At 71.0% G+C, this 57671-nt stretch carries 55 protein-coding genes, 2 tRNA genes and 1 pseudogene (1 of these 58 running past the window's edge); 37 read left to right on the top strand and 21 right to left on the bottom strand.

Annotated features, from left to right (window positions below; genetic code table 11):
* The 9 genes and pseudogenes from VHA73_00290 to VHA73_00250 all read left to right on the top strand — a co-directional run.
* A protein-coding gene (locus tag VHA73_00290) for a molybdopterin oxidoreductase family protein (protein ID HVX16443.1) crosses the window boundary here: on the top strand, nt 1-2155 show its 3' portion. 89 nt of this gene lie to the left of the window's left edge; only the last 2155 of its 2244 coding nucleotides appear in the window; its start codon lies beyond the left edge, outside the window; it ends in the stop codon at nt 2153-2155.
* Nucleotides 2152-2724, top strand: coding sequence for a 4Fe-4S dicluster domain-containing protein (locus VHA73_00285; GenBank protein HVX16442.1), 573 nt, complete (start codon nt 2152-2154; stop codon nt 2722-2724). The genes VHA73_00290 and VHA73_00285 overlap by 4 nt, the downstream gene beginning before the upstream one ends.
* Nucleotides 2721-3314, top strand: a complete 594-nt coding sequence (locus VHA73_00280; protein ID HVX16441.1) for a Rieske (2Fe-2S) protein — start codon at nt 2721-2723, stop codon at nt 3312-3314. The genes VHA73_00285 and VHA73_00280 overlap by 4 nt, the downstream gene beginning before the upstream one ends.
* Before the next feature lies 1 nt (nt 3315).
* Nucleotides 3316-3690 (top strand): hypothetical protein, encoded by a 375-nt coding sequence (locus VHA73_00275; protein HVX16440.1) that lies wholly within the window; start codon nt 3316-3318, stop codon nt 3688-3690.
* A gap of 24 nt (nt 3691-3714) precedes the next feature.
* Entirely contained in the window at nt 3715-4365 is a 651-nt protein-coding gene (locus tag VHA73_00270; GenBank protein HVX16439.1) for an HPP family protein, read from the top strand.
* Nucleotides 4335-5039, top strand: a complete 705-nt coding sequence (locus tag VHA73_00265; GenBank protein ID HVX16438.1) for an NTP transferase domain-containing protein — start codon at nt 4335-4337, stop codon at nt 5037-5039. The genes VHA73_00270 and VHA73_00265 overlap by 31 nt, the downstream gene beginning before the upstream one ends.
* Nucleotides 5040-5048: 9 nt before the next feature.
* Nucleotides 5049-5516: pseudogene (gene moaC, locus VHA73_00260) on the top strand (cyclic pyranopterin monophosphate synthase MoaC).
* A 456-nt stretch (nt 5517-5972) separates the two neighbouring features.
* Nucleotides 5973-6482, top strand: a complete 510-nt coding sequence (locus tag VHA73_00255; GenBank protein ID HVX16437.1) for a hypothetical protein — start codon at nt 5973-5975, stop codon at nt 6480-6482.
* Nucleotides 6483-6576: 94 nt separating this feature from the next.
* Nucleotides 6577-6650 (top strand) — tRNA-Ala (locus tag VHA73_00250).
* 181 nt (nt 6651-6831) lie between these two features.
* On the opposite strand, the gene VHA73_00245 is transcribed toward VHA73_00250, so the two are convergent.
* Genes VHA73_00245 through VHA73_00230 form a run of 4 tightly spaced genes read right to left on the bottom strand, consistent with a single transcriptional unit; the run spans nt 6832 to nt 9380 of the window.
* Entirely contained in the window at nt 6832-7758 is a 927-nt protein-coding gene (locus tag VHA73_00245) for a DUF5996 family protein (GenBank protein HVX16436.1), read from the bottom strand.
* 52 nt (nt 7759-7810) lie between these two features.
* Nucleotides 7811-8224, bottom strand: a complete 414-nt coding sequence (locus VHA73_00240; protein HVX16435.1) for an arsenate reductase ArsC — start codon at nt 8222-8224, stop codon at nt 7811-7813.
* Complete coding sequence (locus VHA73_00235; GenBank protein HVX16434.1) at nt 8221-8967, bottom strand: MIP/aquaporin family protein; 747 nt, start codon at nt 8965-8967, stop codon at nt 8221-8223. The genes VHA73_00240 and VHA73_00235 overlap by 4 nt, the downstream gene beginning before the upstream one ends.
* Nucleotides 8925-9380, bottom strand: coding sequence for an ArsI/CadI family heavy metal resistance metalloenzyme (locus VHA73_00230; GenBank protein HVX16433.1), 456 nt, complete (start codon nt 9378-9380; stop codon nt 8925-8927). Before VHA73_00230 ends, VHA73_00235 begins: the two co-directional genes overlap by 43 nt.
* A gap of 84 nt (nt 9381-9464) precedes the next feature.
* On the opposite strand from VHA73_00230, the gene VHA73_00225 reads away from it, so the two are divergent.
* The 6 genes from VHA73_00225 (at nt 9465) to VHA73_00200 (ending at nt 14954) form a co-directional block, all read left to right on the top strand.
* Nucleotides 9465-9803, top strand: a complete 339-nt coding sequence (locus VHA73_00225; protein HVX16432.1) for a metalloregulator ArsR/SmtB family transcription factor — start codon at nt 9465-9467, stop codon at nt 9801-9803.
* Nucleotides 9804-10011: 208 nt separating this feature from the next.
* The gene (locus VHA73_00220; GenBank protein HVX16431.1) at nt 10012-12030 is read left to right on the top strand and encodes a hypothetical protein; all 2019 of its coding nucleotides are present in this window, start codon (nt 10012-10014) and stop codon (nt 12028-12030) included.
* A 52-nt stretch (nt 12031-12082) separates the two neighbouring features.
* A complete protein-coding gene (locus VHA73_00215; GenBank protein ID HVX16430.1) occupies nt 12083-12274 on the top strand; it encodes a ferredoxin in 192 nt (63 codons plus the stop codon).
* A gap of 16 nt (nt 12275-12290) precedes the next feature.
* Entirely contained in the window at nt 12291-13499 is a 1209-nt protein-coding gene (locus VHA73_00210; GenBank protein HVX16429.1) for an FAD-dependent oxidoreductase, read from the top strand.
* 15 nt (nt 13500-13514) lie between these two features.
* A complete protein-coding gene (locus VHA73_00205) occupies nt 13515-14174 on the top strand; it encodes a lysoplasmalogenase (protein HVX16428.1) in 660 nt (219 codons plus the stop codon).
* A 96-nt stretch (nt 14175-14270) separates the two neighbouring features.
* On the top strand, nt 14271-14954 hold the full coding sequence (locus VHA73_00200) for a DUF4333 domain-containing protein (GenBank protein ID HVX16427.1): 684 nt from the start codon (nt 14271-14273) through the stop codon (nt 14952-14954).
* A gap of 43 nt (nt 14955-14997) precedes the next feature.
* On the opposite strand, the gene VHA73_00195 is transcribed toward VHA73_00200, so the two are convergent.
* Nucleotides 14998-17598 carry a M1 family metallopeptidase gene (locus VHA73_00195; GenBank protein ID HVX16426.1) on the bottom strand — a complete coding sequence of 867 codons (2601 nt, stop codon included), beginning with the start codon at nt 17596-17598 and terminating at the stop codon, nt 14998-15000.
* Between the two features lie 95 nt (nt 17599-17693).
* Between VHA73_00195 and VHA73_00190 the strand changes: the two genes are divergently transcribed.
* From VHA73_00190 to VHA73_00170, 5 genes are all read left to right on the top strand, one after another.
* Entirely contained in the window at nt 17694-18716 is a 1023-nt protein-coding gene (locus VHA73_00190) for an adenosine kinase (protein ID HVX16425.1), read from the top strand.
* Nucleotides 18717-18905: 189 nt separating this feature from the next.
* Nucleotides 18906-19757 (top strand): arginine deiminase-related protein, encoded by an 852-nt coding sequence (locus tag VHA73_00185; protein ID HVX16424.1) that lies wholly within the window; start codon nt 18906-18908, stop codon nt 19755-19757.
* 44 nt (nt 19758-19801) lie between these two features.
* Nucleotides 19802-20425, top strand: coding sequence for a helix-turn-helix domain-containing protein (locus VHA73_00180; protein ID HVX16423.1), 624 nt, complete (start codon nt 19802-19804; stop codon nt 20423-20425).
* Nucleotides 20422-21570, top strand: coding sequence for a ferritin-like domain-containing protein (locus tag VHA73_00175; GenBank protein ID HVX16422.1), 1149 nt, complete (start codon nt 20422-20424; stop codon nt 21568-21570). The genes VHA73_00180 and VHA73_00175 overlap by 4 nt, the downstream gene beginning before the upstream one ends.
* Nucleotides 21571-21630: 60 nt before the next feature.
* A complete protein-coding gene (locus tag VHA73_00170; protein ID HVX16421.1) occupies nt 21631-22923 on the top strand; it encodes a carotenoid oxygenase family protein in 1293 nt (430 codons plus the stop codon).
* Nucleotides 22924-22997: 74 nt separating this feature from the next.
* On the opposite strand, the gene VHA73_00165 is transcribed toward VHA73_00170, so the two are convergent.
* The 4 genes from VHA73_00165 to VHA73_00150 all read right to left on the bottom strand — a co-directional run bounded on the left by VHA73_00165 (nt 22998) and on the right by VHA73_00150 (nt 25996).
* A complete protein-coding gene (locus VHA73_00165) occupies nt 22998-23819 on the bottom strand; it encodes an enoyl-CoA hydratase (protein ID HVX16420.1) in 822 nt (273 codons plus the stop codon).
* A gap of 3 nt (nt 23820-23822) precedes the next feature.
* Nucleotides 23823-24422, bottom strand: a complete 600-nt coding sequence (locus VHA73_00160) for a hypothetical protein (GenBank protein HVX16419.1) — start codon at nt 24420-24422, stop codon at nt 23823-23825.
* A gap of 96 nt (nt 24423-24518) precedes the next feature.
* Nucleotides 24519-25289, bottom strand: coding sequence for a hypothetical protein (locus VHA73_00155; protein HVX16418.1), 771 nt, complete (start codon nt 25287-25289; stop codon nt 24519-24521).
* A 62-nt stretch (nt 25290-25351) separates the two neighbouring features.
* A complete protein-coding gene (locus tag VHA73_00150; GenBank protein HVX16417.1) occupies nt 25352-25996 on the bottom strand; it encodes a hypothetical protein in 645 nt (214 codons plus the stop codon).
* Between the two features lie 159 nt (nt 25997-26155).
* On the opposite strand from VHA73_00150, the gene VHA73_00145 reads away from it, so the two are divergent.
* Nucleotides 26156-28168, top strand: coding sequence for a CocE/NonD family hydrolase (locus tag VHA73_00145; protein ID HVX16416.1), 2013 nt, complete (start codon nt 26156-26158; stop codon nt 28166-28168).
* 154 nt (nt 28169-28322) lie between these two features.
* Nucleotides 28323-28397 (top strand) — tRNA-Pro (locus tag VHA73_00140).
* Here the strand turns inward: VHA73_00140 and VHA73_00135 are convergent.
* From VHA73_00135 to VHA73_00115, 5 genes are read right to left on the bottom strand one after another with little or no spacing between them, the layout of a single operon-like run.
* The gene (locus tag VHA73_00135; protein HVX16415.1) at nt 28398-29504 is read right to left on the bottom strand and encodes a PHB depolymerase family esterase; all 1107 of its coding nucleotides are present in this window, start codon (nt 29502-29504) and stop codon (nt 28398-28400) included.
* A 57-nt stretch (nt 29505-29561) separates the two neighbouring features.
* Nucleotides 29562-30824 (bottom strand): MFS transporter, encoded by a 1263-nt coding sequence (locus VHA73_00130; protein ID HVX16414.1) that lies wholly within the window; start codon nt 30822-30824, stop codon nt 29562-29564.
* A gap of 40 nt (nt 30825-30864) precedes the next feature.
* Entirely contained in the window at nt 30865-31554 is a 690-nt protein-coding gene (locus tag VHA73_00125) for a phosphotransferase (GenBank protein ID HVX16413.1), read from the bottom strand.
* Nucleotides 31551-32177 (bottom strand): PadR family transcriptional regulator, encoded by a 627-nt coding sequence (locus VHA73_00120; protein HVX16412.1) that lies wholly within the window; start codon nt 32175-32177, stop codon nt 31551-31553. The genes VHA73_00125 and VHA73_00120 overlap by 4 nt, the downstream gene beginning before the upstream one ends.
* Nucleotides 32178-32231: 54 nt before the next feature.
* Nucleotides 32232-32714 carry a GNAT family N-acetyltransferase gene (locus tag VHA73_00115; GenBank protein ID HVX16411.1) on the bottom strand — a complete coding sequence of 161 codons (483 nt, stop codon included), beginning with the start codon at nt 32712-32714 and terminating at the stop codon, nt 32232-32234.
* A gap of 83 nt (nt 32715-32797) precedes the next feature.
* On the opposite strand from VHA73_00115, the gene VHA73_00110 reads away from it, so the two are divergent.
* Nucleotides 32798-34246: a hypothetical protein gene (locus tag VHA73_00110; GenBank protein ID HVX16410.1), complete on the top strand. Its 1449-nt coding sequence runs from the start codon at nt 32798-32800 to the stop codon at nt 34244-34246.
* A gap of 194 nt (nt 34247-34440) precedes the next feature.
* Nucleotides 34441-36204, top strand: coding sequence for a serine/threonine-protein kinase (locus VHA73_00105; protein HVX16409.1), 1764 nt, complete (start codon nt 34441-34443; stop codon nt 36202-36204).
* A gap of 161 nt (nt 36205-36365) precedes the next feature.
* Here the strand turns inward: VHA73_00105 and VHA73_00100 are convergent, their stop codons facing one another.
* Genes VHA73_00100 through VHA73_00085 form a run of 4 tightly spaced genes read right to left on the bottom strand, consistent with a single transcriptional unit; the run spans nt 36366 to nt 42963 of the window.
* Nucleotides 36366-37469, bottom strand: a complete 1104-nt coding sequence (locus VHA73_00100) for a PHP domain-containing protein (protein HVX16408.1) — start codon at nt 37467-37469, stop codon at nt 36366-36368.
* Nucleotides 37470-37496: 27 nt separating this feature from the next.
* Nucleotides 37497-39284, bottom strand: a complete 1788-nt coding sequence (locus VHA73_00095) for an acyclic terpene utilization AtuA family protein (GenBank protein ID HVX16407.1) — start codon at nt 39282-39284, stop codon at nt 37497-37499.
* Nucleotides 39281-41392 carry a biotin carboxylase N-terminal domain-containing protein gene (locus VHA73_00090; GenBank protein HVX16406.1) on the bottom strand — a complete coding sequence of 704 codons (2112 nt, stop codon included), beginning with the start codon at nt 41390-41392 and terminating at the stop codon, nt 39281-39283. The genes VHA73_00095 and VHA73_00090 overlap by 4 nt, the downstream gene beginning before the upstream one ends.
* A 5-nt stretch (nt 41393-41397) precedes the next feature.
* Nucleotides 41398-42963, bottom strand: a complete 1566-nt coding sequence (locus tag VHA73_00085) for a carboxyl transferase domain-containing protein (GenBank protein HVX16405.1) — start codon at nt 42961-42963, stop codon at nt 41398-41400.
* 114 nt (nt 42964-43077) lie between these two features.
* Between VHA73_00085 and VHA73_00080 the strand changes: the two genes are divergently transcribed.
* From VHA73_00080 to VHA73_00070, 3 genes are all read left to right on the top strand, one after another.
* Nucleotides 43078-43881: a TIGR03084 family metal-binding protein gene (locus VHA73_00080; GenBank protein ID HVX16404.1), complete on the top strand. Its 804-nt coding sequence runs from the start codon at nt 43078-43080 to the stop codon at nt 43879-43881.
* A 76-nt stretch (nt 43882-43957) separates the two neighbouring features.
* A complete protein-coding gene (ychF, locus tag VHA73_00075; protein HVX16403.1) occupies nt 43958-45034 on the top strand; it encodes a redox-regulated ATPase YchF in 1077 nt (358 codons plus the stop codon).
* Between the two features lie 13 nt (nt 45035-45047).
* Complete coding sequence (locus tag VHA73_00070) at nt 45048-45392, top strand: DUF192 domain-containing protein (protein HVX16402.1); 345 nt, start codon at nt 45048-45050, stop codon at nt 45390-45392.
* Nucleotides 45393-45417: 25 nt separating this feature from the next.
* Here the strand turns inward: VHA73_00070 and VHA73_00065 are convergent, their stop codons facing one another.
* Entirely contained in the window at nt 45418-46854 is a 1437-nt protein-coding gene (locus VHA73_00065) for an amidase (protein HVX16401.1), read from the bottom strand.
* Between the two features lie 85 nt (nt 46855-46939).
* Between VHA73_00065 and rsmI the strand changes: the two genes are divergently transcribed.
* The 3 genes from rsmI to VHA73_00050 are packed head-to-tail and all read left to right on the top strand — an operon-like array spanning nt 46940 to nt 48819.
* Nucleotides 46940-47788: a 16S rRNA (cytidine(1402)-2'-O)-methyltransferase gene (gene rsmI, locus VHA73_00060; protein HVX16400.1), complete on the top strand. Its 849-nt coding sequence runs from the start codon at nt 46940-46942 to the stop codon at nt 47786-47788.
* A 50-nt stretch (nt 47789-47838) separates the two neighbouring features.
* Nucleotides 47839-48261: a hypothetical protein gene (locus VHA73_00055; GenBank protein ID HVX16399.1), complete on the top strand. Its 423-nt coding sequence runs from the start codon at nt 47839-47841 to the stop codon at nt 48259-48261.
* 51 nt (nt 48262-48312) lie between these two features.
* Complete coding sequence (locus VHA73_00050) at nt 48313-48819, top strand: hypothetical protein (GenBank protein HVX16398.1); 507 nt, start codon at nt 48313-48315, stop codon at nt 48817-48819.
* A gap of 25 nt (nt 48820-48844) precedes the next feature.
* On the opposite strand, the gene VHA73_00045 is transcribed toward VHA73_00050, so the two are convergent.
* Nucleotides 48845-51070: a heavy metal translocating P-type ATPase gene (locus VHA73_00045; GenBank protein HVX16397.1), complete on the bottom strand. Its 2226-nt coding sequence runs from the start codon at nt 51068-51070 to the stop codon at nt 48845-48847.
* Between the two features lie 56 nt (nt 51071-51126).
* A complete protein-coding gene (locus VHA73_00040) occupies nt 51127-51336 on the bottom strand; it encodes a heavy metal-associated domain-containing protein (GenBank protein HVX16396.1) in 210 nt (69 codons plus the stop codon).
* Nucleotides 51337-51388: 52 nt separating this feature from the next.
* Between VHA73_00040 and VHA73_00035 the strand changes: the two genes are divergently transcribed.
* The 7 genes from VHA73_00035 to VHA73_00005 all read left to right on the top strand — a co-directional run.
* Nucleotides 51389-51670 carry a metal-sensitive transcriptional regulator gene (locus tag VHA73_00035; GenBank protein ID HVX16395.1) on the top strand — a complete coding sequence of 94 codons (282 nt, stop codon included), beginning with the start codon at nt 51389-51391 and terminating at the stop codon, nt 51668-51670.
* A 77-nt stretch (nt 51671-51747) separates the two neighbouring features.
* Nucleotides 51748-52791 carry a DNA recombination protein RmuC gene (locus VHA73_00030; protein HVX16394.1) on the top strand — a complete coding sequence of 348 codons (1044 nt, stop codon included), beginning with the start codon at nt 51748-51750 and terminating at the stop codon, nt 52789-52791.
* Nucleotides 52792-52802: 11 nt separating this feature from the next.
* Complete coding sequence (gene metG, locus VHA73_00025) at nt 52803-54314, top strand: methionine--tRNA ligase (protein HVX16393.1); 1512 nt, start codon at nt 52803-52805, stop codon at nt 54312-54314.
* An 8-nt stretch (nt 54315-54322) separates the two neighbouring features.
* Nucleotides 54323-55129 (top strand): TatD family hydrolase, encoded by an 807-nt coding sequence (locus VHA73_00020; protein HVX16392.1) that lies wholly within the window; start codon nt 54323-54325, stop codon nt 55127-55129.
* 330 nt (nt 55130-55459) lie between these two features.
* Nucleotides 55460-56215 (top strand): RlpA-like double-psi beta-barrel domain-containing protein, encoded by a 756-nt coding sequence (locus VHA73_00015; protein ID HVX16391.1) that lies wholly within the window; start codon nt 55460-55462, stop codon nt 56213-56215.
* Between the two features lie 40 nt (nt 56216-56255).
* Nucleotides 56256-57113, top strand: a complete 858-nt coding sequence (rsmA, locus tag VHA73_00010) for a 16S rRNA (adenine(1518)-N(6)/adenine(1519)-N(6))-dimethyltransferase RsmA (protein ID HVX16390.1) — start codon at nt 56256-56258, stop codon at nt 57111-57113.
* Nucleotides 57114-57204: 91 nt separating this feature from the next.
* A partial coding sequence (locus VHA73_00005; GenBank protein ID HVX16389.1) for a hypothetical protein occupies nt 57205-57671 on the top strand: 467 nt, incomplete at its 3' end.

Genomic DNA, 57671 nt, shown 5'->3' with positions numbered 1-57671 from the left:
GGCCGGCGACTGGGAGACCGACCGTCCCGACCGGCTGGTGCCCACGCACTGCGCGTTCTGCGGGGTGCAGTGCGGCATGCACCTGCGCGTGTCGGGCGACCGGGTGGTGGGTGTCGAGCCCCGGATGGACACGCACAACAAGGGCAAGCTCTGCCCCAAGGGCGTCAGCGCCTACCAGCAGATCAGCCATCCCGAACGGCTGCGCCACCCGTTGGTGCGCGGCGCCGACGGCGAGCTGCACCGGGCCACCTGGGACGAAGCGCTCGACTTCACGGTCAGCCGGATCCAGGCCATCCAGGCCGAGCACGGCAAGGACGCCATGGGGATGTACGGCGGCGCCTCGATCACCACCGAGAAGTCGTACGTGATCGGGAAGTTCGCCCGGCTCGGAATGGGCACCAGGTACACGGATTACAACGGCCGCATGTGCATGGTGTCGGCGGGCGTGGCCAACTACGCCTCGTTCGACATCGACCGCACCGCCAATCCGCTCACGGACTGCGCCGAGTCCGATCTCGTGTTCGTGCTCGGCGCCAACATCGGCGAGACCTTCCCGATCTTCATCCGCTGGATGTGGGAGGTCATCGACCGGGGCGGCACGTTGATCGTGGCCGACCCCCGCGAGACCCAACTCGCCCGGGTGGCCCAGTTGCACCTCCCGGTCCGACCCGGCACGGACGCGGCGTTGCTGAACGCGATGCTCCACGTGCTGGTCGCTGACGACCTGGTCGACCGCGAGTTCGTGGCGACCCACACGCTCGGCTTCGATGACGCGGTCGACGCGGTGCGGGACTGGACCCCGGAGCGTGCGGAACAGGTGTGCGGGGTGCCCGCTGACGACATCCGCAAGGCCGCCCGCCTGTACGGGCGAGCCGGCAACGCCATGATCCACCACGCCCGCGGCCTCGAGCACCACATCATGGGGTCTCGCAACGCCATGGCGGCCATCAACTTGTGCCTGGCCACCGGCAACCTCGGGCGGCCCGGCGCCGGCTACGGCACGATCACCGGTCAGGGCAACGGCCAGGGTGGCCGCGAGCACGGCCAGAAGTGCGACCAGCTCCCCGGCCAGCGGCACTATCACGATCCCGGTGCCATCGAGCACACTGCTCGCGTGTGGGGCGTCGACCCCACCGAGATGCCCGAGGCGGGCGTACCGATCTTCGCGATGAGCGAGAAGATGGAAGCCGGCGAGATCCGGGGTCTGGTCAACCTCTGCTCGAACCCGATCGTGTCGTGGCCCGACGAAGCCCGCACCCGCCGGATCCTGACCGGCCTCGACTTGTACGTCGTGATCGACATCTTCTTGTCGGAGTCCGCGCTGTTGGCCGACGTCGTGTTGCCGGGGTCGGCCTGGGCTGAGAGCGAAGGCACGATTGCCAACTCCGACGCGTTGGTGTGCAAGATCAACAAGGCCGTCGACCCACCAGGCGAGGCACGCGACGACATCTGGATCCTGTGCGAGCTGGCCCGGCGGCTGGGCCGTGGGCAGTACTTCCCGTACCAAGGCGCGCGCGACGTGTTCGACGAGATCCGGGTCGCGTCAGCCGGGGGCCGGGCCGACTACGCCGGCATCACGTACGAGCGACTCGAGCAGGAAGGGCCGATCGCCTGGCCGTGCCCCACCGAGGACCACCCCGGCACGCCCCGCCTGTTCACCGACGGCCGCTACTCGCACTACGACGACGGCAGAGCGCGGTTCAACGCGGTGCCCGACGTGGAGCTGGCCGAGGCGCCCGACGACGAGTTCCCGATGCGGCTCACCACTGGTCGCAACGTGGCCCAGTACCTGTCGGGCAACCAGACGCGCCGGCTCGGGTACCTCACCGACCAGACGCCTCGGCCGTGGGTCGAAGTGCACCCTGAGACGGCCGCCGCGCTCGGCATCGTGCACGACGCGCCGGTGCGGGTCACCACCCGACGGGGCTCGATCGTGGTGCCCGCGCTCGTCACCCGCACGATCCGGCCCGACACCGTGTTCGTGCCGTACCACTGGACGGTGCCGGTGGAGGCGAACCAGCTCACGATCCCGCGGTTCGATCCCAAGAGCTGGATCCCCAACTACAAGAGCTGTGCCGTGCGGATCGAGGCCACCGACGAGCCCCTGTCGCCCGTCACCCCGCCGCCGGTGATCGCCGAAGGGAGCGAACCATGACGATGGAACGGTCGATCTTCGTCGACCCGTCGCGGTGCATCGGGTGCGGCGGGTGTGTCGCAGCCTGCCGCGAGTGCGACAGCCACCGTGGCAAGTCGCTGATGAACTTGGACTTCCTCGACCGCGGCGAATCCACCGCCTCGCTGCCGACCGTGTGCATGCACTGTTCGGACCCGGTGGCTCCGTGCGCGCAGGTCTGCCCCGTCGACGCGATCCTCGTGAGTGACGAGGGCGTGGTGCACACGCCCGACGTGTCGCGGTGCATCGGTTGCACGAACTGCGTGCACGCCTGCCCGTGGGGCGTGCCGAAGTTCGACGTCGAGGAGCAGCTCGCGTACAAGTGCAACCTCTGTTACGACCGCACGTCGGTGGGCCTCGGACCGATGTGCGCCACGGTGTGCCCGTCCGATGCCCTGTACTACGGCACCGAGGCGGAAGTGCGGGCTGCCCGCCCCGGTCGCACCGTCACCGACGTCTTCCAGTTCGGCAACCAGCAGGTGCAGACCGGGAACTGGTTCGTCGTCGACGAGCCCATCGCGCTGATCCCGTTGCCGGCGGTGGCGCCGTGAGCGTGCAGGGCCCTCCTGGCTCGGCCGGGCCGGGTGGTCGGTCCGACCCGCCGACGGCCGACACGCCGGTGTCGGTCCGCACGCCGCAGTCCGAGCTCGTGGCCGAGCGCATCGAACGGCTGACCACTGACGCGCTCGTCACGCGGCGCGACTACCTCAAGATCCTGGCCGTGCTGTCGGGCGGGCTGGCCGGCGGCAGCCTCGCCGTCGCGGCGGGGGTGTTCGAGCGTCGAACGCAAGGCGCCACCAAGGAAGTGGTCATCACCGATCACGCGTCGCAAGTGCCGGTCGGTGGCCAGGTCCGCTTTGGCTATCCCACCGGCAAGGACCCCGCGATGCTGTTGCACCTCGATGCCGACACGTGGGTGGCGTACTCCGCGGTGTGCACCCACCTGTCGTGTGAAGTCCTCTGGAAGCCGTTGCGCCACGAGCTGTTCTGTCCCTGCCACGACGGACACTTCAACCCCGTCACCGGGGACCCGACCAAAGGTCCACCCGATCGGCCGCTGCCCGCCATCCGTCTCGAACGCCGCGGCGACGCGATCGTGGCGATCGGTGAAGGCGCGATCCGAGGCACGGGGAAGGGCTGACGTGCCGACCCACCGGATCATCCCGCCGATCGAGGAGCCACCGCCGCCGCCGCTGCCGGTCCGCACGTTGCCGGGTCGCCCGGCGCTCGACCGGGAAGAGGGCGTCAAGACCGGTCTCGTGACCCGCATCGTGCTCACCGCGTCGGTGGTGTTCGGCCAGTTGTGGGCGCTGGTGGTTGGGCTCGACCGCTACTTGCTCGGTTACACGGGACAGGCCTGGGCGTTGTTCGCGTTCTCGGCCGCGTCGTTCGTCGTGGTGCTGGCGCTGGTCTTCGTGCACCCGGCACCACGCCAGGAGGGCAGCGGGCCTCACGCCACCACCCAGACCAGCGGGTTGTACGAGCCGACGGCCAACCGGCGCCCAGGGCCGGGCTGACCGGCCGTCGGGCCCCGCGGAGCGATGACTTCAGAGCAAACGCCGCCGGGCCGGTCGCCGAGCCCCCGCCGAGTCGGGCCCATCGGCGGCGACATGGCGTCGGTGGTCGCCGGGCTTGCCCAGCGGGCCCGGCTGCCCGCCCTGCAGCAGCGCCACTCGTCGACGGCGGTGCTCGGCCTGTTCTCGTTCGTCAACGGGGTCGTCTCGATCGCGCTGATGTCGGCGGCGGCGTGGGCCACCGGCCAGCCACTGATCTTCCCGTCGCTCGGGCCGACGGCGTTCCTGCTCTTTTACACACCGACCCAGCCTTCGGCGTCGCCTCGCAACACCTTGTGCGGTCATCTGATCGGCGCGGCGGCGGGCTACGGGTCGCTCGTGGCGTTCGGCCTCACCGACGCGGGCCCCGCCCTCGCCCATGGGGTGACCCCGGCGCGCGTCGGCGCGGCAGCTCTCTCGCTGGGTCTCACGAGCGGGCTCATGGCGTGGCTCAAAGTGCCGCATCCGCCCGCGGGCGCCACCACGTTGATCGTGTCGCTCGGCATCTTGCACACCCCGACGCAGTTGGGCGTCCTGATGGTGGCGGTGGCCCTGCTCGCCGGACAAGGCCTGGTGATCAACCGGCTGGCGGGCGTCGACTACCCCTGGTGGTCGCCCCGTCCGGCCCCGCCCTCGTGAGCACCGAGGCGTCCGGCACGGAAGCGGCCGGCGCGGCTGCGGTGGTGCTGGCCGGGGGCGCGGCACGACGGTTCAAGGACCGGGACAAGCTCGTCCACGACCTCGACGGTCGCGCGGTGCTGTCCCGCGTCCTCGACGCGCTGGCCGGTGCCGGTGCCGGCCCGGTCGTCGTGGTCGGCCCCGAGCGCGCCGGGATCACCGACGGCTGGACGACCGTCCGCGAGTCGCCTGCAGGCGGGGGACCGGTGGCAGGGCTGGCTGCGGGCATCGCCCACCTCCGAGCGTCGGGCTCGGGCTTCGACGACGAGGCGCGGCCGGTGTTGGTGCTCGCCGGCGACCTGCCGTACCTGACCGTCGGCGCGCTGGGCTCGCTCGTCGCCGCCATCCGGTCGAGGCCCGGACCCGCGCCCGTCGACGTGGCGCTCGCCGTCGACGACGCGGGTCGCCACCAGTACCTGCTCGGCGCCTGGCGGGCTGCGGCCCTCGTCGATGCGCTGGCCGAGCATGCCCCGCCAGCCGGCCGTTCGATGCGGGACCTGGTGTCCGGGCGCCGGGTCGCTCCGGTGCGCCTGGTGGAGCCCGCGGCGGGGCCGGCGCCGTGGGTCGACCTCGATGAAGCGCCGCCCGAGCCCCCACCGCGGACCGGACCTGCCTTGACGCACCCCGATCCGTAGACTTGGTCCATGGCTGAACGGGGGCTCACCCATCTGGATCCGTTGGGCCGGGCACGCATGGTCGACGTCACACCCAAGGAGCCCAGCCATCGCCGGGCGGTGGCCCGCGGTCGCGTGCACATGGCGCCGGAGACCACCGCGCTGATCGCCCGTGGTGCCGTCACCAAGGGTGATGTGTTGGCGGTTGCTCGCGTGGCCGGGATCCAGGCGGCCAAGCGCGCGCCCGATCTCATCCCGCTGTGCCACCCGGTGTTGCTCGGCTCGGTGTTCATCAACTTCCGGATCGAGGATCACTTCGTCGAAGTCGAAGCCCAAGTCGACACCGTCGACCGGACGGGCGTGGAGATGGAAGCCCTGACCGCCTGCTCGGTCGCGTGCCTCACGATCTACGACATGTGCAAGTCGGCGGACCGTTCGATGGTCATCGGCGACATCGCGCTGTGGGAGAAGACCGGGGGCCGATCTGGCATCTACCGGAGGGTGGCGGCCCCTGGCGACGCGCCGGACGTCGGGTCGACGGACGGCGAGGCGTCGAACGGGTCGCGCGATGCGGCGCTCGACGCATCGATCGACGCCGCCCTCGACGGCGGCGCCTACGACCTGCCCGACCCGTCCTGACCTGCACAACCGTTCTGGACCCGCCAAAAAACCTCCCGTTCTGGGCTGGTTTCTACGCGTTGGAGCGCGTAATTCTCAGCCCAGAACGGTGGTGGGGGTGGGCGCGGGGTTGCCGTTTCGTGACAAAACCGGGCTCGTGGGGGTGGCGGGTGTTCGCCGTTTCGTAGTAGAAACGTAACGTTCGGGCTGCCAGGAATCCCCTCTGGGGTGGGGAGGAGGGCGAGCGCGAAATCGTTGTCCATCAATGGGATCCACCCTCTCACGGGCGGTGTCCGGTACCTTCCGATCCGGAATGAGGCGCAGAACGTGACCGTCGTGCTCGTAATCGTCGCCCTTGGCTGGGTGGTCTTCCTGGGCTCCGTCGTCAAGGAGCGGATGGGCACCAGGGTCGGCGACTCCGTGCACTCGTTCCACAGCCAGCTGAGCACGCTGGAGCGGCGGGTCGGCCCTCGCCGGTCCCGCTCGACGGGCTTCTCGGCCGCCCCGATGGCTTTCGGGGGTTCGAGCCGACCGATGTCGCCGCAGGCTCGGCGTCGCGCCGCTCGCCAGGCCGAGTTCCGCCGCCGGCGTCGCGACGTCCTGTTCGGCCTGGTTGGCGTCTTCGCGTTCAGCTTGTTGCTGGTCGCGATCTCACCGGGGCCGATCACCGCGCTGGCCTGCCTCGCTACCGCCGGGCTGCTCGCCGGCTACGTCTACTTGTTGGTGCAAGTCGAGCGGAACGCCACCGAGCGCCGCACCAAGGTGTCGTACCTCAACGACCGCCGCACCACCGCACCCGTCGCTCCGGCTCCCGAGCTGATGCTGCGACGCTCCGCCTCCAACTAGCCCCGCTTCCAACCGGGGCACTTCGCGGCCCGGGTCCCGGGGTGCTGCGGGTGAACAGCCGCCCCGCGCCAACCGGTATGCTGTGACGTCCCTCGGGGGTGTAGCTCAGCTGGCTAGAGCGCTTCGGTCGCATCGAAGAAGTCGTGGGTTCGAATCCCATCACCTCCACTGACGGGCCCGGGTCGTCCCTATTGCGTCTGCCAAGTGGCGGGGCGGTCCTGGCGGCCCTCGGCACCGTTGGGCGGCGTCCTCGGGCTCACCGCAGCCACGGCTGCGCCTCCGTCGTGCGTCCTGGCCAGCGGCGCCGAATGACTCGCCGTGACCACCTCCTCACCCGCCAGACACGCCACTAGCGCACGGGTGGGGGGTCGCCGTCCACGCTGGCCGCCAGGGCCGGGTCCCAGCCGCAGGTGGTGCACGACTCCCGGACTGCGGAACGCGCGAACCGCAGCGCGGCACCGTGCGGGTCGGGGTCAGCCACCACGTCGTCCCAGTCGAGGACGTATTCGCCGAGGTCGCCGTCCCACCGCGCGGCCTGCGGTTCCACGGCGGTCCGCCCGTAGTCGGGGGGTGCTGGATGGGCGTACGCGTAGAAGGCCGCGCGTGGGTGCTTCGTGTCGCCGGGCCACCAGCCGATCGCGATCTCCTCGGCGTCCATGGCGTTGCGCGTGATGAAGTCGGTCGAGCTGGGCTCGGCGGGGGCCCCGGAGAACAGGCTGACGGCGAGGTCGAACGACCCCCACCAGGCGTTGACGGGCGTGGACCGGCCCCGGAACGGCGCCCGCAGGTCGCCCAGCACCGCCGCCGCACTGGTGGCTGCCGCGAAGTACGCCGCGACGTGGTCGACATCGTACGTGGCGTGCTCGTGGTCCTCGTCGAGTGGCACCGTCCACGACACCTCCTGGGGCGTCGGGTCGAACGCCACTGGGCCCACCATGTCGGTAACCGCGCGCACGACCTCGGTCGTCACGTCACCGACCGGGCGGTTCGGGGTGAGCGGGACGCGGCGCACACGTCCACTGCTGTGCTCCACCAACGTCTCGTGTGCGTGCAGGTCGATTGCGATGACGACGGCGGCCGAGCGGTCAATGGCCGGCAGCGGATTGGTCTCCCAGCCCCTGGCCGTGAGGCGGAGCGCGGCGTGCTGGAGCTGCGGCTCGGGCGGGGCGAGGCGGGCGGCGAGCTTGCCGAGCGTCTGGGTGTGGGCATGCAGCGTGTCGCAGGTCTCCTGCCAATCCGCAAAGGGGAGCGGTGCCCATCCGTTGCGATCGACCACCTCGTTGCCCCCTGCTCGATGCCGCGACGGCCGCCACCGTATCCCTCCTCGGTCACGGCGCGGCCGGGATCCCGAGCTCCTCCAGCAACGCTCGGACGCGGTGCTCGATCTGGTCGCGGATCGCGCGCACGGCCTCGATCGGCCTGCCGGCGGGGTCGTCGAGCGGCCAGTCCTGGTAGCGCGTCGCCGGGTGGTACGGGCAGGCGTCGCCGCAACCCATGGTGACGACGACGGCAGCAGCGCGGATGTCGGCTTCCGTCCACGGCTTCGGGTACTCGCGCGCGATGTCGATCCCGACCTCGGCCATGGCCTGCACGGCGACCGGGTTCACCTGGTCAGCGGGCTCTGAGCCCCCCGACAGCGCGCGGGCCCGACCCGCGGCCAAGTGATCGAACCACCCCAACGCCATCTGCGAACGGCCGGCGTTGTGGACGCAGAGGAACAACACGACAGGTCGATCGCTCATGCGGTCAGCTCGTCGTGGGGCACGAGCAACTCCGTCGCTGCGGTGGTCGGGAACACGAAGCCGACGAGCGCCACGGCAGCGAGGCCGCCAAGCACCTCGAAGGCGATGAACGCGGGGGCGGAGGACGGTTTGATGCCGGCGAAGGTGTCGGTGAGCGTCCGGCCCACGGTGACGGCAGGGTTCGCGAAGCTGGTCGAGGAAGTGAACCAGTACGCGGCGGTGATGTAGCCGCCGACGGCGTACGCGGCGCTGTCGGTTCGGCCTCCCCGTGCGATCCCCGAGATCACGAGCACCAGACCGAACGTGGCCACCGCCTCACCGAGCCACAACCCACCCGACGAACGGGCGTGGGTCGAGGCGGTGACCGCGGGAAGCCCGAACATCAGGTTCGCCACGACGGCCCCGCCGCAGGCGCCGGCGGTCTGGGCTGGCACGTACCACGCCAGCTCACGGGTCGTCAGCCCACCGCCCCAGCGGTCGGCGAGGCTGACCACCGGGTTGAAGTGCGCGCCGGACACCGACCCGAAGCACAAGATCAGCGCAGTGAGGCCGGCGCCCGTGGCGATCGAGTTCTCCAGCAGTTGGAGGCCGGGCTCGCCCGGCGACAGGCGTTGGGCGAAGGTGCCCGAGCCGACGACGATCGCGACCAGCAGGGCACTGCCGACGCCCTCGGCGGTGGCTCGGCGCCCCAGGCTCGCCCTCAACCGCAGCGCGCCGCGGACTCCGCGGCAGCGGTACAGCACCGGGTGACCTCGCCCGTCGACGCGTTGCAGAACTCGCCAGCGGGATGCTCGGCGTCGGCCAGCACGGTGTAGATCTCCCATGGCTCACCATCGGGACCGTCGACCCACACCTTGTCCTGTACGGCGAAGCAGCAGGACACCTCGTCTTCTGTGGCGGTCGCGAGTCCCTCGGCTGCCAACCGCGAGCCGGCCTGGCGAACCTGCTCGGTGTCCGCGACTTCGACGCCGAGGTGGTTCACGGTGCCGGGCTCGCCCGAACCTTCGATGAGCACCAGCTTCAGCGGCGGCTCCGCGATGGCGAAGTTGGCGTAGCCGGGGCGGATCTTCGCCGGTTCACTGGCAAACAGCTTGGAGTAGAAGGCCACGGCCTCGTCGAGGTCGGACACGTTGATGGCGAGCTGCACACGGGACACGGTGCGCCTCCTGATACATTGGCTCATGTCGATGGATCGATCATCGCGAATGTATCGACAGTTGTCAATGCATTGGAGGCGTCCATGCCCACTCGAGCCGCACAACGAGCGACGGTCGTGGGATGTTGCGGCAACGTCGTGGCGGCGCCGCTCTCGGAGGCGGATGCGGCCGGGCTCGCGCAGGGCTTCGCGGCGCTGGCCGATCCGGTGCGGTTGCGGCTGTTCAGCATGATCGCCAGCGCGGACGAGATCTGCTCCTGCGATCTGCTCGAGCCCCTCGGCAAGTCGCAACCGACCATCAGTCACCACACCAAGGCGCTGGCCGACGCCGGCCTCATCGTCGGCGAACGTCGCGGCCGGTGGGTGCACTGGCGTGCCGTGCCCGAACGCCTCGAGGCGTTGAGCTCGTCGCTGCACCCTTGACCAGGACCGCGGTGCCGTTGGCGTTCGGGGCGCCGTCAGCTCTGGTCACGGCCGGGTCGCCGCGAAGCGTGCGTAGGGGCACACCGGGATGTTCGCGGCGAGCATCATTGGTTGCCACCCCCCGCACGTGATAGCAATTGCCCGGAAAAGTCTCGGTCATCGTCGACGCTGGGCTGGAGCAGGAACGGGCATGTTCAAGAGAACTGGGATGACTCACGTGCGCCGCGCGATGGTGGCGCTGACGCTGCTCGCGGGCACGGCCGCGACCGCCTTCGGCGGCGCGACTGCGGCACCCGCGGCACCCGCGAGCACCGCCGCGTCCTCGGCCGCGTCGGCCAACTCGGCCGCCGCCCCGCCGGCGCAGCCGATCGGCAACTTCCAGGGTGACTCCTTGGGCAACCTGCTGCGCTTGCAGGTGCTCGGCTCGCTACCGATCCCGAACGTACCGACTGCGGTCGACGTCAAGGCCGTTCCGGCCGAGTCGAAGGTCGACTCCACCGCCACGCCTCGCTCATCGTCGACCGGTGCCAACGTCGATGCGAATGTGCTCGGCGCCACCATCCCGATCCAGCAAAAGAGCCAGACCGCCCCGCCCGACAACGCGACGGGTCTCCAGAACACGCTCCTGCCGATCAACGTGGCCCCGCTGCTGAACGTGCAGGGCCTCACCACCAACAACCACGCCCGCTGGCCCGGCGACACCGCCTGCCTCGCGTCGGGTGTGCCCCTGTCGGAGACCCTCACCCAGGTCGCGTCCGCCAGCGTGCTCGACCTCGGCACCGGCGCCTCCTTGCTGTCGCTCGACACGTCGGGCGGCGGCACGGTGTCCACCCGGGAAGCGGTCTCGCTGATCGACCAGGCGGGTCAGAGCACCCGTGCGGTCCAGTCCACTTCCGACATCCAGGCTGTGCCGATCGACATCGGTGGGCAGATCAAGATCAACGTGCTGTCCACCCCGGCGCTGAAGGCCACGGCGGGCGGTGTGGCCGGTTCGGCCAAGATCGACTGGACCGCTCCGGTCCTGCAGATCACCGTCGGGAGCAACGCGCCGATCACGCTCGACGCCGCCAACTCGTCGTTCTCGGTCGCGCTGCCCGACAACCCGTTGCTCAACCTCACGCTCTCGCTCGGCGCGCTGAGCAACCAGACCACCTCGGCCGACGGCACGCATGCCGCTGCCGAGGGGTCGCTCCTCTCGCTCACGCTCACGCTGGCCAGCCTGAAGGTGGCCCAGGTCGACCTGTTCCCGATGACCGTCTCGGCCACGGCTCCGGTCGGCGGCGTGAAGTGCCCGCCGCCGTTCAACCCGCTCAACGAGGTCCACAAGGACGCGTCGGCGGCTTCGGTGGCACCCGGCGGCACCTTCCAGTACACGGTCACCGTCCCCAACCGGGGCACGGCGCCCATCTCGAACCTGAAGGTCGTCGACCAGATCACCGGTCCGGCGGGCTTCACCGTCGTGTCCACCTCGCCGCAAGGGCAAGTGTCGGGCGGCACCATCACCTGGAACGATCCGACACCGTTGCAACCCAACGAGACACGGAACTACACGATCACGGTGAAAGTGCCGGCGAGCGCGGCTGAAGGCTCGACCTTCACCGACCGCGCCACCGCGAGCGGTACGTACAACGGCACCGATGTGACCCAGACCGTCACGTTGCCCGACATCCCGAAGGTCACCACGCCGCCGTTCGACACGTGCCGGCTGAACGACTCCAACAAGGCTGCCGACCACCTCGAGGTCCAGCCGGGTGAGACGTTCAACTACTACATCCACGTGCTGAACGACGGGAAGACCGCCTGCTCGGGTGTCAGCGTCACCGACGTGTTGAACTCGAAGGTGTCGTTCGTTTCCTGCACGGCCAACTGCACCCACTCGGGGCAGAACGTGACCTGGAACGTGGGCACGGTCGACCCTGGCTCGTCGCTCACGCTGACGGTCACGGTCAAGGTGGCGGCGTCCGCCACGGGCTCCATCCCGAACACGGCGCTCGTCCACCAGCCGGGCGTGCCCGACATCACGCTGCATACGGCAGGCCCGGCCATCACCAACAACTCGGTCCTCGCGCCCGCCAGTCCGCCGGGGTTCGGTACCGCCGGCAACGGTGGGGCCGGTGCCAAGAAGCTTGCGTTCACCGGTTGGAACCAGCCACTGTGGCTCGTGACGCTGTTGTTGGCCGCGGCGGCGGGTGGGACACTGCTCCTGCGCACGCGCCGTCAGGACTGACGGCCCGAGCGGCTCAGCCCACACGAACCGACATCGAGGAGATCCTCTGATCATGCGCGTCGTCGTCGACTACGACCTGTGCGAGAGCAACGCCATCTGCATGGGCATCCTCCCCGAGGTGTTCGAGGTCCGCGACGACGACTTCCTGTACGTGTTGCAGGAGGAACCGCCGGAGGAGTTCCGCCCGAAGATCGAAGAGGCGGTTCGCCGCTGCCCCAAGCAGGCGATCTCCATCGAAGACTGATCGTCTGGGGTAACCGCTGCGTCACATCACGATCGCCGGTGCCTCCCTCGCCGGATTCCGGGCTGCGGAAGCGCTCCGCGGCGCGGGGTACGACGGCGTCATCACGCTGATCGGCGACGAGATCCGCAAGCCCTACGACCGGCCGCCGCTCTCCAAGCAGGTGCTCTCGGGCGCGTGGGACCCGTCGCGGACCGCGTTGGCCGTGCCCGAGTCCGCCGAGGAGCTCGACCTGCTGTGGGAACTGGGCCACGCCGCGGTGTCGCTCGACGTCGACGGCGGCTCGGTCACCCTCGACGACGGTCGGCAGCTCGCACACGACGGCCTGATCATCGCCACCGGTGCCCGTGCGAGGACCTTGCCGGGCGTAGCCGACCGCCCCGGGGTGTACGTGCTGCGCACGCTCGAGGACTCGCTGGCGATCCGCGGGGCGATCGAGGCCGGCGCCCACCACGTGGTGGTGGTCGGTGCAGGGTTCATCGGCGCGGAAGTGGCCGCCACCTGTCGCGGGCTCGACTTGGACGTGACGCTCGTCGAGCCACTGCCGACCCCGCTGGCGCGTGCACTCCCGCCGGTCATCGGCGAGGTGGTGGCCGACCTGCACCGGGAGCATGGTGTCGATCTCCGTCTCGGTGTCGGTGTCGAAGCCGTGGAATCCGGTGAGGGCGGCGCAAGCGAGGTGCGACTCAGCGACGGCTCGGTGCTGGTCGCCGACGTCGTGGTGCTCGGGCTCGGGGTCGTGCCCAACACCGAGTGGCTCGAAGGATCGGGTCTCGAGCTCGACAACGGTGTCGTCTGCGACGCGACCTGCCTCGCCGCGCCGGGCGTCGTCGCAGCAGGCGACGTCGCCCGTTGGGACAGCCGGCGCTACGGCGGACCACTGCGGATCGAGCACTGGGACCACGCGGCCGACCAGGCCGAGCACGCCGCCCGGACGCTGCTCGCGTGGGGGGCCGGCGAGCAGGGCGAAGCGTACGACCCCGTGCCCTGGTTCTGGTCTGATCAGTACGACCGCAAGATCCAGTTCGCGGGACGGGCGGCCGCCACCGACGAGGTCCGCCTGATCGACGGTTCGTTCGAGGAACGCCGGTTCGTGGTGCTGTTCGGCCGCGACGGCCTCGTGAGCGGCGTGCTCGGGATGAACCGGCCCGCGCCGGTGATCCGATGGCGCAACCAGATGCTGGCGGGTATCTCCTGGGCCGACGCGCTGGCGTCGCTCGAGAGCTGACGGGGCCGCCCAGACATGACCGCCACCGCATGGACCCTCTTTGCCCTGGCCGGATGCGCGGCGCTCGGGAACTGGTGGGGCGCCGCACGCGGTGAGCGCGAGTTCGTCTACGTGTGCAAGCCGGCCACGCTCGCGCTGCTGGTTGCGACGGCGGTCGTGTTGCATCCTGCGCACAGCGGGGTGCGGGCGTGGTTCGTGGCCGGCCTGGTGTTGTCGCTGGCCGGCGACGTGTTCTTGATGCTGCCGGGCAACCAGTTCGTGGCGGGTCTGGCGTCGTTCCTGCTGGCCCACGTGGCCTACGTGGTCGGCTTCGCGCTCGAACAGCACGATCCTGCGTGGCTGGTGCTGGTCGGGCTGGCGGCGGTGATCGTGTCCGTCGCGTTGGTCGGCCGGCGGATCGTCGGTCAGGTTCGCGGGGGTGACGACCCGTCCTTGGTGCGCCCAGTCGTCGCCTACCTGGTGGTGATCTCCGCCATGGTGGTCACTTCATGGGGCACGGCCATCGCGTTCGCGGTCGTTGGCGCGACGCTGTTCTACGTGTCCGACGCGACGTTGGCGTGGAACCGTTTCGTCCGGCCGATCCGCTACGGCGACCTCTACGTCATGGTGACGTACCACCTCGGCCAAGCCGGCCTTGTGCTGGCGTTGGCCGCGAACCTGCCCGGGGTGCGGTGACGACCGACCACGGCGGGTGGCCGCGGCCATATAGGCTCGCAACCCGACGCTGGGGGCCAGGTCGTGCCCGCGGCGCGACCACGCGATGACCAGCCGATGACCGCCGTCCTCACTCCCCGCCGCCGTCCACCCCGGCCCACGCCTGCTCGTTCCGCATACCGGCGCGAGGCGCGGTGGGCCGCCACGATCGGCACGCTGTTGGTGCTCTGCGTGGTGGTCGTCGGGTGCGGCAGCGCGGCCGGGCTTTCCACGTCGAAGGCCGAGACGAAGATCCCGAGTCAGCTGCGGCAGCGCTATCCCGGCATCGAGGTCGGTGCCACCACGTGCAGTCCCAAGCACGTCAAACGCCAGGCTGGCGTCACGTTCACGTGCAAGCTCACCGTGCAGGGCCAGAAGGTCGATGCGTCCGTGGTCCAAGAGGACGACCACGGCAACGTGAGCTTCCTGCTCGACAAAGTCGTGCTCTCGGTCCCGAAGATCCAGGCCGACCTCGTCACCAAGTTCGCCAAAGTCGCGGCCGGCAGCGGCGCCACGGGGCCGCCCACCGCGTCGTGCCCGGGCGACTCGGTGCGCGTCCTCGATGTCTACGGGTCGTTCCGCTGCTCGCTCACCATCGCGGGCGAGGCCACGCAGTACGCCGTGCTGGTGTGCGACTCCACGCCGCGGCTGCTGTACGTGGCGGCCGCATCGGTGACCGATGTGGGGACCGCTTGCCAGCAAGGCAGCGGCACCAGCGGCGGCACGTCGGCGGGCTCGCCCAGCACGTTGCCGGCCAGCTGAGCGCACGCGCCGACGCGCGCCGCGCCCACGCCGATCCTCACGGTCAGCCGAGGGCTCGGGTGAGCGCCTCGCCCCCGCGCTCCGCGAAGGCGACGCTGACCCGCATCCGCTCGATGTGCTGCGCGGTCGCTTTGGCGGCGTTCGCGATCGGGTGCGAGTCGAGGAACGCCTCGACCTCGTCGGCGAGCGCGCGGTCGGTGAACGTGCGGGTTCCGGTCGCGAGGCGGCCCGCCATGTTGCCGGGCATGCGGCCGAGCAGCTCGTCCCAGTGCGCCGCCACGAACCGCCACCCCCGTGGGCCGTTGGCGCGATTCGACAACGCCCGGACCACCAAGAGCCCCACGTCCTGTGTGCGCACGGCTGGGGTGAGGTTCAGAGCCAGCGCCTCGTCGTACAGGTCTTCCCCTTCGAAATCCGTCAGCGCGCCGAGGTAGCGGAGCGTGTCCTGGGGGACCGTGGCCGATTCCGCGCGGGCCCGGTAGCTGTCGAAGCGTGCGCGGTCGCCCTGCGGTGCCAGCGTGCGGACCGCGGCGTCGATGAGCGCCGCGTCGGCGAGGTGGCCGGTGGGCTGGTCGTCGGCCACGAGCGCGTCGAGCTCGCGGGCGCGGGCGTGCACGTCGGGATCGCGGCCCAGCACGCCGAGCGTCTCGAACAGCACGGCCCGGCGAGTGGCGTCCTGGTCGGGTTCACCCTCCCGAGGGGTGGGGCCCAGCCGGTCGAACGCGGGTCTTGCCAGTTCCCGCACGAGCGAGGCGAAGGCGGCGCGGGAGGCATCAGGGCAGATCCGGTTGAGGCCGCCGAGGATGCCGACGATCCGCCGCCAGACGTTGACGTCGTCCTCGCTCACGAAGCCATGCAGGAGCCCGACGAGGTCCCCGACGCCGGTGGATCCGGCCAGCGACGCCGCCCAGGCATCGTCGAGGAGGTTGTAGCGCTCCAAGGGCGACAGGCCCGTGAGCGCCTCGCCGGTGAGCCGTGCGAGCAGGTCGCCGCCGTAGCGCACCCGGTAGAAGCCGTGGCCGCCTGCGTTGGCCACGACCCAGGCAGCGGGCTGGTCGAGGCGCACGTCGAGGTGGTCGCCGTCGAGCAGGTCGCGGCGATCGGTGGTGGTTCCGTCGGCCTGGCCGATCCGCGTCAGCACGGGAACGGCCCACCGCTCACCGTCGTCGCCGCCGAGGTACCGAAAGCGGCGCTGCCCCAGGGCGATGGTGGTCCCGTCTCGGCTCAAGCCGACGCTCACTTCCGGGTGGCCACCCTGGAAGATCCACGAATCGGCGACGCGGCGGACGGGCTCGCCGGTGGCGGCTTCGAGCGCGTCCCAGAGGTCGCCCGTCTCGGTGTTGGCGTACGCGTGGGTCGAGATGTAGTCGCGGATCCCGGCACGGAACTCCGCTGCCCCCAGGTACTGCTCGAGCATGCGCACCACCGAGCAGCCCTTCTCGTACGTGAGCACGTCGAACATGCCCTCCGCGTCGTCGGGGCTGTGGACTGGGTACTCGATGGCACGGGTGGCCCCGAGTGAATCGGTGTCGTATGCCGCCGTTCGACTGAGGCCGAACGTGGTCCAGCGATCCCACTCGGGACGGAACTCGTCGACCGCCACCGTCTCCATGAACGTGGCGAAGGCCTCGTTGAGCCAGATGCCGTTCCACCACTTCATGGTCACGAGGTCGCCGAACCACATGTGCGCCAGTTCGTGTGCCACCACGTCGGCCACCCGCTCGAGCTCCGGCTGCGTCGCCCGGGCCGGGTCGATCAACAGGGCCGTCTCGCGGAACGTGATGCAGCCGAGGTTCTCCATGGCGCCGAACGCGAAGTCGGGAATCGCCACCAGGTCGACCTTGTCGCCGGGGTACGGCACGCCGAAGTACTCGGTGAAGTGCCGCAACGCGAACTCGCCGATCTCCAGCGCGAACGGCGCGAGGTGGCCTTGTCCGATCGGCGTGACCACACGCAGGGGCACCCCGCCCGCGTCGACCGGCTCGGTGGCCTCGAACGGGCCGACCACGAATGCCACCAGATACGTGGACATCACCATGGTCTCGGCGAACGTCACACGGACCTTGCCGTCGCCGGCCGGTTCGCGCCCGATCTCCGCGGCGTTGGAGATGGCGAACTGATCGTCGGGGACCACGAGGGTGATCGCGTAGCTCGCCTTGAAGTCGGGCTCGTCCCAGCACGGGAACGCGCGACGGGCGTCCGTGGACTCGAACTGTGTGGTGGCGATGGTCCGCTCGGCCCCGGCCTTGTCGGTGAACGTCGACCGGTAAAAGCCGCGGAGCTTGTCGTTCAACATGCCCCGGAAGACCACGTGGAGGCGCGCGGGACCAGCCGCCAGCTCCTGTTGGAAGACGAGCGACGCTCGTTCCGTGACGGCCTCGAGCGTGACGGTCGCGTCGCGGCGCTCGCCGTCGACGTCGATCCACGCTTCGTCGATCTCGAGCTCGATCGCGTTGAGCACGACGGTGGACGTAGGAGTGGCAACGTCGACGTCGACCACGACGGATCCCCGGAAGGTCGCAGTGCCGAGGTCGGGCTCGAGCTCGAGCTCGTAGCGCGAGGGGAGGACCGACCTGGGGAGGCGCACGTCGTCGCTTCGGTCGTCGCTTCGGTCGTCGCGGGCATCAGCATCGGTGGGTGGCACGGTTGCTCCTGCGGTTGTCCGGGACCACGGAGGCTACCGGCGCGCACCGCCCGGTGAAGGAGGGCGCGGACCCGCGCACTAAGTTCCGTCCCGCTATGAGCGACCAATCCCCAGACCTCGCCGTCGTCACGGTCGGCAACGCCATCGTCGACGTGTTGATCCAGGCCACTGACGACTTCCTCGCCGAGCACGAGCTGGTCAAGGGCTCCATGGACCTGGTCGATCTCGAACGGTCGGCCGCGCTGTACGCCGCGTCGGGCCCAGGCATCGAGATCTCTGGCGGGTCGGCGGGCAACACCGCGGCGGGCATCGCGTCGCTGGGCGGCACCGTCGGTTTCATCGGCAAGGTGCGCGACGACCAGCTCGGCGCGGTGTACTCGCACGACATGGCAGCAGCCGGCGTGACGACCTCGGTCGCGACGGCGCCCGACGCGGCGCACGGCGGCACCGACGATCCCTCGACCGGCCGCTGCCTGGTCCTCATCACGCCCGACGCGCAGCGCACGATGAACACGTATCTCGGGATCGCCGGCCAGCTCACCCCCGACGACGTCGACCCGGCCTTCGTCGCCCGCGGTGCGGTCACGTACGTCGAGGGCTACTTGTGGGACGCACCGCACGCCAAGGACGCGGTGGTGAAAGCCATGGACGCGGCACGTGGCGCCGGTCGAGAGGTGGCGTTCACGCTGTCCGACGGGTTCTGTGTCGACCGCCACCGCGCGGAGTTCCTCGACTTGATCGGACAGCGCATCGACATCGTGTTCGCGAACGAGGACGAGATCTGCTCGCTGTTCGAGGTCGACGACTTCGACACGGCGCGCAAGGCTGCGGCGGCGCTCGACGGCAAGACCTGGGTGTTGACCCGCAGCGAGAAGGGATCGGTCGTGGCCAGCGGCGATTCGACGGTGGCCGTGCCCGCGGCCCCGGTCGACCGGGTCGTCGACACCACCGGCGCCGGCGACTTGTTCGCGGCTGGCTACCTCCACGGCCACGTGCTCGGCCTCAGCCCGGAGCGCTGCGCGCGGATCGGCTCGGTGGCCGCGGCTGAAGTGATCTCCCACGTCGGCGCCCGCCCGCAGACGCCGCTCGCCACGCTCGCCGCCGACCTCTTGGCCTGACGGGATGCGGCCCCGGGCCGCCCTCCGGCACCTGCCGCAGGATGGCTGCGCGTGGCCGACGGACCTGTGAGGCTGGGGACGATGCCCGTCACGGAGAGGTTCGCGGTCGAGGGACACCTCGTCGACTCGTCGATCTTGGCGAGGACCGTCGAGCTGGTGCTCGGCGTCGACCGCGGGGACGGCTGAACCGTGACGGGTCTCGGCTGGGGGCGCCACTTGTTGATGTGCCCACCTGAGCACTTCGGCGTGCGGTACGAGATCAACCCCTGGATGCACCGCGACGTGGCGATCGACCGTGACCGGGCGATGGAGCAGTGGGCGGAGCTGGCCCGCGCGCTGGAGGCCGCCGGCGCGACCGTCGACGTGCTGCCAGCCGATCCGGCTGTCCCGGATCTGGTGTTCACGGCCAATGCGGGCATCGTCGACGGCCATCGTTTCGTGCCGGCTCGTTTCAAGTTCCCCGAGCGTCAAGGTGAGACGCAGATCGACGCCGCCTGGTTCGAGTCGGCTGGCTGGGAGATCTGTTGGCTGCCGGCCGGCATCGACCAGGAGGGAGCCGGAGACGCCTTGCCGTTCGCCGCACCGGGCGGGCGCGGTCACGTGTTGGTGGCGGCCCATCCGTTCCGCTCCGACGTGGGAGCCGCACAGGAGCTGACAGGTCTGTTGGGTGTGGCGGTCCGGTCCGTGGAGTTGGTGGACCCTCGGCTGTACCACCTCGACCTCACGTTCTGCCCGCTCGACGGACGCCGCGCCATCTGCGCGCCGAGCGGTTGGGACCGCGACGGCGTGCGGGCGGTCGAGGAGCTCGTGCCCGAGCCGCTGTGGCTCGAGAGCGCGGAAGCTCTCAGCTTCTGCGCCAACTCGGTGGTGGTCGGGTCCACCGTCGTCATGCCCTCGACGCCGGTGCGGGTCGGGCGCCAACTCGAGTCGTGGGGGTTCGACGTGGTGACGGTCGACGTGGGGGAGTTCCTCAAGGCCGGTGGCGGCTGCCGGTGCCTGACTCTGGCCCTCGACGTCGATCTGGCAGCGGACGTCACCTGAACGTCGCCGTTTACAAATTCGATAATAGTCGTTATTGTCGAGGTGTGAGCAGTGCGCCCGCGGACACGGAGCTGACCGACCGGTTGTTGGCTGCCGCCGCCGAAGTCTTCGCTGAGCGGGGTTACGACAAGGCCGGGGTGGCCGAGATCGCCCGGCGCGCCGGCGTCACCACGGGAGCGATCTACAGCCGCTTCTCGGGCAAGGCCGACCTCCTCGTCGAAGCGCTCGACCCGCACGCGAGCGACGAGCTCGACAAGCTCTTCGCCGACCACCATTTCCAGGGCCGGATGGAGGACATCCTGCTCGCCGCCGGCTCCAGCCTGGTGAAGGACCCGAGCCTCGGCACCAGCACGTTGTTGTTGGAGGCCATGGTCGCCGGTCGCCGCAACCCCGAGATGGCGGAGGTGCTCCGCAACCGGGTGCTCGAGCGCCAAGACCGCCTCCAGGCCATCGTCGAGGCGGCCAAAGGCGACGGCGGTATCGACGACGGCTTCGACACCGACGCGCTGGTCACGTTCTGCCACGCCGTCGGGTTCGGTTTCTTGCTGCTCGACGTACTCGACCTCCCGCTGCCCACGCCGGGCCCCTGGGAGGACCTCATCGCCCATCTGGTCGCGAGCCTGCGACCGCAATCTGAGACACAGAACACCAAGGGGGACCCCCAATGACCACCGACGCCGAGATCCTCGGACGCGACGACGTCAACGACCTCGAAGCGATCCTCGCGATCACGAACACCGACGTGACCGAGGCCATCCACACCGTCGAGGACAACGCCGACGCGATCTTCACGTGGGACTACGAGAAGGGCGCTCGCCCGGCCCTCAACAAGCTGTACGAGAAGGCCAAGCACTCACAGTGGAACGGCGAGACCGACCTTCCCTGGGACACCGATGTCGACATCGAGCAGGTGCTCAACGACAACGGCCGCGTCGACGGCGACATCCTCGCCCAACTCGGCGTCGACCTGACCGGCACCGACTTCGCCAAGTGGGGCAAGAAGGAGTGGGACCAGCTCGGCATCGAGACCGTGCGCTGGACCAACAGCCAGTTCATGCACGGCGAGCAAGGCGCGCTGATCTGCACCGCCAAGATCGTCGAGACGGTGCCGTGGATCGACGCCAAGTACTACGCCGCCACGCAGGTGATGGACGAAGCCCGCCACGTGGAGGTCTTCGCCAAGTACCTCGACACCAAGCTGGGTGGGCACTACCCGATCAACGCCCACTTGCGGATGCTGCTCGACGACATCATCAACGACAGCCGTTGGGACATGACGTACCTCGGCATGCAGATCATGGTGGAGGGCCTCGCCCTCGCCGCGTTCGGCATGGCGCACCAGACCACCCAGGAACCGCTGTTCAAGCAGCTCTTGCGCTACGTGATGAGCGACGAAGCCCGTCACGTGGCGTTCGGCGTGCTGAGCCTGCGGGAGTACTACGAGGGCTTGACCGACGCTGAGATGCAGGACCGCCAGGAGTTCGCGTACGAAGCCGCCGTCCGCATGCGCGACCGGTTCTTGCAGCAAGAGGTGTGGGAGCGGATGGGCGTCGACGTGAAGAAGGCCGTCCACCTGTTCAACCAGACCGACGAGCAGAAGGCGCAGGACCCGTTCCAGCAGCTGCTGTTCTCGAAGATCGTGCCGAACTGCAAGAAGCTCGGCCTGCTCGACGCCAACGGCGGCTGGTTGCGCAAGAAGTTCGACGCGCTGGGCGTGACCCAGTTCGAGGACTGGGTCGACACCGGCGAGGAGTACGAGCTGCTCGACGAGGTGTCCAAGGACCGCGACGCAGCTGCCGAAGCGTCGGCCTGACCGCCGGCGATGGCCCTTCCGCCGCGAACGAGTCCGTACCTCGACGGCAACTTCGCCCCGGTGACCGACGAGGTCGACGTTGTCGACCTCGCGGTCACCGGCACCATCCCGCACCACCTCGACGGCCGCTACCTCCGCAACGGGCCGAACCCGGCGCGCGCCGTCGAGCCGGCCACGTACCACTGGTTCACCGGCGACGGCATGGTGCACGGCCTGCGCCTCCGCGACGGCAAGGCCGAGTGGTATCGGAACCGTTGGGTCCGGTCTGCGGGGGTCGCCGAGGCGCTGGGGGAGCCGCCGCGCCCCACGCTCGAGTTCGACTTCGCTGCCAACACCAATGTGATCGGCCATGCGGGGCGCACGTTCGCGATCGTCGAAGGCGGGTCGTCGCCGTACGAGCTCACCGACGAGCTCGACACCGTGGGTCCGTGCGACTTCGCCGGCACCTTGCCGCAGGGCTACACCGCCCATCCCAAGCGCGACCCCGAAAGCGGTGAGCTCCACGCGCTGTCGTACTACTTCGGGTGGGGCAACAACGTGCAGTACACCGTGATCGGCAACGACGCGCGGGTGCGTCGGACCGTCGAGATCCCCGTGTACGGCAGCCCGATGATGCACGACTTCTCGCTGACCGAGCGGCACGTGGTGGTGTACGACCTGCCGGTGGCGTTCGACCTCGACATGGTGACCGCCGGTGCCACTTTCCCGTACTGCTGGCAGGCCGACTACCCGGCGCGGCTCGGGGTGTTGCCCCGCGACGCCGACGCTTCGGCGATCCGCTGGTTCGACATCGAGCCCTGCTACGTGTTCCACCCGATGAACGCGTACGACGACGGTGACCGGATCGTGCTCGACGTGGTGCGCTACGACCGCATGTTCGACCGGGAGCGCCTGGCCCCGAGCGAGGCCGCCCCCGCGCTCGAGCGGTGGACGATGGACTCGAGGGGCGGCAGCGTCGCCACTGAACGGCGTGACGACCGCGCCCAGGAGTTCCCCCGCGTCGACGAGCGGCTCGTCGGTCGACGTCACCGCTACGGCTACGCCTCGAGCTTCGACCTCGAGCACGCTCGGGAAGCCGAAGGCACCGTGTACCGCCATGACTTGCAGACCGCCACGTCCGTCGTGCGCACGTTCGGCAAGGGATGCGGGGCGGGTGAGTTCGTGTTCGTGCCGAATGCCGCCGACGCCACCGAAGATGACGGCGTGCTGATGGGTCTGGTCTACGACCTGGCGTCAGACCGCAGCAGCTTGTTCCTCCTCGACGCGGCGACGCTCGAGACTCAGGCGCAAGTGCACCTTCCGGTGCGCGTCCCGTACGGCTTCCACGGCAACTGGGTGCCAACCCCCGTCTGACCCGCCCCGGTCCGCCCCCGCACGCCCCGCCCCGGTCTGCCCCGGTTTGCCTGGCGTGGGTGGTGGTGGGGGAGTCAGACCTGCGTCCGGCCGCGGGCAACCACGGCTTGACGGCGGCGCTCCACCTCGGCGGGGTCGATACCGCCGCCCTGCCACTCTTTGGCGACGGCGGCCTCCAAGTCCCACGCGCCCGTCCCGTCGGTGATGGCGCCATCGCGGTACGTCGCGAAGATGCGGCGCACCCCCGCTTGGTCGTTGCTGGCGATGTCGGCGCCGAGTTGACGGCAGAACGGCAGCAGCTCGTCGTGCGGCACCACGTGGTTCACCAGCCCCCACTGCAGCGCGGTGGTGGCATCGACGAAGTTGCCGGTGGCGCTCATCTCCCGGGCGCGTCGCAGGCCGACCGCTTCGGGCAACAGCACGGTGAGGCCCCAGCCGGGCTGGATGCCGACCCTTGAATGCGTGTCGGCGAAACGGGCCTGCTCGGACGCCACCAGGAAGTCGCACGCCAGGGCCAGCTCGAGGCCGCCGGTGATGGCCACGCCGTTGATCGCCCCGATCAGCGGTTTGGTGAGGTCGGGGATTGGGCCGCGCCGCGGCCGTTGGGGCAACAGGTGCCGTTCGAGGGGCGCGTCGTCGAGCGACCCTTCGCCGCTGCCGAGCTCCTTCAAGTCGATGCCGGCGCAGAACGCGGGGTCGGCACCGGTGAGGATGAGCACATCGACGTCGTCGCGCCCGTCGGCTTCGGCGGCCAGCTCGGGGATGCGACGCCGCACCGCCGACGAGAGGGCGTTGCGGGCGCGGGGCCGGTTGAGGGTGATGGTGGCGACGCGGTCAGCGACGTCGAGCAGGACGATGTCGTCGCCGGACGCACCGGTGGCCGTGGTGTCGGGCATGGGTCAGACCTCCGAATCGGGCGGGACGAACTCGAACTTCAGGTCGCCGAGACGCACCAGCGTCGATGCGATCCAGCCGCCCATCGCGTTGAAGTGCTCGTCGAGCACTGACCCGTCGGACAGCTCCGCCTCGCCGAGCTCGTACGTGCCTTCGTAGGACACCTCGATGGCGAACTCGGACTCGGTGAGGTCGTGGCTGTAGCTGGTCTCGACCGTCGTGCCGGTGCGCTCCAGGCGGGCGTCGCCGATCATGCTGGACTCCTGCGGCAACACCGCGAGCACGTCGGCGGGATCGACGGCCGCCCGCAGACGCTGGATGCGGAACACGATCTCGACTTCGATGCGCGGCCGCTCGTCGGACTCCTCGGTGAGATACCAGTTGCGGTACGCGGTCTGCGACCACGTGGGCCAGTCGAGGCTGATGTCGGCCCGGGCCCGTGGCGGGAGACCCTCGCCGGGCAGGGAGTACGACGTCTCCCACGTGAGGTCGCCGAGCAGCACGTCGGACTGGAAGCGTTCCTCGAACGCCTGGCGTTCCAGGAAGGCGCTCTCGACGGCGTCGCGCAGCGCGCCGATCGCGTCGGTGAAGACGTGGTCGAGCATCGTGCGGACCTTAGGTCCCGCGTTGCCAGGCCGGGTGACGATCCGGCCCGCTGCTCGGCCGGCGGGGCGCTCGGCGGATGGGTCCGTTCGCGAGCTTCACGGCAGGTCGATGGGGACGACGGTGGCCGCGGTGGCCGTGCCTTGGCCGCTGGCGTCGGCGGCGTACAGGACCAGCACTGCCGAGCCCGACGGCATGCCGGCCGGCAGGTCGATCGATCCGGTGATGGGCGCGAACGCGCCGTTGGAACCACCGCGCAGGATCCCTTTGGCGAGCACGTGGGGCGACGCGTGGCTCCAGTCCAGCGCCCGGATCTCGACGTTGATGATGGCCTCGAACGCCGTGCTCTCACCCGTGACGGTCAGGTTGCCGCCGGTCACCGTGTGGCCCGTGACCTTGATGTCGGGGCTGTCGGCCGACGCGACTTTCCAGTTGCCGTCGCTGCCGATCACCCCGACATTGGTGGCGGCACCCCGGCCCCGGGCCTTCACGGTGGCGGTGCACTGCTCGGGCGCGCTGGTGAGCACCTCGTCGCAGCCCGTCACGGCCGGGTCGGCGATGTCGAGGTAGTCGGTGGCGAACGACTTCGCGGCGTCGAGCGGCTTCGCCGTGCCGGTGGCGCCGGTGGGCCAAAAGCCAGTGGCGAGCTTCCCGCCGAGGGTCGACGAGCCCGAGCTCGCCGTGGTCGACGCGGTGGCCGACGTCGTGCTGCTCGGCGCCGACACCGACAGCCCGGTGGTGGTGTTCGACGCCTTCTTCGACGAGCCGCAGCCGGCGACGATGCTGGCCAGCAGCGCCACGCTCAGCGCGGCGACCGCGAGGGGCCGGGTTGGCCGGACCGATGTGGTGGGGTGCGCTCGGTGTGACACAGATCCTCCCGCTGGGTTCAGTGGTCGACGCTTCGGGGCCGTGACCGTCAAAGGTCGTGGCCTCAGGGGGTCATGAAGATGATCGGCACGGACAGGTCGAGGTCGCGCGTGCGCAGTGTGGCCAATTGGCGGCCGGGCTGCACCGCGTCCTTGATCGGGTTGCACAGGCCGCCGAGTGCTCTTGCGGTGGCTTCCAGGTCCGCGACGACCATGGCCAGGCCGTACAGGCGGGTGGGCCGGTCGTGGGTGGGTGTGGTGGGGGCCACGAGCTCGAGGATGACTTCGCCGGCGCGGAAGAAGCGCTGTTGCATCGGGATCGAGAAGTTGTCGGCGTCGCGCACTCGCCGCAGTGGCCATCCGCCGGCTTCGAAGGCCGCGGCCGTGGTGGCGCCGTCGGCCGACGTGATCACCAAGTGGTCGAGTCGCTGCGACCCGTTCGGGTGCTGCGCGGGCTCGGGCGGCAGCCGCTTCGACGTGGTGGTGCGGATGCCGTCGAGGTCGGTGATCAACGCGCCGCCCGTGACCCGGGGCGCGTCGCGCAGCGACCAACGCCGGATGCCGCGCTTGCCGTTGGACCCATCGCGACCCACCAACTCGAGGCGCACCGTGCCGATGCGGCACGTCCCGTCGTCGTCGACCGTGAAGCCGGCCGTGCGCCAGTCCTCGGCGTCATCGGCGATGGTCAGCGCGTCGATGGTCGGCGTCACGGCGCCAGCCTACGGACTCCGGCCTGCCGCCACGGCACAGTGGGGGCGCGACGGTGCCGTGGCGCTACGGTGACGTCGCCGGTCGGTCGAGCCGCCGGCCACGGGCCGTGCTGCACCCAAACCAACGGGCCCGCGTCGGGCGCTGGTGATCTGGGGGGCGTGCAGGTGGGGCTGAAGAAGGTCGTGGTCGCCGTCGTCCTCCTCGGGTGCTTGGCCCCGATGCTGTTCGGCGGCGCCCCAGCGGGCGCGGCGGCCACTGCGGACAGCGGGAGCTCGGCCAGGTCGGCGTCGTCGGCTGCGACGGCGCCCACCACCGTCTTTGGGCACCACACGATGACCGGCCAGCCGGTGGTGTGCGCACCCGCGCACGGTGGCATCCGCGTCTGCGACGGTCACGAGCGCGGCTCGGCCGCATCGGACCTTCGCCTGGAGAGCTTCGACGGCACACCGCTGGCCTTCTACGTCACGCTTCCGGCTCAGCCCGCCCGCGGCGGCCACGGCGGCCCGTACCCGCTGGTGGTGCAGAGCCACGGTTGGGGTGCGCCGCCGAGCGGCCCGAACGACGCGCAGTACGGCGGGCCGACGGCCCGTCAGTGGGCGGCGAAGGGCTATGCCGTCCTGCAACTCGCCGCCCGTGGCTGGGGTGACTCGTGTGGCAGCGTGGCGTCGCGGCTCGTGAACGTCACGGCCTGCTTGCACGGCTACGTCCACCTCGACGACTTCCGCTACGAGGCCCGCGACGTGCAGTACGCGGTTGGTCTGCTCGTCGACGGACGCATCGCTGACCCCAACCGCATCGGCGTCACCGGGGAGTCCTACGGCGGCGGCGTGTCGCTCGACCTGGCGACGCTCGAGAACCGGGTCATGGCCGCCGACGGGTCGCTCCATCCCTGGAAGAGCCCCCGCGGCGTGCCGTTGCACGTGGCCGCCGCAGTGCCGTTCGCCGCCTACAGCGACTTGATGTACTCGCTGCGGCCGAACGGGCGGACGCGGTCGTCGCAGGTCACCCCGCTCGCCGCGGACCTCTGGCCCGCCGGGGTGGAGAAGGCGTCGATCGTCAGCGGTCTGTTCCTCGTTGGTGGTCTCGGCGCGTATTACGCCCCCCCGCTGCTCGACTCGCAGGCCGACCTGTTGACGTGGTTCGCCACCATGGCCGCCGGCGAGCCGTACTCGACGCCGGAGAACCGGTCGATGATCCGCCAGGCCGCCCAGTTCCACTCCTCGTACTTCCTGCTCGCCGGCGCCTTCGGGGCGAAGCGGCAAGCGCCGGCGCCGCTCCTGCTCGCCAACGGGTTCACCGACGATGTGTTCCCCGCCGACGAGGTGCTGCGGTACTACAACCTGGCTCGGGCCTCGTTCCCGACGAACCCGATCGAGGTGTTCCTCGCCGACATCGGCCACCAGCGCGCCAACAACAAGGCCCGCGACACGGGGTTGCTCCATCGCCGTGTCGAGGCGTTCTTCGACCACTACTTGAAGGGCGCCGCATCCGGCTCCGCTGTGGGCGTGACCGCGCTCACCCAGACGTGCCCGGTCTCGTCGCCATCGGGTGGGCCGTATCGCGCCGCGACCTGGGACGCGCTGCATCCCGGCGAGGTCGCGTACACCTCGCGGGCGGCGCAGACCGTGCTGTCGACGGGCGGCAACCCGCTCGTCGCGAAGGCGTTCGACCCCATCCTCGGCGGTCTGGCCTGTACGACCGCGCCCGCCGGCGGTGCCTTCCCGGGCGTCGCGAGCTATTCCCTCCCGGCGGCCACCGGGTCGGGTTACACGCTGCTCGGCGCGCCGCAAGTGACCGCGGACTACCGGGTCATCGGCGCCTTCCCGTACCTGGCAGCCCGGTTGGTCGACGTGGATCCCGCCACGAACACGGAGACCCTTGTGGCACGGGGCATCTACCGGATGAACCCGAGGCGTCCCGACGGCCGCCAGACGTTCGAGCTCCACGCGGGGGCATGGCACTTCGCGGCCGGCCACGTCCCGAAGTTGGAACTGCTCGGCACCGACCTCCCGTTCTCCCGACCCTCGAACGGCGTGTTCTCGGTCACGGTGTCGAACCTCCAGCTGCGCTTGCCGGTCCACGAGGTTCCGGGCGCCCGCGGGGTGCCGAAGGTGGTGACCCGACCAGCGACCACGCGTCTGGCGCCTCGCCCTCACGACCCGCGCGGGTAGGTCGCTGCGCACGCCTATCCGCGCCTCGCCCTCAGGACCTGCGCGGGTAGGTCGCTGCGCACGCCTGTCCGCGCAGGTCCTCAGGACCTGCGCGTCCCGCTCGAGGCATTCGTGCCAGGCCAGGTCGCGCGGGCCGTACGATGTCGGTCCGTCACGGGCTGTAGCGCAGCTTGGTTAGCGCGCCTGCTTTGGGAGCAGGAGGTCGGGAGTTCGAATCTCCCCAGCCCGACTACGAGCAGGCCGCCGGGAGACGCGTGGTCGGCATCGTGAACTGCCGGACGAAGTCCCACGCGCCTTGCGCGCCGTTCGGCGCCTTCCGGTCGGCGTAGCCAGCCCACTTGGTGTCGTCCGTCGGTCCGCCGGGCCACTTGTGCGGCATGCCGTGGATCAGCCATTTCTCGGCCACCAGGCAACCGCCGGGGCCGCGGTACGTGCTGACGTCGTAGCGGTAGCCGCCCGGCTCCCTTTGGTGGCTGATGCTGGCTGGGGTCAGGGCGAGCGGCGCGTTCTGATGGCCGCTCAGCGCCAAGTCGCCGGTCCGCAACGCTTGCTCCAACGCCTTCTCTCCGCACTGGTGCGGAAACGCCAGGTCGGCGTCTGACGTGATCACCATGGTGGGGACGACTCGGGCACGCGGCCCCATCTCGGCAAAGGCGAGCTGCGCGCTGAGCTCGACGGGGAGGCCAGTACCTGTCGTGAAGCAGAACGCGTCCATGTAACCGGCGGACTCGACGTTGACCGCGGCGGTGTACAAGTCGGGGTACGACGCGGTCAGCGCGGATTGCATCAGCCCGCCGGCCGACACCCCCACCACGTACACGCGGCGGGGGTCGATCGGCGCCCGCGTCATGGTGTCGCGGGTCAGGGACGCGATCGCTGCTGCGTCCCCGTAGCCACGGAAGTACGTCAGGGGGTCGTAGAACAACCAGGACTGGTTGATCGGTCCGGGGGCGATTCGGCCGACGTCGTCGACGTCGGGGTACAACACCACGAAGCCCTCACGCTCGGCGATCCGGTTGAACCCGGTCGCGTGGATCTCCTGCTCCGCCGTCGTCTGGGCGCCGTGGACCATCACGACGAGCGGCACGCGCCGGCCGGGCCGCAGCGAGCGCGGTACGTACTCGATGAACCGGTAGGTGCGGTGGTGGAACTTGTACCGGCCCGCGATGGTCCGACCCGGGTCTGCTGCGGCACCGGAGGTGTGCGCGCTCGCGCCCGCGTGCGCCGCGGGTGCAGCTCCGGCGCTGGCCGGTCCCACCGCCATGCACGCCACCGCCAGCATCGCTGCTGCCGCCAGCCCGATGATCCGCCCTGCATGTCGCTTGTCTCCCAGCACGCCGCCATCTTCGCCCCCCGCCGCGCCGCGTCCTGCCCGCGTGGCGGAGTCGGCTGCCTAGATCGCTTCGAGCTCCATGCCGGCCGTCTCGGGAAATGACACGGCGATCATGGCCGCGGCCAACACGGGACCCAGCGAGAGCAGGAGCACCACGGTCGGGAGGCTTCCTGCGCCAGCCAGCAGGCCGCCGGCCAGCACGAAGCTGAGCGACTGGCCGACATAGCGGGCACCGTTCGCGAACGAGTTGCCGAAAGACCGCATCTCGGTGGCGAACAACTCGGCGCCGAACCCGGTACCAGTGGGCCACGCGCCGAACGACCCGGCGTAGACCAGCGCCAATGACGCGAACAGCTCCAATTCCCCCCGGGCCACATGGAAGAAGCAGTACAACCCGATGACACCGATCGCCACGAAGGCGCACAGCACCGGCTTGCGCCCCAGCACGTCGCTCGCGGCACCGGCGAGCAGGAGGATCGGCAGGGCGAGCGCCCCGGACGCCACCAAGGTCAGGCTCGCCTGCGAGCCGCTGAGGTGCCGTTGGGACTGCATGAAGTCGACGACGTAGACGGTCGCCTGCGCGGTCAGGTTCATCAGCAGTGCGACGGCGCAGACGAGGAGGAGGCGTTGGCGATGAGGTGGGCGGAGTAGCCGGCGCCAGGCGGTGACGTGGAGGCCGCTGCTCACGACCGAGCGGTACCGCTCGGTCTCGACGAGGGACCGCCTCAGGCGCGTGACCACGAGCACCATCGGTAGCGCGCCGAGGTACAGCCAGCGCCAGGAGAGGTCCAACGGGCTGAGCAGGGTGCCGTTGACGATGGCAGCAGCACCAGTGCCGAGCGCAGAGGACATCGCGAGCCACCCGAACCCGAAGCCGCGCGCACCAGCGGGCAGGGCTTCGGCGACGACCGTCCAGACCAGTGCGACTTGGAGGACCAGGAAGAAGCGAGCCGCGCACTGCAGCGCGACAAACGTCCCGAGATCGGGTGCGGCAGCAGTGGCGGTGGTCATCACCGTGTAGCCGACCATCGCGACGAGCAACGTGCGCCGGCGTCCGTGACGGTCGGCCCAGCGGGCACCGATTACCGCGGGTAGCGCGCCGAGGTAGATGACGGCGATCCAGAGGGCCGCCGTCGACTGGCTGATGCCGAACGTGTCGCGCAGAGGCTTCAGCGCCACGGTGATGATGGTGAAGTCGTAGCCCTCGAAGAACATGGCCACACCGAGCACGAGCAGCAGGCGCCAGTGGGTGGGATCGAGCAGGTGCCGCGAGCCGATCAGCCCCGCGCCCGGCGGTTCGGCGGTGGGAGGGACATCGCTCACCTCCGTGCCCAAGGGATCTGGGTGACGGGCCAACGTGGACCTAACCCTGCCGCTCGGGGACTCGTCGGCGGAGACGGCGCGCCTCGTTGGGCAGCAGGCTGGGATCGTCGAGGCGATGCGCCAAGGCTCGCCCGATCCAGACGCCGTCGATCCCTCCCAGCGCGCGTCGGTACTGGCCCGCGACCAGCCGCTGGCCGAGCCGGCCAACCACGCGATCGAGTGCTCCGCCGGGTACCTGCGAGAACGTGATCAGCACCCAGGTGAGCGCTTCGTCGAGACCTGGCGGACCACGGCGGGCACCTTGCCAGTCGATCAGCACCGGCCCGGACGGGCCGAGGATGACGTTGCCGGGGTGCAGATCGGTGTGCAGCAACGTGTCGCCCTCGCCCGATGGGCACGTGAGCCATTCGGGTCCGGGTACGGCGTGGACCAGATGGTGCAGCTCTGCGAGCACGGCGGCGTGGCGGCGCAGTGTCCAGGGCTTGGTGATGAGCGCGTCGAGCATGGTGGGTCCCGTCACGTGCTCCATCACGATGTCGGGGCCGCTCGCCTCGAACACTTGCGGCACCGGGACGCCGTTTGACTTCGCGAGCCTCATCACTCGCACTTCGGTGTCGACCTCGATCCGGGCGTCGCGGTAACGCCGAAGCACCCGGCCGCCCCCGATGTCGAAGGTGTCGCTCCATCGCCCGCTCCCGATGAGCCGCCCTGGCGCGGACGATGTCGTCACCGCTCCCGCCCAAGGCGCGGCGCTGCTTTGAACATTGCGTCTGCGTTGCGAGGGTGTTCGCGACGGGGATCGATCCTGAACTGCTGCTCCGGCACGAGCGCACGCGCTTCTGTCGCCCAGCCAGCGATGGCCTCGGCGAGGCGGAGCCCGAAGAGCGCCGCCATCCGGGCGTAGCTCGCGTCGGGGATTGAGGCGAGCAGCTCGTAGAAGGCGCGGTAGCGGTCTGCATCCTCGGCCGCTTGCTCGGCGACTTCGTCGAGCAGCCCAGCGGTGGCCGCAGGAGCCCGGCGATGACCGAGGAAGGTCTTGAGCAGGAACGGGATCTTGAGCTGCACCTCGTCGGCCGGTGCGCGCTCGAGCCAGGCGTCGAGCGCTTGCTCACCCTCATTGGTCAACCGGAAGACCCGCTTGTCGGGGAGCCGCTCCTGGCTCACCGTCTGACCGTCGATCAACCCGAGCGGCTCGAGTCGGGACATCTCGGCGTACACCTGGCTCTTCGAGATCGGCCAGAACAGTCCCACGGACCGTTCGACGGCTTGGAACACGTCGTAGCCCGACATGGGTGCGATCGACAGCAGACCCATCACCACATACGACGGCGTCGACAGCCGCGGGCCGACCATCACGTCACTATATAGTCCAGACTGGACTAGGTCAACGGCGTCGGACGGTGCCCTTCAGGTGGGAGGGCCGAGGTCCTTCTCGCCATGGAACGTGGCGATGGGGTTGTCGTTGAAGTTGTGGATGCGGCGGTAGCCGGCGGCCTCGTACAGGGCGATGGCGTGCGGTTGCCGGGGCCCGGTGTCGAGACGGGTGGCCCGGAACCCGAGTTCGCGAGCGAGTGCTTCGAGCGCGGCGAGGAGCTGGGCTGCGACGCCTTGGCGACGGGCCGCAGGCACCACGAACATGCGTTTGATCTCACACGTGCCGTCCCCGAGGTCCTTCAGGCCGTCGACGCAGATGGCAACGCCGCCGCGCCGACCGACGAGCAGGGTGCCGCGCGGTGGCGTGAAGTCGGCGGGTCCAGCGCTCGGCATCGATGCGTCGTCGATGTCGAGGCCGTCGTACAGCTCGGCCATCTCGCCCCGCATCGCGTCGAGCAGGTCGGTGGCAGGCGACTGGTCGGCGGGGGCCGGTTCGAACACCACGGCGGTGGGCACGCCCTGACGCTACGTCGCCGGCGCGGTCCTCCAACGGGTGGGTCCGCGTCTCGGGTGCGCCGAGCGACGAATCTGGTGTGACCATGCACAAGGTCCGTGACTTCTGCGCACGGGTGGTCGGCGGGGCAGCGCTCATCGGTGTCGTCGCGTGGACGCTCGTGGTCTCCGCTCTCGCCGCGCCCGTCGCGGCCGCGCGCGCGGTGCCGGGGCAGACCCCGCCGTCGAGCAGGTCGACCACGACCACCCCGACCACCGCAGCGACGACCACCACCGGAGCAGCTGCGTCGACCACGGCGCCGGGCACCCCGAAGAAGCTGCTGATCGTCGGCGACTCGGTCATCAAGGGCGTCGAGGTCTACGGGCAGTTGCCCACGCTGCAGGCTGCGCTGCCTGGCTACGCGGTCACGTTCGACGCCGAGGAGAGCCGCAGCACCGTGGGCGGCGCCGGCGTGATCTTGTCGCGCAACCCCGCCCAGTTCGACACCGTGATCGTGTCGCTCGGCACGAACGATGCCGGCTCACCCGAAGTGTTCAAAGGCCGGGTCAAGACGGTCCTCGACGAGCTGAAGGCCGTGCCGCACGTGTTTTGGACCACGGTCCACGAGCGGGGTCGGTACGCCAAGGAGTACACGGCGTCGAACCTCGCACTCGACGAGGTCGCGGGCCAGTACCCCAACACCAAGGTGATCGACTGGAACGCGTTCGCCAACACGCTGGCGCCCGCCGAGCTGGCCGGCGACGGCCTGCATCTGTTGCCGGCGTCGGCAAAGGCCATGGCCACGCTATTGGCCCAATCGGTGCTCGGCACCACGCCGTACTCGCGCTCCACCGCGCCCACCACCACCGCTCCGCCGACCACCGCATCCGCCACGACCGGGTCGCCGACCACGACCGCCTCGTCGAGTGGGTCGGGGTCGTCCTCGAAGGGCTGGCTGATCGGCATCGTCGTCGGCGCGGTGCTGCTGGTGGGATTCCTGGCCGCGGCCGTCGCGGGGTGGCGCCGGTCGAAGGCCCGCCGCCGGGAGGAGCGCAAGGCCCGCCTCGACAAGCTGTTCGGCCCCTCGGGGTCCGGCGACCTCGGCGCACCACCTGGAGGCGAGGTGGCGTGGACGCCGGTCGTTGCGTCGCTCGACGACGCGGAGCCGGAGCCTTTGCCGGAACCCGAGCCTCTGGCCGAACCCGAACTGCTGCCAGAATCCGAGCCCGAGGCGGCTGCCGAGGACGAGGTCGCTGCCGCCCCCGCGCCAGCTCCAGAGACCGAAGCGGACCCCGGCCCGAGTCCCGACGCCGACCCGCCGGTGGCGGACCGATCGAAAGTGCTGCTGTTGCCGCCGTCGCCACGAGACGCGACCGGCGACCCGGCGACGACGGCCGGGTCGGGCGAGGAGGTGTCCGACGACCCGCCCTTGTCGGATCACTCCTACACCCACGACGCGCCCAGGCCGGTCGCCGCCGCGCCGGCCGACTCCGGCGCGGCCGATCAACCGGCGGGCGAGGGGTCCGACGACACCGGCATCGCACCGGTCGACTGACGTCGCCGCCGCGCCCCGCGCACCACGGCGACGGCGCCCGCGGCCACCACCCGCACCACCGTCCAGAACGCCACGATCCCTGAACCTGCCGCCACCCGAGGACGTGGCTGAAGCCAGCGTGACGTCCTCGTTGCGGGTGTCCTTCTTCCTTCGCGCCGTAGCCTCTACGTCCTGTGCGACCAGTCGGACCTGTCGTGACCGAGGCCGGCGCGGACGAGCGATGCCCCTCGTGCCACGCGCCGGTCCAAGAGTCGTGGCTCACGTGCATCCATTGCGGTGGTCCGCTGGCGGTCGCGGCCGAGCTTCCCGTGGGCACGCTGCTGCGCGAGGGGCGCTACCGGTTGCTGCGCGTGCTCGGGCGGGGCGGCTTCGGCATCACGTACGAGGCCGACGACGCGCGCCTGCACCGGCGGGTCGCGATCAAGGAACTGTTCCCCGAGTCGGTGGTGCGCCACGGCACCATGGCGCTCGCCGCACCTGAGGCCCGCGCCGCGTTCCGCGACGCAAAAGGCCGGTTCCTCGGCGAAGCGCAGGTGCTGGCGCGCTTCGACCACCCGGGCATCGTGCGGGCGTACGAGGTGTTCGAGGCGCACAACACCGCGTACCTGGTGATGGAGCTGATCGAGGGGCGGACGCTCGCCGACCTGCTCCGCGAGCACGGCCCGATGCCCGAGGCGCAGGCCGTGAGCGTGGCGGCGCGCGTGGCGCCCGCGCTCGAAGCCGTCCACGACGCCGGTGTGCTGCATCGCGACGTGAACCCGTCGAACATCGTGCTGACGCCAACGGGCCGGGTGGTGGTGATCGACTTCGGGATCGCCCGCCGTTACGACGGGTCGACCACCGGGCCGCTCACGCGCATGGTGACGCCTGGCTACTCGCCGCCCGAGCAGTACGCGGAAGCGGCCGCGCTCGACGTGTCGTCCGACGTGTACGGGCTGGCCGCCACCCTGTACCGGCTGCTCACTGGGACGGCGCCGACTTCCGCGCTCGACCGCCAGCAAGGTCGACGGCTCGCCGCTCCTCGCGAGCTGCGTCCCGACCTGTCGAAAGACGTGAGCGACGCGGTGCTCGACGGGCTCGAGCTCGACCCGCGCCACCGACCTCAGTCGATGCGTGCGTTCGTCCGCCGCCTCGGGGTCGCCGTGCCGGAGCCGGGCGATGCCCGAACCGAGCTCGCAGGTCCGGCGGGTGTGGTCGACGGCCACACCGAGGCAGCGCCCGTGCGCGACGCGCACGTACCTCCGCCGGCTCCGGCGCTGAACCAGTCTGCGCCCCCGCCGCCGGCACCCGTGCTGGTCCCGCCCGTCGCCGTCGCCCCGCCCGTCGCCGTCGGTCCTCCCATGGCGGGGCAACCAGGCGCGCCCCCGGTCGCGGCGGCGCCGGTGGCGGGGTGGGGGGTGCCGGGGCGGTGGAAGGTCACGCTGCCCGTCGCCGTGGCCGCGGTGGCGCTCTCGTCGGCGTCGGTCGTGCCGGTGAGCGGCCTGTTGGCGCTGGTGGCGCTGCCGTTGCTCGCCACGCTCGGCGACTTGGTGGTGCACGACCATCGCCTGCGCACCGGGCAGGCCTCGCGGCGCTGGCACCAGTGGCCGCACTCGACGGTGGCACCGCTGCGTGCCGTCCGCAACTTGGGCGTCGCGCTCGGCTGGGCGGTGCCGGGCCTGGCGATGGCGGGCGTCACGATCGTGGCAGGCGTGCTCACCGACAGCCCGCGCTGGTCGACGTTGCACGACGTGCTCGTTCGGGTGGGCGGCGCCCTGGCGGGGTGCCTGCTGCTGTGGGCGTGCGCGAAGGGTGGTCCGACGTTCCAGTCAGGGCTCGGCGTCGATCGTGCCGCGGGCCGCTTCGTGGATCAGCGCGGCAAGCTGCTCCAAGCGGGCTGGGTCCTGTGGATCGTGGCGATCGGAGTCACCGCGTTCGGGCTGTGGCTCAGCCCTGAGGTCTGGCCGTTCGGCCGCTGAGCGCCCGACCGGAACAGACCCGGCCGATCACATCCCTGGCCCGGAGGCCGGTGTGATCAGCTGCCGCGTTTGCCCGCGTTGGGCTTGCGGCCGTGGTTGGCCTTCTTGCGGCGCGCGTTGATCTTCTTCTTCAAGGTCCGCTTCGACATAGCGGATCGAGGTTAGAAGGTCGGGTGGGTGGCGGTCCAAGCGACGAGGTCGTCGGCGCCCATCGTGTTCACGATCCGCTCGGCTTCCACGCCTGCGGCGGCCGCCTTCTGGCATCCCAGAGGTTGCCATTCGAGCTGGCCCGGCGCGTGCGCGTCGGTGTCGATGCTCAACAAGCAGTCCCATTCGAGCGCGAGCTGCAGCAGCTCTTCGGGCGGGTCCTGGCGCTCGGGGCGGCAGTTGATCTCGACGGCGGTGCCGAAGCGGGCGCACGCGGCGAACACGAGCTCGGCGTCGAACGTGGCCTGGGCCCGGCCGCCTTTGCCCGGCTCGCCTTCGTCGAGCGGACCGGGCCGTGAGCCGTGCGGCATCTTGCGACCGGTGCAGTGGCCCAGGATGTCGACGTTGGGGTCGGCCACCGCCTGCACCATCCGCTCGGTCATCGCCCGGTGCTCCATCGACAGCTTGGAGTGCACGCTGGCGACCACCACGTCGAGCTCGGCGAGCAAATCGGCATCTTGGTCGAGAGAGCCGTCGGCGAGGATGTCGACCTCGATGCCGGTGAGGATCCGGAACGGCGCCAGCTCTTCGCGGAGCTGGTCGATCTCCTCGAGCTGTGCGCGGAGCCGCTCGCGGTTGAGGCCGTGGGCGATGGTGAGCCGGGGGGAGTGGTCGGTGACCACGAGGTACTCGTGACCCAGCGCTTGTGCGGCCTCGGCCATGGTGCGGATCGATGCGCCGCCATCGGACCAAGTGGAGTGCGTGTGGCAGTCGCCCTTCAGCGCGTCGCGCAGCGCGCTGGCGGCGGCGTCGCCGCGGTCCACCACGGTCGCGGCTTCGAGCTCGGTGATCCGCTGCGGTGTGTGACCGTCGAGCGACTCGACGATCACTTGGGCGGTCGACTTCCCGATGCCCGGCAGGTCGGTGAGGCGGTTGCGCTGGTGCAGGCGGCGGATCTCGTCGGACCCGACCTCGCGCACCGTCTCGGCGGCCTTCACGAACGCTTGCGCCTTGCGACCCGGCGCCAGACCGCGATCGAGCAGGTAGGCCACTCGTTCCAGCGCGGCCACCGGCTCGTCGGCGTACGGCTCGGTCGGGGCGTCGGCGGCAGTGGCCATCTCCGCGACGGTAGCCCCGGCGGCTCGTCAGGAGAGCAGGGCGGTGGGGACGTCGACCAGGCGGGCGCGCAAGTACTCGCCGAGACCCTTCGCCTGTGCGTCCGTGCGGGTGGAGTCGGCGACGCCGCGGCCGAGCAGGCCGTGCACCACGAAGTTCACCGCACGCAGGTTGGGCAGCGAGTGGCGTTCGACGGGTAGGTCGGCAGCTTCGGGCAGCAGCTCGCGGAAGCGGTCGACGGTGACGTACCCGTCGAGCCAGGCGAACGCGGCGTCGGTGCGCGCCCACAGACCGACGTTGGCGTTGCCGCCCTTGTCGCCCGAGCGCGCGCCCACGACGGTCCCGAGCGGTGCGCGGGTGGTGAGGGCGGACGGCACTGCAGGGGCGGTCGGTGCGGTCGTCAGGCCGAGATCTGGCGACGCGTTGTCGGTGGCGGGGTGCCAGGAGACGTCGCCGACCATCTCGCCGTCGAGCCAAACATGCTGGGTGATGTTGCTGCCGTCGACCAGCGCCGGCCAGTACACGCCGAACGGCTTCGCGCCCGTGGGTGGGCTGGTCATGAAGAAGCCGGGGTAACTGGCGAGCGCCATCTCGATCGCGGGGTTCGAGAAGGCCCGACCGACCTTGGCCTGGTCCCGGTCCTTCACGGTCACGCGCAGCTCGGCCAGGGCCTGGTCGTTCGTGGGTGGGTCGGCAACGTCGTGGCGCACGAGCTGATCATCGACCTCGTCGAACGCCTCGCGGCCCCCGGGAACGTGCTTCCACAGCGTGCGCTCGGCGAGCTCTGCCTTGGCCTCGATGTCGAGGCCGGTGAGCACGAACGTCATCGCGTTGCGGAACCCGCCGGCATAGTTGATCGCCACTTTGGCGCGGTCGGGGCGCGTGTCGCCGCGCACGCCGGTGATCGCCACGCGGTCGGGACCGTCGTCGGCGAGCTGGATCGTGTCGAACCGTGCGACCACGTCGGGGTTGGCGTACTCGGGCCCCGCGATCTCGTACAGCAGCTGCGCCGTCACCGTGCCGATCGAGACGAGCCCGCCGGTGCCGGGGTGCTTGGTGATCACCGACGACCCGTCGGCGTGGACCTCGGCGATCGGGAAGCCCGGGTGCTCTAGGTCCGGCACCTCGCGGAAGAACGAGTAGTTGCCGCCCGTGGCCTGCGCGCCGCACTCGATCACGTGGCCGGCCACCACCGCTCCGGCGAGGGCGTCGAGGTCCTCGGGCGACCACCCGAAGCGCCATGCCGCCGGCCCGACCACGAGGGCCGCGTCGGTGACGCGACCGGTGATCACCACGTCGGCGCCGGCGTCGAGGGCGGCTTTGATGCCGAACCCGCCGAGGTACGCGTTCGCGGTGATCGGGGTGACACCGGCGTCGACGAGCGACTCACCGGTGTCGAGGTTGGCGAACCGCTCTCCGGCAGCGGTGAGTTCGGGGAGGCGGGGCAGGAGGTCGTCGCCCTCGACATGCGCGATCCGCGGTGACAGCCCTTGCGCTTCCGCCACCGCCCGGACCGCGGCGGCGCATCCGGTCGGGTTCAGCCCGCCCGCGTTCGCCACGACTTTGATGCCGCGCACGAGGCACGTGGCGAGCACCTGGTCCATCTGCGTCACGAACGTGCGGGCGTAGCCGGCCTCGGGGCGTTTCACCCGCTGGCCCGCAAGGATCAACATGGTGAGCTCGGCGAGCCAGTCGCCGGTGAGCACGTCGATCGGCCCGCCTTCCACCTGCTCGCGGGCGGCGGCCAGGCGATCGCCGAAGAACCCCGAGCAGTTCGCGATGCGCAGCGGTTCGTCGGGCGGGCCCGAGGCGGTCACCGCTGCCGCTCCTCCTGCCGCTGGGCCGCGATCCCACCGGATCGGTCGGATTTCGGCCCAGCTTCGAGCACGACGAGCACTTGGCGGGCGTCGACCTGGTCGCCGGGCGCGACCAGCACGTCGATCACGGCACCGTCGATGTCTGCCGTCAGGCGGTGCTCCATCTTCATCGCCTCCATCACCACGAGGGTCTGGCCGGCCAGCACCGTGTCGCCCACGGTCACCTCGACCGCCACCACCGTGCCCGGCACCGGCGCCGAAGGCCCGTGCGCCGACGCGTCGCCGCTGCTCGTGGCGAAGCGTGGCACGGTGCGCAGCTCGGTCTGCCAGCGGCGGTCGTTCACCCACACCCGGCAGCCTCCGGGGTCGTCGAGGTCGCCGACCACGTTGACGTCGGCGTTCACGCGGAGGCCGTCGACCTCCATCTCGACGCGGTCGCCGTTCACCCACACACCCTCGGCGCTGCCCGCAGCCACCTCGTTGCCGTCGCGGGTCACTGCCACGGGCATCCGGGCGCCCGAGCGGGGTGGCGGCCCGTACACCACCTCCAACACCTCATCGGGCGAGCCGGCCACGGCGAAGGCCTGGCGCGCCGGTGCGGCGCCGACGTTGCGCCAGCCCGCCCGCGCCACTTTCGGGAGGCCCGCGCTCGTGGTCGCGGCGTCGCGGCGGGCGCGCAGCGCCAGGGCCGCCGCGATCGCGTGGCGCTGCACCACCTCGGCCGGCGGCGCTGCGGTGAGCGTGTCCGGGTGATCGTCGAAGAACCCGGTGTGCGCGTGTCCCGCCGCGAACGCCTCGTGCTCGAGCACGGCCACCAGCGAGTCGCGGTTGGTGATGAGCCCGTGCAATCGCATGGCACGGAGCGCCCGTGCGAGGCGCCCCGCCGCGGCGGTGCGGGTGGGGGCGTGCACAACCACCTTCGCCAGCATCGGGTCGAAGTGGGGCGACACGTCGTCGCCGCTGCGCACCCCCGAGTCGCACCGCACCCCCGCGGCCTCGCCGGGAGCCAGGTCGAACCGGTCGATGGTGCCGACCGACGGCATGAAGTCGTTGGCCGGATCTTCCGCGTACAGCCGCACTTCGATGGCGTGGCCGTCGGCGGTGATCGATTCCTGGGAGAGCCCGAGCACCTCACCCGCGGCCACGCGCAGCTGCAGCTCCACCAAGTCGACGCCGCAGATCTGCTCGGTGACCCGGTGCTCCACCTGCAGTCGCGTGTTCATCTCGAGGAAGTAGCACTCGTCGCCGGCCACCAGGAACTCGACGGTGCCTGCGCCGCGGTAGTCGACGCTGCGCGCGGCGGACACGGCGCTGGTGTGCAGCCGGTCGCGCAAGGCATCGGAGAGCCCGGGCGCCGGGGCTTCCTCGACCACTTTCTGGTGGCGGCGCTGCACTGAGCAGTCGCGGGTGAAGTAGTGCACCACGGTGCCGTCGGCGTCGCCGAACACCTGCACTTCCACGTGGCGCGGCCGTTCGAGGTAGCGCTCCAGGAACACGGACGGGTCGCCGAAGGCGGACGCGGCTGTTCTGCGGGCGCTCGTGATCGCGTCGGCCAACGCCTCCGCGTTCGCGACCAACGTCATGCCTTTGCCGCCGCCGCCCGCGGCCGCTTTCACCAGCAGTGGGAAGCCGACCTGCTCGGCGGCGGCGGCCCAAGCGGCCGCGTCGTCGCCGTCGATCGTGGCGCTCGGCAGCAGCGGCACGCCCGCTTCCGCCACGCGGGCCTTCGCCACCACTTTGTTGCCCATCGCGTCGATCGCCTCGGGCGAGGGCCCGACCCAGGTGAGCCCCGCGTCGATCACCGCTCGTGCGAACGCGGCGCTCTCCGCGAGGAACCCGTAGCCGGGGTGCACTGCGTCCGCGCCCGTGCGATGGGCCGCGGCGAGGATCTTGTCGATGTCGAGGTACGTCTCGGCCGCAGTGACTCCTTCGAGTGGCACTGCCTGGTCGGCCGTGATCACGTGCGGTGCGAACTGATCGGCTTCGGCGAACACCGCCACCGTCGACAGCCCGAGCTGTTGCGCGGTCTCGAAGATCCGCAGGGCGATCTCGCCCCGGTTCGCCACCAACAAGGTGCGGATCGGTCGGCGCGCCGGCGCCTCGGTCATGGCGCTCACATCCGGAACACGCCGAAGTTCGACGTGCCCTCCACTGGCCCGCTGTGCGCGGCCGACAGCGCGATGCCGAGCGCCGTGCGGGTGTCGCGCGGGTCGATGATGCCGTCGTCCCACAGCTGCCCGGTCGCGAACAGCGCGGTCGACTCGTTGTCGACCTGCTCTTCGAGCGCGGCGACCATGTCGGGGTTGCGGCCCTTGGTCACGATGTTCATCACCCCGGCGAGCTGCTTGGGGCCCATCACCGCGATGCGGTGGTTGGGCCACGTGAACACGAACCGCGGGTTGTACGCCCGGCCCGACATGCCGTAGTTGCCGGCCCCGTAGCTCACCCCGACCATGACCGTGAAGTGCGGCACGGTGGAGTTCGACACCGCGTTGATGAGCTTGGCGCCGTCTTTGATGATCCCGCCCTGCTCGTAGCGGGTGCCCACCATGAACCCGGTGATGTTCTGCAGGAACACCAGCGGGGTGTCGATGCGGTTGCACAGCTGGATGAACTGCGCGCCTTTCTCCGACTCCTCGCTGAACAAGATGCCGTTGTTGGCCAAGATGCCGATCGGAAAGCCGGCCAGCTCGGCCCACCCGCACACGAGCTGCGTGCCGTACAGCGCCTTGAACTCCTCGAAACGCGAACCGTCGACCACCCGGGCGATCACCTCGCGCACGTCGAACGGCAGCTTCGGGTCGGCCGACGGCACGCCGAGCAGCTCCTCGGGGTCGTGCACGGGCTCGTCGCCTGCCGCGCCGGCGCGAGGGCCGGGCCCGGCTTTGCGCCAGTTCAGGTGGGCCACGATGTCGCGGCCGATGCGCAGGGCGTCGGGCTCGTCGTCGGCGAGGTAGTCGGCGAGGCCTGAGGTGCGCGCGTGCATCTCCGCGCCGCCGAGCTCTTCTTCGTCGGCGTCCTCGTCGATGGCCATCTTCACCAGCGGCGGCCCACCCAGGAAGACTTTGGCGGCGTTGCGCTGCAGCACCGTGTAGTCGCTCATGCCGGGCACGTACGCACCGCCGGCCGTGGACGAGCCGAACACCAACGTGACCACCGGGATGCCGGCCGCGGACAGTTGCGTGAGGTTGCGGAAGCTCGCACCACCGGGCACGAAGATCTCGCGCTGGCGGGGGAGGTCGGCGCCGCCCGACTCGGTGAGGTTGATCAGCGGCAGGCGGTTCTCGCGGGCGATGTCCATGGCCCGCAGGGTCTTTTGCACCGTGGTCGGGCTCGACGACCCGCCGCGCACGGTGGGGTCGTTGGCGCTGATCACGCACTCCACGCCCGACACCCGCCCGATGGCCGTCACGCAGCCACCACCCACCGGGTCGAACGTGCCGTGCCCGGCGAGCGTCGACAGCTCCAGCAGCGGCGAGTCCTGGTCGACCAGCAGCTCGATGCGCTCGCGCACCAGCAACTTGCCCCGCTCGCGGTGGCGCTCCACATACTTGGGGCCGCCCCCCTCGAGCACGGTTGCCTCCACCGCGTGCACCTCGTCGAGCAGCGCCAACATCGCGTCGCGGTTCGCAGCGAACGTGTCGGACCGGGGGTCGAGGCGGGTCCCGAGGCGCTGCACCCGGGCGAGGCTACCGGCCGGCCTCACCGTCGGCCGGGTCTCACCCGAGATGGAACGAGCCGGCGCCGGCTACTGCCGGGGCGGCGCCGGGGCGCCCCCGGTACGCTCCGGCGGATGCCGGACCTCGCCGACTTGCTGGCTGATCTCGACGCCGAGAACGACGTGCTCGACGGGCTGGTGGCGCCGCTCGACCCGGACGGCTGGGCACGGCCGACACCCGCGCCGGGGTGGGATGTCGCCGCGCAGATCGGTCACCTCGCGTTCTTCGACGAGAAAGCGGTGCTTGCCGCCACGGATCCCGACCGGTTCGTGGCCGAGGAGCTTCCGGCGGTGCAAGCTGACCCCGAGGGCTACATGGCCGCGGCCGTGGGCCGGGCGCACGCCATGGCCGTCGCCGACCTGCTGGCGTGGTGGCGCGACGGCCGTCGCGCGTTCCGAGCGTCGTTCGCGGCGCTCGACCCGAAGGCCAAAGTGCCGTGGTACGGCCCGCCGATGAGCGTCACGTCGAAAGTGACCTCCCGGCTCATGGAGACGTGGGCGCACGGCCAGGACGTGGTCGACGCGCTCGCCCCGCTGGGCGCCACCCGGGAGCCGACGGACCGGCTGCGCCACATCGCCCACCTCGCCGTGCGGACTCGCGGTTTCGCGTATACCGCCAACCATCGCGCGCTGCCCGACGGCGACGTGCGGGTGGAGCTGGCCGCGCCCAGCGGTGACACGTGGACCTGGGGCGACCCGGCGCTGCCCGATCGGGTGAGCGGCCCGGCACTCGACTTCTGCCTGGTGATGACCCGCCGGCGTCACCACCTGGACACCGCGCTGGTCGCGGACGGCCCCCTCGCGGTCGAGTGGCTCGAGATCGGCCAGACCTTTGCCGGCCCGCCGGGGGAAGGTCGCCGCCCCGGGCAGTTCGCCTGAACCCGACGGCGCGACCGACCGATCGGGTCGCCGGGCGGCCCTGACCCCCGAACGGCGCCGGTAGCCTCGGACCGCTATGGAACGATTCGGGTTCGTCGGGTTGCCCAACGCCGGCAAGTCGTCGCTGTACAACGCACTGGCTGGCGGGGGCGCGCTGGCCGCACCGTATGCCTTCGCCACCAAGGACCCGAACGTCGGCGTCGCCAAGGTGATCGACGACCGCCTCGACCGCCTGGCCGAGATGTCGAAATCGAAGAAGGTCGTGCCGGCGTCGGTCGAGTTCGTCGACATCGGTGGGCTGGTCGAAGGTGCGTCGAAAGGTGAAGGCCTCGGCAACCGCTTCCTCGCCGGCATCCGTGAGTCCGACGCGATCGTGTTCGTGCTGCGCGCCTTTGCCGATGGCGACGTGCCCGGCCCCGCCGACCCGCTCGAGCACTTGCGGGTGGTCGAGATCGAGCTCACCCTGGCCGATCTCGAGTCGGTGCAGTCGCGCATCGACCGCCAGCGCAAGGCCGCCAAGCAGGACCGCTCCCTGGCCGACTCGGTGGCCGCGGCCGAAGCGGCGTTGGCCGTCCTCGAAGAGGGCACGCCGATCTACCGCCGCGACCTGTCCGGCGAGCAGCGCGCCTTGCTGAAGCCGTGGTTCCTGCTCACCAACAAGCCGGTGCTGGCAGTGGTCAACGTCGGCGAGGACCAGCTCGAGTCGATCGACGACGTGATCGCGCCGGTCGTCGCCGAGTTGGGCGACCGCGCCGAGGTGCTCGGCATGTGCGTGCAACTCGAGGCGGAGGCCGCCGAGCTCACCGGCGACGACCGCGCCGAGCTGCTCGAGGGCTACGGGCTCGGCGAAGGCGCGCTGCCCCGGTTCATCCGCACCGCGTACCACCTGCTCGGCCTGCGGACGTTCTTCACCACGGGCGACAAGGAGAGCCGGGCGTGGACCTTCCGGGCGGGCGCCAAGGCACCGGAGGCGGCGGGTCGCATCCACACCGACTTCGAGCGCGGGTTCATCCGGGCCGAGGTGATCCACTGGGACGAGCTGCTCGACCTCGGCTCGTGGAACAAGGCGAGAGAAGCCGGGCGGATCCGGGTGGAGGGCAAGGACTACGAGGTCGCCGACGGCGACGTGCTCGAGTTCCGGTTCAACGTGTGAGGGCTGTGGCGCGATGACCGAGTCCAACGCATGGTTGCTGTGCGCCGATCGGGTCGTCGCCAGCCTCGAAGTCGCGTCGACGCGACGCGAACGCCGGCGCGGGTTGCTGGGTCGTGACGGCATCGACGGCGCGCTGTTGATCGAGCGGTGCCGGTCGGTCCACACGATCGGGATGCGGTTCCCGATCGACGTGGCGTTCCTCGACGCCGGCGGCGTGGTCGTGCGGATCGCCGCGCTCGGCCGGTGGCGGACGGCCAGCTGCCGGCGGGCGCGCCAAGTGGTGGAAGCCGAAGCGGGCGCGTTCGACCGTTGGGGCGTCCGCGTCGGCGACACGCTCGAGGTTCGACGCGGCAGCTGAGCTCGCCGGGGCAGCCGGGCGGGGGCTACGCGTGGACGGGTGGCCGGCGGTCGGCCCAGGGCACCGATTGCTCGAGCTGGCTCGCCACTTGGATGAGCAGGTCCTCCCGGCCGTACGCGGCCACGATCTGCACGCCGACCGGTAGCCCGCCGGCGGTCACGTGCAGCGGGAGCGAGACGGCGGGCTGACCGCTCATGTTGAACTGCGCGGTGTACTGCAGCAGGTTGACGAGTCGCTCGTAGCCATGCTCGGGGTCGGTCAGCCAGCCGAGCGGTGGTGGCGGGCCGTTGAGCACCGGTGACACGAGCAGGTCGTGCTCGCCGCCCCCGTCGCGCCACCATGCGGCGAGGCGACGCTCCCACCGGTGCAGCGACCGCACCGCTGCCAGGTACTGCGGCGCGGTCAGGGCCCTGCCCAGCACGGGGAACGCCTGGTTGCCGGGTTCGAGCTCCTCATCCGCGATCGGGCGACCGAGCAGCGACGAGTAGTGGTCGAGGTCGGCCACCAGCTCTGCGCTGATGATCGTCGGGAAGGCGGTCATGAAACCGGGATCGCCGATCTCGGTGGGGAACGCGACCTCGACGTGGTGTCCGAGCTGCTCGAGCGCCCTGCCCGCCGCGGCCACGGCCTCGGCGGCGTCCTCGTTTGGGGTGGCGCCTTGCATCAGCGGGTGGTCGAGCAGTCCGATGCGCAGCGTGCCCGGATCGGCGCCCACTTCCTGCGCGAACGACCGGCTCGGCGGCGGCGCGGTGTAGGGGTCACCTGGCGCCAGCCCGGCGATGGTGTCGAGGATCGCCGCGCTGTCGCGCACCGTGCGGGTGATCGCATGCTCGATCACGCCGCCCATCCACGCCTCGCCGAGGTCGGGGCCGAGGCTCACCCGGCCGCGGCTGGGCTTCAGGCCCACCAGCCCGCAGTTGGCGGCCGGGATGCGGATCGACCCGCCACCGTCGTTGGCGTGCGCCGCGGAGGTGAGCCCGGCAGCAACGGCGGCGGCGGAACCGCCCGACGACCCGCCGGTGGAGTGGTCGAGGTTCCACGGGTTGTGCGCCGGTCCGTAGGCGAGCGACTCGGTGGTGATCGAAGTGCCGAATTCCGGCACGTTCGTGCGGCCCACGAACACGAACCCCGCGCGGCGGAAGCGGGCGACCAGTTCGGTGTCGTGGTCGGCGACCAGGCCGGCCTCCTTCAGCGCCCGGTTGCCGCAGTGGATCGGGTCGCCCTCAGAGAGCGCGGTCAGATCCTTGAGGAGGAACGGCACGCCCCGGAACGGGCCGTCGGGTAGGTCGCCGGCGGCCTCGGTGCGGGCCTTGTCGAACCGCTCGTGGATCACGGCGTTGAGTTGCGGGTTCACCGACTCGATGCGGGCGATCGCTTCGTCGACGAGTTCGGTCGGAGACACCTCCCCCGAGCGGACGAGTTCGGCTTGGGCGGTTGCATCGAGCCAAGTGGTGTCAGCCATGGTTGGCACAGTACGCGGGCGGTCCCGGTGCTGCTTCGGCCCAACCGACTGATCAGCGGCCACGGTCCGGTGCGAGGATGGCGCCATGACGAGCGGCGTGCTGGTGGTGGTGGGCACCCCGATCGGCAACCTGGCTGACCTCTCGCCGCGGGCCGTCGAGGCCCTGGCCGGCGCGGATTCCATCTGTTGCGAAGACACGCGCCGCACCGGCCGCCTCTTGCAGCACGCGGGCATCGACGCCCCGCCGTTGATCGTCGCCAACGAGCACACCGAAGCGGGTGCAGCCGCGCGTGTGGTGGAGCGCTTGCACCGCGGCGAGCGCGTCGCAGTGGTCACCGATGCCGGGATGCCGGCGATCTCCGACCCCGGCGAACGGATCGTGGCGGCCGCGCTCGCCGCGGGCTTCGCCGTAGAGGTGGTGCCCGGCCCGTCCGCGGTGGTTGCTGCCGTGGCGATCAGCGGCCTGCCGACCGACCGTTGGGTGTTCGAGGGGTTCGTGCCCCGCAAGGGCCGCGACCGGACGGACCGCCTCGCCGAGATCGCAGCCGAGCGGCGCACCGTGGTGCTGTACGAGGCACCCCACCGCCTCGAACGCACCCTGGCCGACCTGGCCGCGGTCTGCGGCGGCGACCGGAAGGTGGCGGTGGCTCGCGAGCTCACCAAGCTCCACGAGGAGGTCTGGCGCGGCAGCCTCGGCGAGGCCACCGCGTGGGCGAGCGCCGCGCAACCCAGAGGAGAGCTCGTGGTGGTGCTCGACGGCATGGCCGCGGTGCCCCCGCCGGACGACGCCACGATCCTCGCTGCGCTCCGGGCCGAGCTCGACCGCGGATCGTCGACCCGCGACGCCGCGGCCACCGTCGCCGCCGCGCTCGGCGTCAGCCGACGCCGGACGTATCAGCTCGCGCTCGACCTGGCTCCACCCGAGTCGCGGTGAGCGCGTCCACACGCCGGGTTGTCCGCCGGTCGCCCCTCTACGCTGGGATCGTGCCGGAGGAACCGCCGCCGCTCGAGGAGCTGTACGAGCCCGATGTGCTGGCGCGCATCGACGCAGTGTTGGCGCACCACGGCGTGCGCGATGCCGACGCGTTCTTCGCTGACGGATCGGTCGACGGGCCGGTCGAGGGCGAGCCGGACGTGCCGCAGGAGCGAGGCCCGGTCAGCATCGAGGGCAAGGTGGCGGAGTGGGCGGCCCATTCGGCGGTGGGCGGCATGTTGCGTGGCGTCGGCAAGGCGGTCGAGGACCTCCTGCGCAACGAGATCGAGATCGTGCAGGAAGTGCACGACGAGAGCGCGGCCGGTGCCGACCACCGCCCGGTGCGGGTCGTGCTGGTGCCCGACGCGCCGAAGGCCAGCAAGGCGTTCGTGCGCCCCTGGTTGTTCGCCCGCCGTCGCGATGGCGGAGGCTGAGCCGGGCGGGCATCCCCGTCACTGTCACAGCCCGTCGGTACCTTCGCCTTCATGGAGTTGGCGGGGCGCATGGCGCGCAGCCCGGTGGTCGAGGAGTGTTCCCTGTCGGCGTGGTCGGGGCGGCCGGGCCGGTGCCGTTGGTGCGACGTGGTGCTGACGCCCCAACGCGCGGTCGCCGGCGACCTGTGGTGCTCGATGGCGTGCGACGACGAGTACCACCGCAACCATCGCTGGGAGCTGGCCCGCCTCACGGCGCTCGCACGCGACGATCACCGCTGCGTCCAGTGCGGTCTCGGGCCTGCGTCGGTGAGCGAAGGCCACTTCCTCCTGCGGGCGCTGTGCCCGATGGGCGCGGTCGAGGCCGCGGCGTTGTTCGACTCCGCCGAGTGGCGCCGGTTCCGGATCGACTGCCAGGTCGAGGTCCACCACCTGGTGGCCCGCGAGGGCGGCGGCTACGGGGCCGGCTGCCACCACCACCTCGACGGGTTGGCCACCTTGTGCCATCGCCACCACGCCGAGATCACCGCGGCCCAGGTGCGCCACATGCGCGCCGTCTGAGTGGCGGCGGCCGGCCCGGCCGGGGTCAGGTGAAGCGGCGCAGGCGCAGGCTGTTGGACACCACGAACAGGCTCGACGCCGCCATCGCGCCGCCGGCGATCAAGGGGTTGAGGTAGCCGAGGGCGGCAAGCGGGATCGCCGCGGCGTTGTAGGCGAAGGCCCAAAAGAGGTTGCCCTTGATGGTGCCCAACGTGCGGCGCGCGAGGCGGATGGCGTCGGGCGCGGCCAGCAGATCGCCTCGCACGAGGGTCAGGTCGCCGGCTTCGATCGCGGCGTCGGTGCCGGTGCCCATCGACAGGCCGAGATCGGCTTGCGCCAGCGCGGCGGCGTCGTTCACCCCGTCGCCCACCATCGCCACCACCCGGCCCTCGGCCTGGAGCCGGCGAACGACGGCCACTTTGTCGGCCGGCAGGACCTCGGCGATGACTTCGTCGATGCCGACCTGGGCCGCCACGCTCCTGGCGGTCGCCACGTTGTCGCCGGTGAGCAGCACCGGCCGGAGGCCGAGCCGGCGCAGCTCGCGGATCGCCTCGGCGGAGCTGTCCTTGGGTGTGTCGGCCACCACGAGCACGGCACGGGCGGCGCCGTCCCAGCCCGCCAGCACGGCGGTCCGGCCGGCTTGCTCTGCGGCGCCCTCGGCCGACTCGAGCTCAGGTGGCAGGCGCAGCGCGAAGTCGGCGAGCAGCGCGGGGCGTCCGGCGACCACGGCGTGACCATCCACCACGCCTTGCACCCCGAGGCCTGCCCGGTTGGCGAACGACTCGACCTCGGGGAGGTCGCCGCCCTCGGCTCGGGCGGCGGCCGCGATGGCCTGTGCGATCGGGTGCTCCGACGCGTCCTCCACAGCACCGACGAGCCGCAATGCGACCGCCCGGTCGGCCGGGTCGACGGTGACCACGTCGACCAACGACATCTGGCCGGTCGTCACAGTGCCGGTCTTGTCGAGCACCACGGTGTCGACCTTGCGCGTCGACTCGAGCACTTCGGGGCCCCGGATCAGCAGGCCGAGCTGGGCGCCCCGGCCGGTACCGACCATCAAGGCGGTGGGGGTGGCGAGGCCGAGCGCGCACGGGCAGGCGATGATCAGCACCGCCACGGCCGCGGTGAACGAGCTCTCCGCCGTGTGGGCGGTGAGCAGCCACACGGCGAGGGTTGCGATGGCCACCGCGATCACCACCGGCACGAACACGCCCGACACCCGGTCGGCGAGGCGCTGCACGGCCGCCTTGCCGCTCTGGGCCTCGGTGACCAACCGGCCGATCTGGGCGAGCTGCGTGTCGCTCCCCACGCGGGTGGCGCGCACCACGAGCCGACCGCCGGCGTTGACGGTGCCGCCGGCCACCGAGTCGCCCGGCCCGACTTCCACCGGCACGCTCTCGCCGGTGAGGAGCGATCGGTCGATGGCCGACGTTCCTTCGGTGACCAGCCCGTCGGTCGCCACCTTCTCGCCGGGCCGCACCACGAAGAGATCGCCGGCGGCGAGCTGGTCGGTCGGGATCCGCACCTCGCGCCCGTCGCGGAGCGCCGCGACGTCCTTGGCGCCGAGCTCGAGCAGCGCTCGCAGCGCGGCACCCGAGCGTCGCTTGGCGCGGGCCTCCAGATAGCGGCCCGTGAGCAGGAACACCACCACCGCAGCCGCGACTTCGAGGTACAGCTCGTTGGTGCCCGCGCCGCGGGCGGTGGTGAGGTCGAACTTCATCTTCATGCCGGGCATGCCGGCGTCGCCGATGAACAGGGCGTACAACGACCAGCCGAACGCGGCGAGCGTGCCGACCGAGATGAGCGTGTCCATGGTGGCCGCGCCGTGGCGGGCGTTCGTGGCGGCGGCGCGGTGGAACGGCCAGCCACCCCAGGTGACCACCGGGGCGGCCAGCGTGAGTGAAAGCCACTGCCAGTTGCGGAACTGGATCGCGGGCACCATGGCCAGCGCCACCACAGGCAGTGCGAGCGCGGCCGAGATCCACAAGCGCTGGCCGAGACCGGCGGTCGAGTCCGACCCGTGGTCGTGGTCGTGGTCTTGGTCGTCGACCGCGTGGGCGTCGGCGGCCTGGGGGGGCGCGCCGGCGCCAACCGCTGCCGGGACCCGCGCCCGGTAGCCCGCGGCCTCCACTGCAGCGATGAGCTCGTCGTCGGTGACCGAGGGGTCGACGTCGACGGTGGCTCGCTCGGTGGCGTAGTTGACCGTGCCGGTCACCCCGCCGACCTTGTTGAGACGCTTCTCGATGCGGCTGGCGCACGAGGCGCACGTCATCCCGCCGATGTCGAGGTCGACGTGGCGAGGGGTCGGGCCGGCGGGTGCGGTGCCGGTCATGGCGTGAGCTCGTAGCCCGCTTCGTCGACAGCGGCGCGTACGGCGGCGTCGGGCAGGGGGGCGTCGCTGGTGACCTCCGCGGTGCCGGCGGCGAGGTCGACGTGCACGTCGGTCACCCCGTCGATCGCGGACAGCTCCTCGGTGACGGCGCGAACGCAGTGCTCGCAGCTCATCCCGGCGATCTCGAACGTGGCGGTCGTCGTCATGCCGACCACCCTACCCATACCCCCTAGGGGTAGCAACTGGTATGCTGGCGACATGCACGGCTACACCGCCAACAAGGACGAGTACCTCAAACGGCTGCGCCGCATCGAGGGCCAGGTGCGCGGACTCCAGCGGATGATCGACGACGACAAGTACTGCATCGACATCCTCACGCAGATCTCCGCCGCCAACCGGGCGCTCCAGTCGGTGGCGCTCGGCCTGCTCGACGAGCACTTGTCGCACTGCGTGGCCGAAGCCGTCGCGGAGGGTGGCGCCGAGGCCGAGGCCAAGGTGCGCGAAGCGTCCGACGCCATCGCCCGCCTCGTCCGGGCCTGACAACCGTTTCCCCAGTTCCAAGACGGATCTGCCCCGGTGGACCCTTCGATGTCACACCGCATGGCGATGATGGGGCCATGGTGACGGGACTGGTGATCGGCCTGGTGGCGGGTGTGGTCGGGGCGGTGGTGGCCGCGCTCGCGGTCGGCGTCGGGCGGCGGCGCCCGCAGGGCGAGGGCGAGATCGGCGCGGCCGAACGCCAGCTCGGCGCGGAGCTGCAACGCATGGGTGCGCTGGTGGCGGAGCTGCAGCGAGCCCAAGCTCGCTCGCACGGTGACCTCGCGGCCGGCATCCGCGAGGCCTTGCGCGCCACCCGCGAGCTCGGCACCACCACCCGCGACTTGCAGGCCGCCCTCGCCAACAGCCAGGCGCGTGGGCAGTGGGGCGAGCGCATGGCCGACGACGTCTTGCGCGCCGCCGGGCTGGTCGAGGGCGTGAGCTACGTGCGCCAGCGTGGGGTGGCCAACGGTGCCCGGCCCGACGTCACTTTCTTGTTGCCCGAAGGCCGTGTGCTGCACATGGACGTGAAGTTCCCGGCCGACCACTACCTCGCGTCGCTCCAGGCCCCGACCGAGGCCGAGCAGTCTGACCACGAGCGGGCGTTCCTGCGGGCCGTCCGCGGCCACCTGAAAGCGGTGGCCGGCCGGGGCTACACCGACCCGTCGACGACGCCGGGCATCGCGCTGATCTTCATCCCGAACGAGGCGATCTACTCGTTTGTCATGTCGGCCGACCCCGACCTGGTCGACGTGGCGCTGGCGCAGCGCCTGGTGGTGTGCTCGCCGTTCACGTTGTTCGCGGTGCTGGCCGTGATCCGCCAGTCGACCGAGGCGTTCCGGATCGGTCAGGCGTCCGATGAGCTGCGCGAGGGCCTCACCCGGTTCCGGGCCGAGTGGGAGCGCTTCGCCGGCCAGCTCGATCGGGTGGCCAAGCAGTGGGAGACCGCGCACCGGGGCTTCGAGGAGCTGGCCGGCACCCGGCGCCGCCAGCTCGAGCGCCACCTCGACCGGGTCGACCTGCTCGGCGTCGATGCGAGAGGGAGCGACCTGCTCTCCTTGGTGGCTCCCGCGTCCTCATCACGGCCGGAAACCCAGATCAGCGACGTTGGCGGTGCCCGGTAGCCTCGGCTGCCGTGGAGCCGCGCCGATTCTTCGTCACCACCCCGATCTACTACGTCAACGACGCGCCCCACATCGGCCACGCCTACACCACCGTCACGGCCGACGCCCTGGCCCGCTGGCACCGGCTGATCGGCGACGACGTCTTCTTCCTCACGGGCACCGACGAGCACGGGCTGAAGATCCAACGGGCCGCCGAGGCCAACGGCGTGTCGCCCCAGGAGTGGGCCGACCGCACCGCGGCCCGGTTCGTGGAGGCGTGGGAGCTGCTCGGCATCTCCAACGACGACTTCATCCGCACGAGCGAGCCGCGCCACTACACGGCCGTCGCCGAGTTGCTCCAGCAGGTCTACGACCGAGGCTTCGTCCGCAAAGACGTCTACGAGGGCCTGTATTGCGTGTCGTGCGAGGCCTACTACGACCCCTCCGAGCTGGTCGACGGGCTGTGCCCGATCCACAAGCGCCCCGTCGAGCAGGTCAGCGAGGAGAACTACTTCTTCGAGCTCTCGAAGTTCGAACAGCCGCTGCTCGACCACTACGCCGCGCATCCCGACTTCGTCCGCCCGGAGACCAAGCGCAACGAGGCGCTGGGCTTCATACGCGGCGGCTTGAAGGACTTCTCGATCAGCCGCACGTCGATCACGTGGGGCGTGCCGCTGCCGTGGGACCCCACCCACGTCACGTATGTGTGGTTCGACGCCCTCACCAACTACCTCACGGCAGTCGGCTACGGGTCCGATCCGGAGCGGTTCGCCGCCTGGTGGCCACACGTGCAGCACCTCATCGGCAAGGACATCTTGCGCTTCCACTGCGTGTACTGGCCGGCCATGTTGCTGGCGGCCGACCTGCCGCTGCCCACCCACGTCGACGTGCACGGCTTCTTGCTGGTCGGCGGCGAGAAGATGTCGAAGACGGCGTTCAACCAGATCGCCCCGGCCGACCTGGTGGCCGACTTCGGCGTCGACGGGTTCCGCCACCACTTCTTGCACGACGTGGCATTCGGCCCCGACGGCGACTTCAGCTACGAGGGCATGGTCGCCCGTTACAACGCCGATCTGGCCAACAACTACGGCAACTTGCTGGCCCGCGTGTCCACGGTGGTGGCCAAGCAGTGCGGCGGCATCGGGCCGGCGCCCCGGCCTGACAGCCCGCTCGCGCCGGTCGCCGCCGAAGTGTGCCGCGACGCTGCCGCGGCGTGGGAGGCGGTGGCGCCATCCGTCGCGCTCGACCACACGTGGCGGCTCATCCGTGAGACCAACGCGCTGCTGGAAGCCACCGAGCCGTGGAAGGCGGAGTCCGGTCCCGAGGTCGACGCGGTGCTCGGCGACGCACTCGAGGCGCTGCGGATCGTGGCCGTCCTCGCGTCGCCCGCCACCCCGACCGCGTCGGCCGAGGTGTGGCGCCGCATCGGCTTGCCGGGCTCGGTGGCCGACCAACGTCTGCCCGCCGCGGGCGAGTGGGGTGGCTACCCGGGTGGCCTCCCGGTCGAGAAGGGCGCGCCGCTGTTCCCGCGCATCAAGGCCTGAGCTCGACCGTGCCCCGTTGGATCGACGACCACTGCCACTTGGGCTTCGACGCGGGCCGCTTTCAGCCGACCCCGGGCGACGACGCTGACTCCTCGGTCGAGGGGGTGGTGGCCGCGCTCGTCGCCGAGGCCAGGGAGGTGGGCGTCGAGCGGATGATCACGGTCGGGTGCGATCTCGCGTCGAGCCGGGAGGCGATCGCGGCGGCCGAGGCGCACGACGGCGTGTGGGCAACGGTCGGCCTGCACCCCCACGAAGCGCGCCACGGCCTCGACGGGCTCGAGCCGCTGCTCGACCACCCGAAAGTGGTGGCCGTGGGGGAGTGCGGCCTCGACTACCACTACGACCACTCGCCTCGCGCGGATCAGCGGGCGATGTTCGCCGCCCAGATCGCCTTGGCGCAGGCCCACGACCTGCCCCTCGTGGTGCACACCCGCGAGGCGTGGGACGACACGTTCGACATCCTCGCTGCGCAAGGCGTGCCCTCCCGCACGGTGATCCACTGCTTCACAGGCGGTCCCGACGAGGCCCGCCGCTGCCTCGATCTCGGCGCCCACCTGTCGTTCAGCGGCATCGTGACCTTCAAGGCCGCCGCCGACGTGCAGGCCGCCGCAGCGCTCTGCCCGCTCGATCGGTTGCTCGTCGAGACCGACAGCCCTTACCTCGCCCCCACCCCCAACCGCGGCAAGGCGAACCGGCCGGCGTGGGTGGTGCGGGTGGGGGAGGCCGTGGCCGCGTTGCACGATGTGGCGGTCGATGAGGTGGCCGACCGGTCGTGGCGCAACGCGATCGAGGTGTACGCGCTGCCCGACGCCTGATCCCGGCCCGGCGCATGACAGCCGTGTTGCGACCCCTGTCACCGAACCGCCATCGAGCGGCACACCTCTGTGACCGACCCGGGCGCACCTGGCTGCCGGAATGCCTTGCGACACAAGGGAATCTGGTGAGAGGAAGGTTCTCTGCCAACGAGAACGGACTCCGCTCCAAGGCGTCTCGAGCGGCGAATTTCACCCCCGTAAGTTGCGGTTTCGTTACGGGACCCTCTAGGTTCTGCTCCCGTCATGGACCCGAACCGCCCGTCTCGTCCGACCCCCCGCGCCCGTGGTGCCCACACCCGCTCTCCCGGTGAAGTCCCGTGGTGGGAGCGCATGGGCGAAGCGCCCCTCGGCGCTGCCACGCCGGGCCCCCGCCGCCAGCGGTCGTCCGCTTCGGCCGGCTCCAAGCGCATGGCCCACCCCGGCATCCTCGCCGCGGTGCTGCTGGCCGTCCTCGCCGTCCCGCTCCTCGCGCTGAGCCGTGGCTCGGGCAGCGGCTCGAAGAACGTCGCCGTCGTCCAGGCGCCGAAGTCGGTGCTGGCGCACGACTCGCACGCCACGTCCACCAGTGCAGCCGGCTCGACCACCGCCGCTCCGGCCACGGCTGCGCCGGCCACGTCGACCGCGCCGTCGGCTGTGCCGGTCTCTGCGGCGCCGGTCGCCGCCGCCGCTCACCCGGCTCAGGCGGTCCTCCAGCGGGTCGCCGCCACGACCGCGCCGTCGACCACCGCAGCTGCGCCGTCGTCGTCGGCGGCTCGCCCGGCAGCCACCACGGCGCCCCGCCCGACGGCGACCACGGCGCCGCGCCCGGCACCCACCGCTGCCCCCCGGCCGGCGGCAGCCCCGGCGAGCAGCCAAAGCGGCCAGGGCACGTGGTATCGCTACAAGTCCGGCGGCTGCGCCAACAACAATCTGCCGATGGGCACGGTGGTCCATGTGACCAACACGGCCACCGGTGCCACGGCCACCTGCGTGGTCAACGACCGCGGTGCATTCGGCTACCCGACGATCCTCGACATGGATGCGTCGGTGTTCCAGCAGCTCGCCCCGCTGGGCGCTGGTCGGATCAGCATCCGCATCAGCTGGTGATCCCGGCCCGGCCGTAGAGCCGGGCGGCAGACTGCAGGCGATGGCGCTGACCCGGCGGCGGATCGCGGAGTTGATGTCGACGTTCGACTTGTCGCCCTCGCGCGCCCTCGGCCAGAACTTCGTGGCCGACCCCAACACGGTGCGTCGCATCGCCCGCCTGGCGAAGGTTGGGCCGGGTGACCACGTCGTCGAGGTCGGTCCGGGCCTCGGGTCGCTCACGCTCGAACTGGCCGCCACCGGGGCCGAGGTGTTGGCGGTCGAGCTCGACAAGTACGTGCTGCCCGCGCTGCGGGCCGTGCTCGACGAAGCCGGCGTGCTGGAACCGGTAGGGCTGGTCCGCGTGGTGGAGGCCGACGCGACCACCGCTGAATGGCACTCGCTGCTGACCGGCGCCGGCACCTGGACGCTGGTGGCCAACCTCCCGTACAACGTCGCCACGCCGCTGCTGCTCGACCTGCTCGACGAGGTGCCGGTCATCGGACGCTTCTTGGTGATGGTGCAAGCCGAGGTGGGCGAGCGGTTGGCCGCGCCGCCGGGCGACAAGGCCTATGGCATCCCTTCGGTCAAAGTCGCCTTTCACGCCACCGCGAAGGTGGTCGGCCGTGTGGGACCCGACGTGTTCGTGCCCCGGCCGAGGGTTGGCTCCGCGCTGGTGGAGATCGTGCGCCGGTCCGAGCCGGTGGATGTCGCCGACGAGGCGCTGCTGTTCTCGCTGGTGCGCGCCGCGTTCGGCCAGCGCCGCAAGATGCTGCGGCGGTCGCTCGCCGGCCACGTCGACGTGACGACGTGGGACGTGGCAGGGATCGACCCCACGGCCCGTCCCGAGCAGCTCGGCCTGGAAGCCTGGGTGCGGCTGGCGGACGCGGTGGCTCAGGCCACCGCGTCGGGCGGGTCGTGACCGGGCGGCCGCCGGGGGTAGCGGGGTGGGAAGTGGTTGGGCCCCCGTCGTCGACCAGGGGTGATCGTCGTGGCCGGTACCGTGGCAGGCCATGCAGCTCACCAACCAGGGTCGGTCGGCGGTCGATCGCGCCGGGCGGCTGTACCGCCGCCGCGGTGAGCTGCTCGGGCGCCGCAAGGAGCTGCGGTTGCGGGCGGTGTCGTGGCTCGACAAGTCGCTGATGGTGTCGCAGCCCTGCACGTACGAGTCGATGGTCGACCCCACCATGTTGCGGTGGGCGACGACCCTGCGACCCGACTGGGAGCGGCTCCGGCCGGGGTGGGACTCCGATCCGCTCTACGCGGGGGCGACCGTGCTGCCGCACCGCAAGGTGTGGGAGTGGGCGTACATCGCCGAGGCCCTCGAGCGCAGCGGCTCCTTGCAGCCGGGTCGGCGTGGTGTGGGGTTCGGGGTGGGCAAGGAGCCGTTGACGGCGTTGTTCGCGTCGCGGGGCGCGGAGGTGGTGGCCACTGATCTGCAGGACGATCTGGCGACGGCGGCGGGTTGGCGTGATCACGA

The sequence above is a fragment of the Acidimicrobiales bacterium genome (genome assembly GCA_035547835.1).
Classification (GTDB): Bacteria; Actinomycetota; Acidimicrobiia; order Acidimicrobiales; family Iamiaceae; genus DASZTW01.
Note: the sequence above shows the minus strand (reverse complement) of the source record. Positions and strands in the feature narration are given on the sequence as shown.

Coding starts and splice junctions, on each gene's coding strand:
- VHA73_00285 (HVX16442.1), top strand. CDS start 2,152: ATGACGATGGAACGGTCGATCTTCGTCGACCCGTCGCGGTGCATCGGG.
- VHA73_00270 (HVX16439.1), top strand. CDS start 3,715: ATGACTTCAGAGCAAACGCCGCCGGGCCGGTCGCCGAGCCCCCGCCGA.
- VHA73_00240 (HVX16435.1), bottom strand. CDS start 8,224: ATGAGCGATCGACCTGTCGTGTTGTTCCTCTGCGTCCACAACGCCGGC.
- VHA73_00225 (HVX16432.1), top strand. CDS start 9,465: ATGCCCACTCGAGCCGCACAACGAGCGACGGTCGTGGGATGTTGCGGC.
- VHA73_00220 (HVX16431.1), top strand. CDS start 10,012: ATGACTCACGTGCGCCGCGCGATGGTGGCGCTGACGCTGCTCGCGGGC.
- VHA73_00215 (HVX16430.1), top strand. CDS start 12,083: ATGCGCGTCGTCGTCGACTACGACCTGTGCGAGAGCAACGCCATCTGC.
- VHA73_00205 (HVX16428.1), top strand. CDS start 13,515: ATGACCGCCACCGCATGGACCCTCTTTGCCCTGGCCGGATGCGCGGCG.
- VHA73_00200 (HVX16427.1), top strand. CDS start 14,271: ATGACCGCCGTCCTCACTCCCCGCCGCCGTCCACCCCGGCCCACGCCT.
- VHA73_00190 (HVX16425.1), top strand. CDS start 17,694: ATGAGCGACCAATCCCCAGACCTCGCCGTCGTCACGGTCGGCAACGCC.
- VHA73_00175 (HVX16422.1), top strand. CDS start 20,422: ATGACCACCGACGCCGAGATCCTCGGACGCGACGACGTCAACGACCTC.
- VHA73_00165 (HVX16420.1), bottom strand. CDS start 23,819: ATGCCCGACACCACGGCCACCGGTGCGTCCGGCGACGACATCGTCCTG.
- VHA73_00160 (HVX16419.1), bottom strand. CDS start 24,422: ATGCTCGACCACGTCTTCACCGACGCGATCGGCGCGCTGCGCGACGCC.
- VHA73_00120 (HVX16412.1), bottom strand. CDS start 32,177: ATGGTCGGCCCGCGGCTGTCGACGCCGTCGTATGTGGTGATGGGTCTG.
- VHA73_00110 (HVX16410.1), top strand. CDS start 32,798: ATGCACAAGGTCCGTGACTTCTGCGCACGGGTGGTCGGCGGGGCAGCG.
- VHA73_00100 (HVX16408.1), bottom strand. CDS start 37,469: ATGGCCACTGCCGCCGACGCCCCGACCGAGCCGTACGCCGACGAGCCG.
- VHA73_00090 (HVX16406.1), bottom strand. CDS start 41,392: ATGACCGAGGCGCCGGCGCGCCGACCGATCCGCACCTTGTTGGTGGCG.
- VHA73_00080 (HVX16404.1), top strand. CDS start 43,078: ATGCCGGACCTCGCCGACTTGCTGGCTGATCTCGACGCCGAGAACGAC.
- ychF (HVX16403.1), top strand. CDS start 43,958: ATGGAACGATTCGGGTTCGTCGGGTTGCCCAACGCCGGCAAGTCGTCG.
- VHA73_00070 (HVX16402.1), top strand. CDS start 45,048: ATGACCGAGTCCAACGCATGGTTGCTGTGCGCCGATCGGGTCGTCGCC.
- VHA73_00065 (HVX16401.1), bottom strand. CDS start 46,854: ATGGCTGACACCACTTGGCTCGATGCAACCGCCCAAGCCGAACTCGTC.
- rsmI (HVX16400.1), top strand. CDS start 46,940: ATGACGAGCGGCGTGCTGGTGGTGGTGGGCACCCCGATCGGCAACCTG.
- VHA73_00050 (HVX16398.1), top strand. CDS start 48,313: ATGGAGTTGGCGGGGCGCATGGCGCGCAGCCCGGTGGTCGAGGAGTGT.
- VHA73_00045 (HVX16397.1), bottom strand. CDS start 51,070: ATGACGTGCGCCTCGTGCGCCAGCCGCATCGAGAAGCGTCTCAACAAG.
- VHA73_00040 (HVX16396.1), bottom strand. CDS start 51,336: ATGACGACGACCGCCACGTTCGAGATCGCCGGGATGAGCTGCGAGCAC.
- VHA73_00035 (HVX16395.1), top strand. CDS start 51,389: ATGCACGGCTACACCGCCAACAAGGACGAGTACCTCAAACGGCTGCGC.
- VHA73_00030 (HVX16394.1), top strand. CDS start 51,748: ATGGTGACGGGACTGGTGATCGGCCTGGTGGCGGGTGTGGTCGGGGCG.
- VHA73_00015 (HVX16391.1), top strand. CDS start 55,460: ATGGGCGAAGCGCCCCTCGGCGCTGCCACGCCGGGCCCCCGCCGCCAG.
- rsmA (HVX16390.1), top strand. CDS start 56,256: ATGGCGCTGACCCGGCGGCGGATCGCGGAGTTGATGTCGACGTTCGAC.